Annotated in this window: 36 protein-coding genes and 2 pseudogenes; 23 read left to right on the forward strand and 15 right to left on the reverse strand. The window is 41.4% G+C overall.

The features are described from left to right. Window positions 1-280 precede the first annotated feature (280 nt). Complete coding sequence (gene glgP, locus DP117_RS22200) at window positions 281-2857, forward strand: alpha-glucan family phosphorylase (protein ID WP_169220411.1); 2577 nt, start codon at window positions 281-283, stop codon at window positions 2855-2857. A gap of 49 nt (window positions 2858-2906) precedes the next feature. On the opposite strand, the gene DP117_RS22205 is transcribed toward glgP, so the two are convergent. Continuing rightward, complete coding sequence (locus tag DP117_RS22205; protein ID WP_169220412.1) at window positions 2907-3641, reverse strand: DUF429 domain-containing protein; 735 nt, start codon at window positions 3639-3641, stop codon at window positions 2907-2909. 328 nt (window positions 3642-3969) lie between these two features. Here DP117_RS22205 and DP117_RS22210 point away from each other — a divergent pair, with 328 nt between their 5' ends. Further along, window positions 3970-4542, forward strand: coding sequence for a GNAT family protein (locus DP117_RS22210; RefSeq protein WP_169220413.1), 573 nt, complete (start codon window positions 3970-3972; stop codon window positions 4540-4542). Window positions 4543-4623: 81 nt separating this feature from the next. Here the strand turns inward: DP117_RS22210 and DP117_RS22215 are convergent, their stop codons facing one another. Together DP117_RS22215 and DP117_RS22220 are read right to left on the reverse strand one after the other, a co-directional pair. Continuing rightward, window positions 4624-6210: a B12-binding domain-containing radical SAM protein gene (locus DP117_RS22215; RefSeq protein WP_169220414.1), complete on the reverse strand. Its 1587-nt coding sequence runs from the start codon at window positions 6208-6210 to the stop codon at window positions 4624-4626. Window positions 6211-6665: 455 nt separating this feature from the next. Next, window positions 6666-7571 (reverse strand): alpha/beta hydrolase, encoded by a 906-nt coding sequence (locus tag DP117_RS22220; RefSeq protein WP_169220415.1) that lies wholly within the window; start codon window positions 7569-7571, stop codon window positions 6666-6668. A 405-nt stretch (window positions 7572-7976) separates the two neighbouring features. On the opposite strand from DP117_RS22220, the pseudogene DP117_RS22225 reads away from it, so the two are divergent. Together DP117_RS22225 and wecB are read left to right on the forward strand one after the other, a co-directional pair. Beyond that, window positions 7977-9136: pseudogene (locus tag DP117_RS22225) on the forward strand (RNA-guided endonuclease TnpB family protein). Window positions 9137-9356: 220 nt separating this feature from the next. After that, window positions 9357-10463 (forward strand): UDP-N-acetylglucosamine 2-epimerase (non-hydrolyzing), encoded by a 1107-nt coding sequence (gene wecB, locus DP117_RS22230; protein ID WP_169220416.1) that lies wholly within the window; start codon window positions 9357-9359, stop codon window positions 10461-10463. Here wecB and rfaE2 read toward each other — a convergent pair. Together rfaE2 and DP117_RS37040 are read right to left on the reverse strand one after the other, a co-directional pair. Then, window positions 10458-11582 carry a D-glycero-beta-D-manno-heptose 1-phosphate adenylyltransferase gene (gene rfaE2, locus DP117_RS22235; RefSeq protein WP_339381371.1) on the reverse strand — a complete coding sequence of 375 codons (1125 nt, stop codon included), beginning with the start codon at window positions 11580-11582 and terminating at the stop codon, window positions 10458-10460. The two genes, wecB and rfaE2, sit on opposite strands and share 6 nt — an antisense overlap. A 434-nt stretch (window positions 11583-12016) precedes the next feature. Further along, the gene (locus tag DP117_RS37040; RefSeq protein WP_169220417.1) at window positions 12017-13714 is read right to left on the reverse strand and encodes an energy transducer TonB; all 1698 of its coding nucleotides are present in this window, start codon (window positions 13712-13714) and stop codon (window positions 12017-12019) included. 287 nt (window positions 13715-14001) lie between these two features. On the opposite strand from DP117_RS37040, the gene DP117_RS22245 reads away from it, so the two are divergent. Together DP117_RS22245 and DP117_RS22250 are read left to right on the forward strand one after the other, a co-directional pair. Then, window positions 14002-14655, forward strand: coding sequence for a MotA/TolQ/ExbB proton channel family protein (locus DP117_RS22245; protein ID WP_169220418.1), 654 nt, complete (start codon window positions 14002-14004; stop codon window positions 14653-14655). Then, window positions 14639-15040 carry a biopolymer transporter ExbD gene (locus DP117_RS22250; protein ID WP_169220419.1) on the forward strand — a complete coding sequence of 134 codons (402 nt, stop codon included), beginning with the start codon at window positions 14639-14641 and terminating at the stop codon, window positions 15038-15040. The genes DP117_RS22245 and DP117_RS22250 overlap by 17 nt, the downstream gene beginning before the upstream one ends. Before the next feature lie 733 nt (window positions 15041-15773). Here DP117_RS22250 and DP117_RS22255 read toward each other — a convergent pair. Both DP117_RS22255 and DP117_RS22260 read right to left on the reverse strand, forming a co-directional pair. Next, entirely contained in the window at window positions 15774-17210 is a 1437-nt protein-coding gene (locus DP117_RS22255; protein ID WP_339381372.1) for an LCP family protein, read from the reverse strand. A 376-nt stretch (window positions 17211-17586) separates the two neighbouring features. Continuing rightward, the gene (locus DP117_RS22260; protein ID WP_211176280.1) at window positions 17587-18948 is read right to left on the reverse strand and encodes an ATP-binding protein; all 1362 of its coding nucleotides are present in this window, start codon (window positions 18946-18948) and stop codon (window positions 17587-17589) included. A gap of 64 nt (window positions 18949-19012) precedes the next feature. Here DP117_RS22260 and DP117_RS22265 point away from each other — a divergent pair, with 64 nt between their 5' ends. From DP117_RS22265 to DP117_RS22280, 4 genes are all read left to right on the forward strand, one after another. Continuing rightward, window positions 19013-19687: a response regulator transcription factor gene (locus DP117_RS22265; protein ID WP_169220442.1), complete on the forward strand. Its 675-nt coding sequence runs from the start codon at window positions 19013-19015 to the stop codon at window positions 19685-19687. A gap of 332 nt (window positions 19688-20019) precedes the next feature. Continuing rightward, complete coding sequence (locus tag DP117_RS22270; protein WP_169220420.1) at window positions 20020-20454, forward strand: response regulator; 435 nt, start codon at window positions 20020-20022, stop codon at window positions 20452-20454. A gap of 131 nt (window positions 20455-20585) precedes the next feature. Beyond that, window positions 20586-23414: a cation-transporting P-type ATPase gene (locus DP117_RS22275; RefSeq protein ID WP_169220421.1), complete on the forward strand. Its 2829-nt coding sequence runs from the start codon at window positions 20586-20588 to the stop codon at window positions 23412-23414. Window positions 23415-23721: 307 nt separating this feature from the next. Next, the gene (locus DP117_RS22280; RefSeq protein ID WP_169220422.1) at window positions 23722-24528 is read left to right on the forward strand and encodes a glucose 1-dehydrogenase; all 807 of its coding nucleotides are present in this window, start codon (window positions 23722-23724) and stop codon (window positions 24526-24528) included. Between the two features lie 103 nt (window positions 24529-24631). Here the strand turns inward: DP117_RS22280 and DP117_RS22285 are convergent, their stop codons facing one another. Continuing rightward, on the reverse strand, window positions 24632-25288 hold the full coding sequence (locus tag DP117_RS22285) for a TetR/AcrR family transcriptional regulator (protein ID WP_169220423.1): 657 nt from the start codon (window positions 25286-25288) through the stop codon (window positions 24632-24634). A gap of 86 nt (window positions 25289-25374) precedes the next feature. Between DP117_RS22285 and DP117_RS22290 the strand changes: the two genes are divergently transcribed. The 4 genes from DP117_RS22290 (at window position 25375) to DP117_RS22305 (ending at window position 27417) form a co-directional block, all read left to right on the forward strand. Continuing rightward, a complete protein-coding gene (locus tag DP117_RS22290) occupies window positions 25375-25767 on the forward strand; it encodes a cupin domain-containing protein (RefSeq protein WP_169220424.1) in 393 nt (130 codons plus the stop codon). 44 nt (window positions 25768-25811) lie between these two features. Beyond that, complete coding sequence (locus tag DP117_RS22295; protein ID WP_169220425.1) at window positions 25812-26177, forward strand: (2Fe-2S) ferredoxin domain-containing protein; 366 nt, start codon at window positions 25812-25814, stop codon at window positions 26175-26177. Between the two features lie 23 nt (window positions 26178-26200). Then, the gene (locus DP117_RS22300; protein ID WP_169220426.1) at window positions 26201-26674 is read left to right on the forward strand and encodes a GNAT family N-acetyltransferase; all 474 of its coding nucleotides are present in this window, start codon (window positions 26201-26203) and stop codon (window positions 26672-26674) included. Between the two features lie 68 nt (window positions 26675-26742). After that, window positions 26743-27417 (forward strand): class I SAM-dependent methyltransferase, encoded by a 675-nt coding sequence (locus DP117_RS22305; RefSeq protein WP_169220427.1) that lies wholly within the window; start codon window positions 26743-26745, stop codon window positions 27415-27417. A gap of 224 nt (window positions 27418-27641) precedes the next feature. Here DP117_RS22305 and DP117_RS22310 read toward each other — a convergent pair whose 3' ends face one another. After that, complete coding sequence (locus DP117_RS22310) at window positions 27642-27896, reverse strand: DUF2382 domain-containing protein (RefSeq protein WP_339381373.1); 255 nt, start codon at window positions 27894-27896, stop codon at window positions 27642-27644. Between the two features lie 5 nt (window positions 27897-27901). On the opposite strand from DP117_RS22310, the pseudogene DP117_RS36415 reads away from it, so the two are divergent. Both DP117_RS36415 and DP117_RS22315 read left to right on the forward strand, forming a co-directional pair. Then, window positions 27902-28009 (forward strand): annotated as a pseudogene (locus DP117_RS36415) (S-layer homology domain-containing protein); the annotation flags it as partial. A 162-nt stretch (window positions 28010-28171) separates the two neighbouring features. Further along, window positions 28172-28981: a class I SAM-dependent methyltransferase gene (locus DP117_RS22315; protein ID WP_169220428.1), complete on the forward strand. Its 810-nt coding sequence runs from the start codon at window positions 28172-28174 to the stop codon at window positions 28979-28981. A gap of 268 nt (window positions 28982-29249) precedes the next feature. On the opposite strand, the gene DP117_RS22320 is transcribed toward DP117_RS22315, so the two are convergent. From DP117_RS22320 to DP117_RS22330, 3 genes are all read right to left on the reverse strand, one after another. After that, window positions 29250-29672 (reverse strand): putative toxin-antitoxin system toxin component, PIN family, encoded by a 423-nt coding sequence (locus DP117_RS22320; RefSeq protein WP_169220429.1) that lies wholly within the window; start codon window positions 29670-29672, stop codon window positions 29250-29252. Further along, complete coding sequence (locus DP117_RS22325) at window positions 29669-29923, reverse strand: hypothetical protein (protein WP_169220430.1); 255 nt, start codon at window positions 29921-29923, stop codon at window positions 29669-29671. The genes DP117_RS22320 and DP117_RS22325 overlap by 4 nt, the downstream gene beginning before the upstream one ends. Window positions 29924-30189: 266 nt before the next feature. Beyond that, the gene (locus DP117_RS22330; RefSeq protein WP_169220431.1) at window positions 30190-30342 is read right to left on the reverse strand and encodes a lmo0937 family membrane protein; all 153 of its coding nucleotides are present in this window, start codon (window positions 30340-30342) and stop codon (window positions 30190-30192) included. Between the two features lie 192 nt (window positions 30343-30534). Here DP117_RS22330 and DP117_RS22335 point away from each other — a divergent pair, with 192 nt between their 5' ends. From DP117_RS22335 to DP117_RS22345, 3 genes are all read left to right on the forward strand, one after another. Next, entirely contained in the window at window positions 30535-31773 is a 1239-nt protein-coding gene (locus tag DP117_RS22335; protein WP_169220432.1) for an NAD(P)/FAD-dependent oxidoreductase, read from the forward strand. A 30-nt stretch (window positions 31774-31803) separates the two neighbouring features. Then, window positions 31804-32040: a hypothetical protein gene (locus DP117_RS22340; RefSeq protein ID WP_169220433.1), complete on the forward strand. Its 237-nt coding sequence runs from the start codon at window positions 31804-31806 to the stop codon at window positions 32038-32040. A 204-nt stretch (window positions 32041-32244) separates the two neighbouring features. Beyond that, complete coding sequence (locus DP117_RS22345; protein WP_211176281.1) at window positions 32245-34230, forward strand: hypothetical protein; 1986 nt, start codon at window positions 32245-32247, stop codon at window positions 34228-34230. 201 nt (window positions 34231-34431) lie between these two features. On the opposite strand, the gene DP117_RS22350 is transcribed toward DP117_RS22345, so the two are convergent. The 3 genes from DP117_RS22350 to DP117_RS22360 all read right to left on the reverse strand — a co-directional run bounded on the left by DP117_RS22350 (window position 34432) and on the right by DP117_RS22360 (window position 37561). Continuing rightward, on the reverse strand, window positions 34432-35169 hold the full coding sequence (locus tag DP117_RS22350) for a 2-phosphosulfolactate phosphatase family protein (RefSeq protein ID WP_169220434.1): 738 nt from the start codon (window positions 35167-35169) through the stop codon (window positions 34432-34434). A gap of 177 nt (window positions 35170-35346) precedes the next feature. Continuing rightward, window positions 35347-35511, reverse strand: a complete 165-nt coding sequence (locus DP117_RS22355; RefSeq protein WP_169220435.1) for a hypothetical protein — start codon at window positions 35509-35511, stop codon at window positions 35347-35349. Between the two features lie 907 nt (window positions 35512-36418). Then, entirely contained in the window at window positions 36419-37561 is a 1143-nt protein-coding gene (locus tag DP117_RS22360) for an ISAs1 family transposase (RefSeq protein ID WP_169220436.1), read from the reverse strand. A gap of 600 nt (window positions 37562-38161) precedes the next feature. Between DP117_RS22360 and DP117_RS22365 the strand changes: the two genes are divergently transcribed. The 4 genes from DP117_RS22365 (at window position 38162) to DP117_RS22380 (ending at window position 40349) form a co-directional block, all read left to right on the forward strand. Next, window positions 38162-38581: a BlaI/MecI/CopY family transcriptional regulator gene (locus tag DP117_RS22365; protein ID WP_169220437.1), complete on the forward strand. Its 420-nt coding sequence runs from the start codon at window positions 38162-38164 to the stop codon at window positions 38579-38581. Then, window positions 38581-39420 (forward strand): M56 family metallopeptidase, encoded by an 840-nt coding sequence (locus tag DP117_RS22370; protein ID WP_169220438.1) that lies wholly within the window; start codon window positions 38581-38583, stop codon window positions 39418-39420. Before DP117_RS22365 ends, DP117_RS22370 begins: the two co-directional genes overlap by 1 nt. Before the next feature lie 138 nt (window positions 39421-39558). Further along, window positions 39559-40227, forward strand: a complete 669-nt coding sequence (locus tag DP117_RS22375) for an IS607 family transposase (protein WP_169220444.1) — start codon at window positions 39559-39561, stop codon at window positions 40225-40227. Beyond that, on the forward strand, window positions 40227-40349 hold the full coding sequence (locus tag DP117_RS22380) for a helix-turn-helix domain-containing protein (RefSeq protein ID WP_339381374.1): 123 nt from the start codon (window positions 40227-40229) through the stop codon (window positions 40347-40349). The genes DP117_RS22375 and DP117_RS22380 overlap by 1 nt, the downstream gene beginning before the upstream one ends. Window positions 40350-40742 lie beyond the last annotated feature (393 nt).

Genomic DNA, 40742 nt, shown 5'->3' on the forward strand with positions numbered 1-40742 from the left:
AGGAGCCACTGCTCGACGCTTGGTTCCCCGGCAGTCCCGCATGTGGCGTGCTGGCAATTTTTTGTCGCTTAGTCCCTCGGCATGGCTAAATTTTTTACGTGTTAGACCCCCGCCCCTGGCTGAAGCCAAGGGGTTTTCAGGCTACCCTTTATAAAACTGAGAATACTTTTCAAAGCTTAACAATGTTATCGTAACTTTACAAACATAGTATAAAGAATTGGCAGCATAGAGGAAATACAGTTAACAATAACCTTAGCTAAAGCTATAGTTTCGCTAACTTATGCAGCCAATTCGCACTTTTAATGTTTCCCCTTCACTACCGCAGCGACTTGAGCCGTTGCGGAAGTTGGCATACAACTTGTACTGGGATTGGAATGTTGAGACGAAAGACTTATTCCGACGCTTAGATCCTGACTTATGGGAATCCAGCCATCACAACCCAGTTTTGATGCTCGGTACTATAAGCCAAGCGCGTCTTTTGGAAGTTGTCGAAGATGAAGGCTTCCTGGCACAAATGGATCGGGCGGCGCGCCAGTTAGAGGATTATTTACAAGAGCGCACCTGGTATCAGAAACAAAGAACTAGTCATAGCTCAAATGACAAAGGACAAGAATACTACGCCTATTTCTCGGCTGAGTTTGGGCTTGTAGATTGTTTGCCTGTGTATTCTGGAGGCTTGGGAGTTCTTGCTGGGGATCACCTCAAATCTGCTAGCGACTTAGGGCTACCCTTGGTTGGTGTGGGCTTACTCTACCAACAAGGCTACTTTGCTCAATATCTGAATGCTGATGGTTGGCAGCAAGAACGCTACCCAATCAACGATTTTTATAATATGCCTTTGCACCTCGAACGCAATCCTGATGGCTCAGAATTGCGAATTGAGGTGGATTATCCAGGGCGTACTGTCTATGCTAGAGTCTGGCGCGTACAGGTGGGATCAGTTCCTCTGTATATGCTCGATACTAACATTGAACCTAATAATCCTTACGACCACGACATCACAGACCAGCTTTATGGTGGTGATATCGATATGCGTATCCACCAGGAAATCTTGCTGGGTATTGGTGGTGTGCGAATGCTCAAAGCTCTGGGGTACAATATTACCGCGTATCATATGAATGAAGGTCACGCGGCATTCTCTGCTCTAGAACGTATTCGTATTCTTCTTCGGGAAGAGGGACTGAAGTTTGCTGAAGCTAAACAGGTAGTGGCTTCTAGTAATATCTTTACAACTCACACGCCAGTACCTGCGGGAATTGATTTGTTCCCTCCAGACAAAATTTTGTACTACCTGGGACATTATGCTGAAGTCTTTGGATTAAATAAAGACCAATTTTTAGCTTTGGGGCGCGAAAATACTGGAGATTTATCTGCGCCTTTTAGTATGGCAGTTCTAGCATTGAAAATGGCGACATCCTCCAACGGTGTTGCACAGCTGCATGGTGTTGTGTCACGGCAAATGTTTAAGGGTTTGTGGCGTAATGTGCCCACAGAGGAAGTCCCGATTAAAGCAATTTCCAACGGCGTTCATGCTCAAAGTTGTGTTGCTAAATCAACGCAGGAGTTATATGATCGCTATCTAGGACCAAGCTGGTCATCTGCGCCGCCTGATCACCCTATATGGGAACGGATGGACGCTATCCCTGATGAGGAGTTGTGGCGCAATCACGAACGCTGCCGTTTGGATATGATTGTGTATGTCCGGGAGCGTCTGGTGAAGCATTTAAAAGACCGTGGTGCTTCTGCCTCAGAAATTGCTCAAGCACAAGAAGTTCTCGATCCCAAAGTTCTCACCATTGGCTTTGCTCGTCGCTTTGCAACCTACAAACGTGCTACTCTATGGATGCGGGATGTTGAGCGGATTAAGCGGATTTTGTTGGGTAACAAAGACCGTAAGGTTCAGTTTGTTTTCTCTGGTAAGGCACACCCCAAAGATATTCCTGGCAAAGAACTTATCCGCGATATCAATCACTTCATCGATGAACAACACTTGGAAAAGCAGGTTGTGTTTGTTCCCAATTACGATATTCATATCGCTCGGTTGATGGTTGCTGGTTGTGATGTCTGGTTAAATAATCCGCGTCGTCCACGGGAAGCCTCTGGTACAAGTGGTATGAAGGCAGCTATGAATGGTTTGCCGAATTTAAGCGTACTAGATGGTTGGTGGGATGAAGCTGATTATGTCCGTACTGGATGGGCAATTGGACATGGGGAAATGTATGACGATCCCAATTACCAAGATGAAATAGAGGCAAATGCACTCTATGATTTGCTAGAAAAAGAAGTTGTTCCCCTGTTCTACGACCGGGATGTCGATGGTTTGCCTCGCCACTGGATTGCTAAAATGAAAGACGCAATTCAGTTAAATTGTCCGTTCTTTAATACGGCACGGATGGTGCGAGAATACGCAGAACGGGCTTATTTCCCAGCAAGCGATCGCTACCAAACTCTCACTGCTAATAACTATGCTCCAGCTAAAGAATTAGCTGCTTGGAAAGAGAATCTCACTACACATTGGTACGATATCAAAATCAAAGATGTTGAAGTCTCTTCAGGAGCAGATATTAAGGTTGACCAAACTGTTAATGTCAAAGCCAAAGTTGACCTGGCAACTTTAACTAACAAGGATGTGCAGGTAGAACTGTACCAAGGTGCCATTGATGCTAATGGCGATATTGTCAACGGTGTACCTGTGGTAATGGATTATCAAGGAGAAGAGAAAGACGGATTAAGTATTTACACGGCTAATATCGTGTACAATACATCTGGTTTGCAAGGCTTGTCTTTGCGAGTGTTGCCAAACCACAAAGACCTCTCTAGTCCTTATGAGCCAAGGCTTATTGTTTGGGCACAGTAAATTAAGTAAAAACTGAAAAGTTAAAAGTGAAAAGAAGTTCTTTCGACTTTTAACTTTTTGAGGGGATGACAATGTAACCTGTGGTGCGATTGCCAAGCACCAAGTTACGTTGCTCCCCCCAATACCACCAGTATGCAGCGACATAAGCACAGATAAGGCTATCGAGTTTGTCTTCGACTTCTTTGAGGGCTGCGCCTGTGGTAGGAATTTCGGGAAGAAACGAACCGCCAAGACACCAAGGACGCAGAGGAGGATGGAGAGAGGGTAAGATTTGTGTGATGTAATTATAGAGTTTGATGAGTTCGAGGCGGCGATCGCTTAGGCGTCCTTTTTTATATTTAAGAATTCGTTCTAAACCAAATAAATGAACTATGGCTGGATGGGGAAAAACTTCTATTTGATATCTGCCTGGTTTTTGTGGTTCGATAGTTGGTGCATGGGCAAAACCACGAGCTTCTAATTCTAAGCCAAATTTTACTGTCCTTTCTGCAAAAGGTAAGCCGAGATTTGCTGGGTAGCATCCAGCGTGATATTTACCAAAATATTTATGGGTTAGTTTATCGGGTAGACGACTTCCTGTGGCGTTGGGAATGAGGGTGGGTGCGTCTACGGCGATAATGGCAGGTTCTTCTGGTAAAACGCAAGTATCAATCCAGGAAAGGATATCTGTAATGAATTCTTTGCGAGCTAAGTCTTGTATTTGCAGTTTTCCGTCTATGAATTGTAAATAACATAAGCCGCTGGGTTGGGATTTCCAGCCTAAGTCAATTCCGAGAAATTTCATCGTTGGATTAATGAGATACGCTATTAAACACGAGACTATCGTACTTTTGATTAGAAATTATGACTAACACTTCTTTCTTTGATGAGTCTAGAGAACAGTCCTTAATTAAAGCTGAAATAGTTGCTAAATACTTTTTATCGTGGGCAAAGATAATTATCCCACAAGCAAAAAAAGAGGGCAAAAAATTGCTTATATTGATTTATTCTGTGGTCCAGGTCGCTACAAATATGGCTCTAAGTCTACCCCTTTACTTATCATTATGAATGTCAATTATTTGTCATGTATCTCTATTTATACCAGTAATTAAAGATAGAACAAAATTCAAGATATGCTTTCAACATCACTTATCGAACCTGCTAAACTCAATTATGAACATTGGCAGTTTCCAGAAGGCTCACTTGTACGCTTGACACATTTGCAAGAAGAAGATTTAGAGTTACTGTATCTGTGGTTTGTGCAATCACAAGAAGCACAAATGACCTGTAAACCAATTCAAAATCTTTCTTTTGAACAGTCAAGACAACAATTTAAAGACAGAAAACCTTGTAAATTTGCTGTTCGTCGAATAGCAGATAATCAATTAGTTGGTCGTATTAGCTGCTTTAATTTCAATATAAGAAATCGCTCTGTAGAAATTGGATATCTTACTGGTTTACCCTATCGAAGACAAGGTTACACAAAACAAGCTCTACAATTGCTTATTAGTTATTTATTTAATACAGTAAAATTTAACAAAGTGATGGCACAAACGGGTGCTTTTAATCAAGCTTCAATTGCTTTATTAACCTCTTTGGGATTTCAGCAAGATGGTTGTCTACGCCAGCATCATGAATTGGATGGTAAATTGTATGATGATTTTCTTTTCAGTCTTCTAGCAGAAGAATTTCGTATTTGGGAGTAAAGCCATATGAATGAAACTTTTTCTTGTGCAAAGGTGCAAAGAACAACTTTGCATCTTTGCACGAAACATAAACTATCTTATTCAACTAAGAGGTGACAACTGAAGATTTACTTCCTCCTTTTGTTGTTCTTGCTTGTCTTGCTTCCAAGCTTCCAGTTGTTCTTCTAGTTGTGCTTTCACCTCATGACGGAAGTTGAAGAAGTGTTCGCCAATACCCAAAGCAACAAAGTAGTCATAAAATAAATGCGGTTGCTGGAGTGCCATTGCCAGCATTTGCCACCAGAAGCGAAAACGTGTTGAGCGAACAAAACCTTGTCGCCAGCAAACTGTTGAGAATAACCTCAATTCATGCCAACCAAAAGGTCGTTTTTGACTAGGACGCTTCTTGCCCTCCATCATACTGAAGTGGCGGAAGGTGCGCTTGAGATATGGCAGTGGTTCATACAAGTTCCAGAAAGCCTGGATATACTCCGTCACAATTTCTTCCATTGGACGAGTAGGTGTGAAGTTGATTAGAGATTTCTGGAAAGTAAAGTAGTCGCCTAATTCTTCTAACAACCGTCCTTCCTGCTTAAGGCGATTCCACATAGCAGTATTATGCAATGCTTGTAGCAAACTCAGATGAGCCTGAGGAATACCAGTTTCCTCTACAAAATCTTGAATGCGTTGCCCTGCACCAGAGTTCTCGCCATCGAAACCGATGATAAAGCCAGACATAATCTGTAATCCGGCACGAGTAATTTTATGACACGATTCTATCAGGGACTGGCGTGTGTTTTGTTCTTTATGGATGGTTTGTAGACTTTCTACATCTGGTGTTTCAATGCCCATAAACACCATTGTGAACCCAGCTTGCACCATTAAGTCTATTAACTCTTCATCCTCTGCTAGATTGAGGGATGCTTCTGTTAGCAGAATAAATGGGTAGTTGCGCTCTTTCATCCAGGGAATCAAAGCGCGTAGGAAAACTTTGGCATTGCGCTTGTTACCAATGAAGTTGTCGTCCACGATAAATATCAATCGCCGCCATCCCATTTGATACAAGACTTCTAACTCAGCTAACATTTGCTCTGGCGTCTTAGTGCGGGGTTTGCGTCCATACAAATTGATGATGTCACAAAACTCACACTGGAAAGGACAGCCACGCGAGAACTGAACGGTAATTGCCAGATAAGCATCCAAGTCAAGCAAGTCGAAACGGGCTATTGGTGTCTGAGTGACATCGGGTTTTTCTGGTGAACGGAAAATCCCTCGTTCTTCACCCCGTTGTAAAGCTTCTAAAAACATGGGGATGGTACATTCTCCCTCATCTAAAATGAGATAGTGTACTCCTGCTTCTAAGGCAAATTCTGGTACTGATGTAGGAAAAGGACCACCAACTGCAACTTTTTTCCCTAACGCAACTCCTTTTTGAATCAACTCCCAAAAATCTTTTTTCTGGATAATCATCGCAGAAATGATTACCAAATCGCACCACGCCCAATCGTCATCAGTCTCTAGACGGATATTACGGTCAACCAAACGGATTTCCCAATCAGCAGGTAACATTGCTGCTACTGTAATTAAACCCAACGGCGGATTTGTTGCACGTAAACCTGCTAAATCAAGCGTTTCTTGGTAAGACCAAAAGGAATTGGGCATTATCGGCCAGAGTAGTAAAGCTTTCATAAAGCGCTTACCCCGGAATATCAAAAATTACTTATTCCCAGGTTACTGCTGCTTAATCTCAAGAGAGCTTAATTTTTATCGATTTTTGTAACGAAAAAGTTATGAAAGGAGGATCACGGGAAAAAGGTGTTTCTTTCATATTTTGCTGGCTGCGAAGCCGTTAGTCGGAGGCTCAGATCTTGCATGAATTGAAAAACCGGGTTTCTTGAGAATATCTGCTCGTAAAAAGCTTAATTTCTGGTTAAGAAACCCGGTTTTTTGGGTCTTGTTGAGAATAGTCAGCCAGCGCGGACGCCACATGCAGCCCGGAGGAATACCCTAGCTGTACTCAGTTTGGTGTGGGTAGTTCACGAATCAGGAGAAAAAGGAATTAACTTTTTTTATTCTGGCTCCTGACACCTTCATTGTTTCTTGTTTAAATTGATATTTCAGTCTGCTTGAAAAGCAAATGCTCTTTAAACAGACTGATCTAGCAAAGGCAAAAATTTATGAATTAGCCCAATAGTAACGCCAGGAAGCTCCAGTTGGGGAGTAAAACCCACATCGTCTAAATGATAAAAGATGCGAACTGCCTGAGGATTCATTTCTGCAAGACGGTGACCTACTTCTGGTCCTGTGAATTCTGAGTTTTGCCCCCAAATTATAGCTGTAGGGATGGTCAATTGAGTAATATATTGAGACAAATCAAAGGATAAATCACCACGTACGAAAGCTAGAGCAGCATACTCCGCATTAAACTGTTGGGCAGATTGCAAATATGCTTCAACAATTTCAGGATAAATTCTTTCTGGACGGGCAAATTGACGTTGTTCTAAAAAGCTGCGAATACCAAAACTGCTAGAAACCCCAGTCATGTAAAGCAACCGATCTACAATTGGGATGTTGACAATTTGAGCAGAGAGGCTCTTACTGTAATCTTGTCCAAATTCCCCAAGAGCTGCTGGTGTGGTCAAAATTAAAGATTTGAATAAATCGGGGCGAAGAATCGCAGCGCGAATGGTAAAAGCAGCAGTGAGTCCAGAGGCGATCGCACTAACCGGACCATTGCAAGTCTTCTCTATAAACTCAATAATGGTCTTAATGTAGTCATCGACATGATAAGTTCGAGCCGGATGGTCAGAGCGTCCCCACCCTATTAAATCCGGTGCTATGATGCGATAGTCACAAGCAAAAGCTGGATAAACCTTAGACCACTCATAAGCAGAAGAACCACCACCAAACGCGTGTAAGAAAACTAATGTCTTATCACTTGATTGCTCAATATCTGTATCAGACCACGGTTTTCCAACAGCAGTATAGTACACCATTCTTCCCAGTGCGGTCATCACATATTTCTCACCAAATCCAGGGGGTAAAAACATAAAAACACCTCGTCTGCTGCATCATCATTTCCATCGTGGAGACAGCAGCTAGGAAACGACATCGTTCTAAAGTTAAATCTAGATATGTGTCAAGACTCATTTATTAGACATCTGTTGGAAAACAATGTAGAGACGTTACATGTAACGTCAAGACAAGGGGTTCACGTAACGCATAATTCATTTCTGGAGATGTCTATTTAAAGACAAATCGCTTTAGTGAGGGTTCTGCTTAGTTTTATAAGGGGTAGGTCGAAAACCCTTGAGGAGCAGGCACGTAGTGCCGTCCTCCGTACTTCAGGCAAGGGATGAAGACCACAAGGCAGGGTTTAGCCTGCTGTGATGCTAATCACTATCGCCTTATGTAGATTGCGCTAACATAAAGAGATAGTTGGTTAGGTCGAGCCGATGATAATTTACGAGTTTAAAGTAAAAGGAAAAGAAAAGCAGTACAGAGCGATTGATGACGCCATTCGGACATCGCAGTTCATTCAAAATAAGTGTCTCAGATACTGGATGGATAACGGCAGGTGCTACAAGTCGGGAGACCCGCCCAACGCACTGCCTCACAAAAATAAGAGTTTGAATCGGTACGATTTAAATAAATATTGCGCTGTACTAGCTGCCGAATTTCCTTTTGCTAATGAACTCAATTCAATGGCTCGTCAATCTGCGGCGGAACGTGCTTGGAGTGCAATAGCGCGGTTTTACGATAACTGCAAAAAGAAAGTTAAGGGCAAGAAAGGTTTTCCAAAGTTTAAAAAACACTGCCGTTCTGTTGAATACAAAACTTCAGGATGGAAGCTATCAAATACCCGTAAAGCCATAACTTTCTCAGACAAAAAAGAAATAGGAATTTTGAAGTTAAAAGGAACCTATGACCTTAACTACTACGACATTAAGCAGATTAAGCGTGTCCGGTTGGTACGTCGTGCTGATGGGTATTATGCTCAGTTTGCAATCACAAAGCTAGAAATCGATATGCCCGGAAGCATTTAAGAGTAAGTAGGCAACGAAAAGAGTATTGCAAGCGTGTTGCATACTCCGTCATCCAATCTAACGATTTGGTAGCCTATGATAGCGCAGCGTGCCCGAAGGGCATAGACTTGAATGTGAAAGGCTTGGTACGTAATCGTCATCTGGCTAAATCAATCAGTGATGCTGGCTGGTCAACTTTCCGGTCATGGTTAGAGTATTTTGGTCACAAGTATGGAAAGGTTACAGTTGCTGTGCCACCCCATAATACAAGTCAAAATTGCTCTAGCTGTGGAAAGAAAGTGAAGAAGTCTCTGTCTACAAGAACCCACGTTTGCTCACACTGCGGATATGTAGAAGACACAGATGTGAACGCAGCCATCAACATTTTGAGATTAGGACTCAGTACCGTGGGGCACACGGGAACTTACGCTTGGGAGCCAGCGCGTTGGGCGGCTCTGCCGACTTGAAGCGTCTGGCATGGAGATTTGCCCTCTTGGGCGGTTGGCGCGAGCCTGCTGTCTAATGGCGAGTCAACGAACCAAGAATCCCCGCGTCTAAAGACGCGGGGAGTGTCAAACTCGTATTGGTGAGGCGGCGCAGTCTTGCAAATCTCCTCGATTAGCAACTGCAAAGTTAGTCAATTGGGAGTCATGACCATTGACGAATTCCGCTGGAATTATGATTATTATAGGACTGACACACTATCTGCCACCAAACCCGGTTTCTTCGTTCGTATTTGGTTGCGAAACAGAATAATTTTTGGTAAAAACCGGGTTACTTTTGCGTAAGTCCTGTATGAACTAATGACTAATGACTAAAAAGCAAATTTATATTATTTTAGGTACTCGTCCGGAAGCAATCAAACTAGCTCCAGTTATTCAGGTTTTCCAAAACTCCTCAAGTTTTAACACCCAAGTTATTTTGACAGGACAGCATCGCGAGATGGTTGAACAAGTGATGCAACTGTTCAACCTCAAAGCTCATTATGACTTGGAGATTATGCAACCTAAGCAATCTCTAAGTGATATTACTTGTCGTAGTTTACGAGGTTTGGAAGAATTATTCCAACAGAATAAACCAGATTTAGTGATTGTGCAGGGAGATACAACTACGGCTTTTGTCGCAACTTTGGCTGCATTTTATCAAAAAATCCCTGTAGGACATGTAGAAGCTGGATTAAGGACAGATAACTTATTTAATCCTTATCCGGAAGAAGCTAATCGACGGCTGATTTCTCAACTGACTCAATTGCACTTTGCGCCAACATCTTTAGCAGTAAAAAATCTGGAACGTTCTGGCGTTTTGGGCGAAATTCACCTGACAGGTAACACGGTGATTGATGCGTTATTAACTGTTGCTGCAAGTGTTCCTGCCTGTGATATATCTGGATTAGAATGGGAAAAATATCGTGTCCTGCTATCAACAGTTCACCGCCGTGAAAATTGGGGAGAACCACTGCATGATATTGCTCAAGGGTTTTTATGGTTACTGGATAAGTTCCCTGATACAGCTTTGCTACTGCCATTGCATCGTAATCCTATAGTCAGAGAACCATTGCAAGCAACATTGGGAAACCATCCCCGCGTTTTTCTTACCGAACCTTTAGATTATGCTGAATTGGTAGGAGCGATTATGCGATCGCATCTTTTACTAACTGACTCTGGCGGTTTACAGGAAGAAGCACCCAGTCTTGGAAAACCAGTTTTGGTTTTAAGAGAAACAACTGAAAGACCTGAAGCAGTCACTGCAGGTACTGCTAAACTAGTGGGAACTCAAAGTGAGAAAATCTTTGCGAGTGCAGCCCAATTGCTTTCTGATTCTACTGCTTATCAAGCAATGGCAAACGCAATTAATCCCTTTGGAGATGGTCATGCAGCAAAGCGAATTTTGCAAATTGTACAAAATTATCTCTCATGAGTTATTTTTGCTTTGGGAAATCCGCTCAATTGTTTTAGTTGTGGAACGATTTTCTAAAAAGGGCAAAAATTCAATCACTCCACCGTATTCTTCTACTACAGGTGTTTCTGGCAAAGTTTCTTTTGTATAGTCACCTCCTTTGACGTAAATATTCGGTTGAAGCTTACGGATGAGGTGACTTGGGCTATCTTCTTCAAAGGGAATCAGATAGTCAACGCAACCTAAAGCGGCGAGAACCTGAATGCGATCTTCCAAAGGGTTTATAGGACGAGTTGGTCCTTTCAGACTCCGGACGCTGTTGTCAGAATTAACACCAATAATCAGAATGTCGCCTAACGCCTTGGCGCGTTGGAGATAGAAAACGTGCCCTGCATGAAGTATATCAAAACAGCCATTGGTGAAAACTATTTTACATCCTGCAATGCGATGGAAGGTAACAAGGGCGAGGAGTTGCTCTAAGTCACAGATGTGTTTGTTGAAGGTGGAGAGTGGGGAATCAGAGGATGAAGCAGTTTTAACTTTTGTGACTTCTCTTGTTTGTTTTTCAACAAGAAAAATATGGGGGAAGTTTTGCTGAAGTTGTGCTATTATATGCCTCACTTTCTGTGTCACAATTCCATAGCCATAATCGCAAACAATAACAGCATCACACTCGGTGAAATAGCTTTTGAGTTGATTAATGAGAGTTTGTTCTGTGCAAGAGTCAATAATATCAGTGCTGCCAGAATCTATTGTTATTAATAATTGTGATTCTACCGAAACTCTTTGCCTGGTTAGTGTTTTTCTAGTTGTGTGAGTTAGCAGATAACTTGTCGTGATTCCGCTTTCTTCTAGGATTTGCCGCAATGAGTGCCCTTCCAAGTCTTCACCAATCACTGAGAGCAATATCACTTGACTACCAAGATTTTTGAAAGAGAAAGCAATCTCTGCTGCACCACCTGGAATTTGTTTACGGTCATTGACTGTTACTATTGGTGCAAGTGATTCAATCTTACCAAGATTTTCTCCTTGCAAATGACAATCAAGCATCGCTTCGCCAATCACGATCACTTGAGGACGAGTGATACCTTTTGCAACAAAAGCACTCCATATTTCACTTATTTGTAAATCTGGCTTCACCTAGTTTACTCCATTTCATACTCCCTGCTTCTTTATGATATTGCTGGCGAATTGGAAGAAGGTTTTTTGCTCCGTTACATAACACCTGCTCAAAGCTGCTCACAACTAGACTTTTCTATACAACAAGATGACTGGTACTAATTGCAGAGCTTGAGTTTCGGTTATTTCCTGCAACAGGACTGGCGGTGTCGGCACTCACCAGTCCACAGGCTAGCATCGTCCGGGGGAAAACCTGCACAAAACGCGCAATCCTCTACGGGTACTCGTTCTGCGCTCCACGATAAATCGTGAAATGCGCCAAATCAAGCAGTTTATTAGAAGTAATTGTCGATTAATACTAAAAATCCAGCCTTGTTTGGCAAGGATTGCGCGTTTTGTGTAGATAAGTGCGTCGTCTACGCCAAGTCTATATTGCATAACTTTGTTATCCAGCTTTATTCATTGTTTCCACCAGTATTCGACGGTACCTCTTCAGATGGCTGAGATTGATTTTGACTTCTACGTAATTGCTCACCCAAATCGTTTGGATTGTCAGATGTGTCTAGATTTCTTTTGCGCCGACCGGAGGGTTGGAGTTCATTCTGCTCGGAAGAAGAATTTTGCTCTAGTGGTTGAGTTAAAGTCGGTGGCTGTGGAGTTGCTTGTTCGGAATTTGACTCTGTAGGTGTACTTGGTACATCTTGCCCGCGACCGATTCCAGTTTCTGGCGTGGTTTGCGGGACTAGTTCTGGAGTTGTTGAGAAGGCTCGTCTTTTACGTCCAGAATTTTCTTCCTCATTAGCAACAGGTTCGCGGTTTCTCTGTTGTGCTTCTTGTTGTCTTTTTCTTTGAGCCTCTAGTCTTTCTTGTCTTTCTCTTTGACGTTGCAGAGCTTCTCGCTCACTCCTTGACCCCTGGAGAGTGAAATTTGCAAATAATTGTACGTTTTGTCTACCAAAGGCTGCGGAATTTAATTTAAAATCTTTTGCAGAGTCTATCAGTGCTTGATCTAGCTCTTTGTGACCACTAGGGCGGACAAGCCGGATGTTGTTAACATTACCATTTTTGTCAACATCAAAAGCAATACCAGGTCTACCTTCGATACCTCGCTGTTTAGATTTTTCTGGATACTTGATATCACATCTGACACACTCTGTAAAATCCAACTGTGTGGGGGCAGGGGTTCTTGGTTTGGGAGCTGTCGCTACTTGTGCCTTACCACTTCCTTGTCCACTTCCAGTACCGGAACCTATACCAGAACCGATACCTGAGCCGATACCTGAGCCACTACCTGAGCCAGTGCCTGAACCGATACCTGAGCCATTACCAGAACCGATACCTGAGCCACTACCAGAACCGATACCTGAGCCAATACCTGAGCCGATACCTGAGCCACTACCAGTACCAATGCCAGTACCTGTACCTGTGCCAGATCTCACAGTACCTTCTCCTGAACCAGTGGCAATACGGGGACTATTACCCCCGCCACCGCCACCGCCACCGCCACCGCCAGAAGGTTCTGGAATTTCTCTGGGGGTTCGCAAAGTCCGCAACGTCTGTTTCAGATTTTCATCAGGTTGTGGTGTTGGAGCAGGATCAGGTTTGCTTGGTGTATCTATTGGTGTATCTAATTGAGGAATTTTCGGTAAAGGCTTTGGATCTGGTTTCTCTACTGGTGGTGTGACTATTTTTGGCGGCGGTACTACAGGTTTCGTGACTACCAACGTTCGTTTGGGGACCACTGGTGGCTTGGGGATCACTGGTGGCTTAGGGACTACTGGTGGTTTGGGCACAACCACGGTTTGCTTGGGCACCACTGGTGGAAGCACAGGAGGCTTTGGCAGCACTGGTTTTGGTTGTTCAACTGGTTGGGGTTTAATTGGCACTATAGCCTTTGGTTTCGGAGGCTCTTGAGGAGGTTTGACTAGCTCTTTAGGTTTTTCTATTGGTTTTGGAGCAGGCGTTTCAATAATCGCCACTTCTATAGGTTCTTTGTCAATTTCTTGCCCTAGGTTCAAAATATTGTTTACTATACCGGAAGCCAGTACACTCGCGTGCAGCCCTAACGATGCGATCACACTGAAAGCGAGAAATGCCCTAAGTGCCTTTTCTTCTTTACCCCGTTGCTCTATAGCCGTACCAGAAAAGCTCATAGTTAAATGCAATCTATTATCAGCAACTTGGGTAGATTAAAACATTTACAAGAAAATGTCAATTAGGCTATTATGATCATGAATAACTTTAATATAAAGTGAAATGTAAATTACATTTGGAATTTCTAAAAATTAGAAAAATTTACGTCAATCATAGAGAAACAACGTTTGACACAGATTTTCGTTCGATATTGGTTTTCATCTCTTGAATTTATATTGAGAACTTATATCAGTTGCCGGAGAAAATCTGATAATCTAACAAAATTAGTGGCTTGAGAGAATAGTACATGGCGATTAAAAATTTGTTTGAGGCAGGCGGTGTGGTGATGTGGCCGCTGCTGGCGTTCTCTGTACTGGCAGTTGCTTTGATTATCGAGCGCGTTAGATTTTGGATAAAAATTAATACTCGGCATAACCGCGTCGTAAGAGAGGTGTTGAACCTTTACCGTCGCGACAATGTTGTTGGTGCAATGGATACATTGCATAAAAATGCAGATTTACCTATTGCACGGATTTTTCTAACGGCTTTAGAACTTGAGGAACCAACTCCAGAAGAATTCCGTTTGGCATTAGAAAGTGAAGCACAAGCCGAGATACCTTTGCTCAAGCGCTTTCAGAACCTGTTTGATACAATCATCTCTCTTGCACCACTGTTGGGACTTCTGGGAACTGTTTTGGGATTGATTGTCTCTTTTGCCTCACTCAACATTGGTGATGTCGGAGGTTCTAAAACAGCAGGTGTGACGGCTGGTATTAGTGAAGCGTTGGTTTCTACTGCATCAGGATTAGTTGTTGCTATTTTTGTACTCCTATTTGCCAACACATTCCGGGGACTTTACCAGCGCCAAATTGCGCTCATTCAGGAGTATGGCGGACAGTTAGAATTACTTTATCGCCGTCGCTATGAACGAGGAGACAAGACTTATGCGTCTGCAAGATGAACCAGATATACCTGCACAGATTAATATTGTGCCAATGATTGATGTGATATTTGCGATATTAACGTTTTTTATCATGTCAACGCTGTTTTTAACACGGTCAGAAGGGTTACCAGTCAACTTACCCAAAGCGGCGACAGGACAAGCAGAACGCCCAGCACAAGTCACAGTGACAATCGATAAGAGTGGGAAAATGTTCTTGGATAAGCAGTTAATTAGTCTAGAACAGTTGGAAAACGGTGTGCGACAAAAAGTTCAACCGCAACAACAAATGATGGTTGTGATCAATGCAGATGAAGGGGTGAATCACGGTCAAGTGGTGGCGGTGATGGATTTAGTGCGGCGAGTGGAGGGAGCAAAATTAGCGATCGCCACCCAAAAACCATAGTTATAGAGGGTAGGTTGAAAACCCTGTGCTTTTAAGCCTGGGCGGGGGTCTTACACGTAAAAATTTTGGGCAGCCTTTGTTTCGTTAATTAGTGTTCCAAGACGAGTACCCGTTCTAATAAGGCTGCCCAAAATTTTCGGGGACAATGCGTCGGATGAAAACCACGACGCAGAATTAATTCTGCTGTAAAGACAAATTTTAGTCTAAAATAATGTTTCAGTCAGCGGTGGGACGCGTCGTTGACTTTAAACTAAATTGCCTGCGGAGACGGTGAGACCAGCGCTGCGGGAGGGAAACCCTCCGCAGGCGACTGGCGTTAGCGCAGCGTGACCGCAGGTCATCCCCGGAGGGTCTGACGGGGATTGGCAACAATCTAGTTAAGAGTCTAAGAAACAGGAATTAGGATGAAGATGTATGGCTTTAGCCTACATCGTAATATCCTTTAAGAATCTCCTAGACTTTAGTCAGGAGAGTACGTCAATTGTACATCTACAATGAAATCACACAAAGGTGCGCTCTTGCGCACCTTATTTCGCCTGACTTAATGAGAATATAAATCATAAAGAACGCATATTTTATCAAGTTCGGATGAAGTGATTAAGCGAACTTGATATTATTTATTTTACATCGGTCGGTTTAGGCATAATCATACCCATCCTTAGGATAAACTGGCGTTATAGTTAAGATTTTGTTATTTGTGACTGAACATTTAAATAAGACAAATCAAGTGTATTTAGGGATTCTCGTCTGTATAAAGTAGATATTCATCTGTGTTTATCTGCGGTTGTTGAACTTTTTGATGTATTGTACTCAATTGAAAACCGCTATCTTGTTGGTCCAACCAATCCTTACCCAACACAATAGTGATGTGCGAGTCGAGGTAAGGAGTATTTGGCACTTGAACTTCACCAAATCCCAAAATATTACGAATTGCTTCGGCACTTGCGCTATCTGTTTGTTGGGCAACAATCTTAGTGACATCGACAGACTCACTCCAAGAGTTAGACACATAAACGTTGGTGTAACCAGCTTGTTGTAATTTTGTGATGAAATCTTGCACACTGGTGCGATCGCTAAGAGTAGTATCTTGAATATCTATTTGTAAAGTACTTGGCGAGGATGCTTGTGATGTCTGAACTGGCTCTAAATCAAAACGTTCGGTCATCATAGCTGTGATGCGATCGCTATCTGGTATCCAATAACTAGCATCAAGTTCTCCTTTCTGGCTATATCTACCTGGGAGCATAAACATCTCTACATTATTTGAGCCATTGTTTTGCATTCCAAAGCCTGCGAGTGTCATCAATTCTTCAACTGTCAAATTCGTATCAATGTGGGATTGAATGACTTTAATAATTTCTGGTAATCGTCCTATAAGACTTGGATTAAGAGTTTGTTCGATAAGTGACTTGGTAACCATTTGCTGTCGTTGAACTCGACCAATATCCCCAAGCCCATCATGACGGTAGCGTAACAGTTGTAATGTTTTGTCGCCATTAAGATGCTGCTTTCCAGCTTTCAAATTGATGTATAAATGCTGGGAATCATCTTGATACTTCATATCTTTCGGGACATCAACCGTCACTCCTCCCAAAGCATCTATCAGCTTACTAACTCCTAAAACGTTAATCCGCACATATCGGTCTATTTCAACTCCTCCTAGCAATTGACTGACAGTCTTGGCACTTAAAGCAAGTCCACCTTGAATATTGGCGGCATTAATTTTTTTAACACCATGATCTTCAGTATAAACACGAGTATCTCTTGGAATAGAAAGCATGATGATTTTTTTCTTTTCTGGATCAAATCTCAGCAAAAGCATGACATCCGAAAGACCGTTAAAGGAGTTTACCTGGGGTAGGTATTTTAGATTTTTAGTTTTTTTAGGAGAACTTTGAATATCTGATGAGAGGACACTCATTCCCATAACTAAAACATTTACGGGGCGAGTTAACTCAGAAAATTGTGGTCCTTGCCCAGAAATGCGCTCGTTATCAAACACAGCCGCCTCCTGTGGACTCAATTCTGCTTGCATTAAAGGTCTACTAGTTAAAGAATGTGTCAACAGTTCTCCTGCTGTTACTAAAATAATTGCAACTCCGGTTAAACCCAGCCACAACCCCAGCCAACCTTTTGTGTTATTCTTATGAGAAGGATGATTTTCTGTCACAGAAGTTTTTTGAGCAGTTACTAGTTGATTTGTACTAACTGAAAATATTCCGATAAATTTATAGAGTTAAAGTAGGTCATCAAACTATTTCTATCTATATTTTTATCGTTAATCGTCTTTTCTTTGTACTGTCTTAGGGTAGGAATAACAGAAAAGTAAAAAAGTATCTTTTTTAGCAAAAAAAGAAAATACTTGATAGCAATTGATTTGTACTGAATTCTGATTAAAAATTTTCACAGAACCTTACAGTACACAGTACACAGTAAGAGCGTGAAAAATTAATAACTGATAACTGATAACTGATAACTGATAACTGTCAAAAGCTGTGCTGTTTAGACACTCTATTCAGTACCCAGAATGATTTGAGTAGAGAGTATCAAGATCTCATGTTTTGAGGAATGATCACTGTAAAGGTTGTTCCAACTCCTACTACACTCTCCACAGTAATTTTTCCTTGATGTAAATCCAAACATTTTTTGACTACTGCTAACCCCAAGCCCGTACCTAAAATTCCTCTGACATTATTGCCTCGTTGGAAAGGCTCATACAGTTGTGTTATTGTTTCTTTCGGAATACCAATACCTTCATCTCTAATATAAAAGGTGACTGCTTCTGGTTCCGATTTTAAAGTAAAGTATATATTTTTCCTTTCCGATGAATATTTGATAGCATTAGAAAGCAGATTACTTAGGATTGAGTAAAGCAATTTTTCATCTACCCAAGCATGAGTAGAACTACCCTGTTGATCAAAACTAATAGAATGTCGATCCTTACTTAAAGTTTGGATATCTTCAATTAAATTGAGACAAAAAGTTTGCATTTCTACTAGTTCAGGTTTGTACTCAAGCCTACCAGCTTCTGCTCTTGCTAAGGTTAGGATATCTGAGAGAAGTTGAGCCATTAACCGAGCGGAAGATTGGATGCGATAAAGATTCTTAAGTTTTTGTTTTTCAATGTGAGACTGGAGGGTTTCTTCTAAGAGCTGAGATGAACCCAGAATGACACTTAAAGGAGTGCGAAATTCGTGAGAAGCCATTGAGAAAAACTGAAGTTTAAGTTCACCTAATTCTTTTTCTTGAAGTAACTGGCGTTGAAGAATTTCTGCTTGCTGGCGCTTCATCATTTGGCGATAAAGTTGAGCATATACCCCAAAGAGGATAACAAAGGTAACAAAAGTTCCTATAATTTCAATTAGCATTCTTGACTGAATGCTAGATTTCGATTCTTTAACCCAGACTTCGAGTGCTTGTTCTTCTTCAAGTTGCATTCGGTCAATAACTTGTTGGATGTTATGTAAATTGCGCTTACTAAGAGTATTTGCTAGGGAATTTTGAGTTGCTGGGGAGAATTTGCCTTTTTGGAATAGGCTAATAGACTGCTGAGATAGAACAAGCCTTTTGTCTAACAAGGATTCTAGCTTTGCCAATCGTTGCTGCTGGTTAGGATTTTTATCCACAAATTTTCTCAATTTGTAGAGTTTGGGGTCAATTGACTGAATAGCAAGATTGTATCGTTTGAGCTCAGACTTATCTCCAGAAAGTATGTAACCACGTCGTCCAGATTCAGCATCATTCAAGGTAGCAAGAACATCAATAAGGGTTTCTAAAACTTCATGAGTTCGTTTTAGTTTGCTAGTACTTTCCGCAACACTTGTTGCATTTTGGTAAGAAATAAAACTAATAATGCCCGTCAGCAATACTGTTAAACCAAAACCACCTACAATCCACTTTCTTTCCATATGCCAGTTGATAATCGCCTGAACTTGGTAACCTAAAATCTAAAACCAAAAATCTCAAATTGTGATGCGGATCTTAGTTGTTGAAGATGATGTTCAAATTGCAGATATGCTGACAGAGGCGCTGACTAACCGCCAGTATGTGGTGGATGTCGTACAGGATGGTAAAGCAGCATTGGACTACGTGGAAACAATAGATTATGACTTAATTTTGCTAGATATTACTTTACCAAAGCTAGACGGGATTAAGTTTTGTCAGCAACTGCGCAATCATCACTTTACTATCCCCGTTCTCATCCTAACTGCCCGCGACACTATTGCTGATAAAATTATGGGATTAGATGCAGGGGCAGATGACTACATGGTCAAGCCCTTTGACTTAGGAGAATTAATGGCTCGCGTGCGGGCGCTGTTGCGAAGAGGTAGTTCTACAGCAGGCTCAAAAATCTTTTGGGGAAGTTTGTGCATCAATCCTAGTACATATGAAGTCACATACGAAGAGCTACTTTTAAACTTAACCCCAAAGGAGTATGCCATTCTAGAACTATTAGTTTCTAGCGGTCGGCGAGTTTTGAGTAGACCAGGTATTATTGAGCGAGTTTGGTCGCTAGAAGATCCACCCAGCGAGGAAACCGTCAAGTCCCATATCAAAAGCTTACGTCAAAAACTTAGGGAAGTCGGTGCGCCGGATGATTTCATTGAGACGGTGCATGGACTTGGTTATCGTCTCAAGCAGTTTTAAGGGCTTAGGGGGAGGATAATTTTCCTACATCATCGAGAAATGACTACCCGGTTTCTACCCGATTTCTCCCTAGTTTTTCCACTTCCTTAGAATAGGCTAGTTGTGTAAGTACAACTCCTCTAACACATCACCCAATTGATTCTTGCTTCAATGCAAGAATCAATTTATTACACAAAGAGTCAATCAAAATTGAAGATTGAACAGAAGGATGAAGTGTAAAGCATAGAGAACGACAAGAAACTTTTTTCAAACTTTATCCTTGCCAGCCTCAGCATACTTCACTCTTAAGCTTTCAGTTGAACAATATCTTGACTAAAGAAAAGGTAACGAAAATGCAAACAATTCTAGTTATTGAAGATGACCTGACTTACCAACACTGCCTGAATGATTTTTTAGAATCTCAAGAGTTTCAAGTTTTGCTAGCTAATGATGGGAAAAGCGGGTTATCTACAATCCAAAAGCAGAAACCAGATTTAGTCATTTGCGATATTCAGTTACCAGAAATGGATGGATACGGAGTTCTACAGTCACTCCGTCAGAACCCAACCATTGCAAATATTCCTTTTATCTTTTTGACATCTGAAGAAGACGCAACTCATTATCGTCGAGGAATGGAACTTGGTGCAGATGCTTACTTGACCAAACCCGTTTTTATGAATGCATTACTAAAGAGAGTCACTGCTTTACTTTTCTCAAAAGAGTTCAAAGAGGGAGAGATGACTAAGAATATGCAGATAGACTTTAATGATTTCACGTTTCAAAGCTAGAAAGTCAGGCTTAAAAATAAGCATTCTACCTTCTAACTGTATCCAAATAAAATGTGTAACAGCTTAATAAATTAATTTTTAATTAATTTGTAATTAATTGGTGCTCTACCTTTGCTAAAGGAAGCGTGGTTATGACAATTTCCCTAGACAAGTCAGTGACAAATGCTCACCAGTCTTTCCAGAATCAATGGCATCATGTTGATTTTACAGAAGCTGCCTTTTTCCTAGAAACCGACTTACAAACGGGGTTAACATCTACTGAAGTTGAACGCCGACGATCTGAGTGTGGCTCGAATGAACTAGCCACCAAACCCCAGAAAAGTGCGTGGCTGCGGTTTTTATTGCAATTTAACCAACCGCTGTTGTATATCCTGTTAGTGGCAGGAGCCATCAAGGCGATACTAGGTTCTTGGACAAATGCTACTGTGATTTGGGGCGTGACAGTTCTCAACGCGATTGTTGGTTACGTGCAAGAGTCGAAGGCCCAAGGAGCTATTGCTGCTCTTGCAAAAGCAGTAACCACAGAGGCGACTGTCATACGTGGTGAGAAAAAGGCTCGCATCTCTGCTAGGGAATTAGTGCCAGGAGACTTAGTAGTCCTCAGTTCTGGTGATAAAGTTCCGGCTGATCTGCGGCTTGTCAGTACGCGCAACTTGCAAGTAGATGAGTCTTCCCTCACAGGAGAGTCACAGCCTGTGAGAAAAAATACCAAGTTACTCAGTGCAGAGACTCCTTTAGCAGAGCGTCACAACATGGCTTACACAGGAAGCTTTGTGACTTTTGGCCAAGGGCAAGGCATTGTTGTTGCTATTGGTAATTCTACGGAATTAGGAAGAATATCCCAGTCAATAGAAGAACGCAAAAGTCTAAGTACACCCTTAACTCGCAAGTTTGACAAGTTTAGTCGAACCCTACTTTACATTATTTTAATACTTGCGAGCTTTACCTTTGTCCTGGGGTTAGGACAAGGACGCTCTTGGGTGGAGATGTTTGAGGCTGCGATCGCACTGGCTGTGAGCGCTATTCCTGAAGGGTTACCCGCAGTCGTCACTATTACTTTAGCAATTGGGGTGGCACGAATGGTACGTCGTCAAGCTATTATCCGTAAACTCCCAGCTGTAGAAACATTGGGTAGTGCTACGGTCATCTGTTCTGACAAAACTGGTACCCTGACAGAAAACCAGATGACAGTTCAACTCATATACGCTGGTGGCACACGGTACACCGTTAGCGGTGTGGGTTATAGCTTGGAGGGGACAATCACACAGATGTCTACTTCTCAACCCATTCATTTTGGTGGGCGTATTTTGGATGCTGACTCAAAGTTGAATGCTTATCATTTACAATCTGTGCGGGAATGTCTGATTGCAGGTTTGCTGTGCAATGACTCTCATCTCGAACCTAAACAGAATCAATGGTTTGTTGTTGGCGATCCGACTGAAGGCGCTTTAGTTGTTGCTGCCAGAAAAGCTGGCTTGAGTCAGTCTAAGCTCACAGAAGCTATGCCGAGGTTGGATACTCTTCCTTTTGAGTCTGATTACCAATATATGGCTACGTTGCATAGCACAAAGACAAACGATAAACGTACAAACAGCTTATCTTTCACTCCAGATTCTTCAAAAAGAACGATTTATGTAAAAGGCTCGGTAGAAGCTGTTTTAAGTCGTTGTCAGCAGATGTTGGATGCCAGTGGTAAACCCGTTCCTCTAGACCATGCCTCTGTAGAATTAGAAGTAGAGACAATGGCAAAACAAGGTCTACGAGTCCTTGCTTTTGCTAAGAAGTTAGTGGACAGCAATTCTAAATCCTTGGATCATAAAGATATTGCGTTAGAACTCATTTTTCTGGGTTTACAAGGGATGATTGATCCCCCACGTCAAGAAGTGTTTCCAGCTATCCAAGCCTGTCACTCTGCTGGAATTCAGGTGAAGATGATCACTGGAGACCACAAAACGACAGCAGTAGCAATTGCCAAAAAACTGGGGTTGCAAAAAGATGGTGAGGTGTTGGCATTTGAGGGACGACAATTAGAACAGATGAATGATGGCGAGCTGGTACAAGCAGCAGAAACAGGAGTCGTTTTCGCCAGAGTTGCTCCCGCCCAGAAACTGCGTCTTGTCGAAGCGTTGCAATCTAAAGGTGAGATTGTCGCAATGACAGGGGATGGAGTCAATGATGCACCTGCCCTCAAACAGGCGGATATTGGCATTGCAATGGGCGGCGCAGGAACAGATGTTGCCAAAGAAGCTGCTGATATGCTGCTGGTAGATGACAACTTCGCTTCAATAGAAGCAGCCGTCGAGCAAGGACGAACGGTTTACCAAAACTTGCGAAAGGCGATCGCCTTCATCCTACCTGTCAATGGTGGCGAATCGATGACAATTCTGCTCAGCGCCTTGATGGCATGGGAATTGCCTATCTTATCTTTGCAAATCCTGTGGCTGAACATGGTCAACTCTGTCGCCATGACTGTTCCATTGGCATTTGAACCAAAGTCCAATCGGGTGATGCAGCAACCCCCACGCAATCCTCGCGAACCCTTACTATCAAAGCAGTTGCTTTGGCGAATTTTTGCTGTCTCTGCCTTCAACTGGATTTTGATTTTTGGGATGTTTGAATGTGTACGTCGTACAACAGGAGACATTGCGATCGCCCGGACAATGGCAATCCAAGCGCTGATTCTTGGGAGAATTGTATATTTATTGAGTATTAGCCAATGGGGTAGAGCAATTGTTGCCAAACTACTAGGAAGAGCAACAGCAATTAAAGATGCTCCGGCTATTACGCTTGGTATTCTTGGCTCTGTTTTACTGCAAATCATCTTTAGCCAGTGGAGCATAATGAACACCTTATTTCAAACTGCCCCACTGAGTTGGAATCAGTGGCTCATTTGTCTTATTCCAGTATTGCCAATGATAGGGCTGGCTATCTTCGTTAACCGTATCGATCCAATTGACTAACTACTTATTGCTCAAACATATTTCCTAGGAGTTCCTAGCTCCTTCGCAGGAGGCACAAAATTCAAATTCTTGGGCTTAACCTGGGTGCAATAATTTTTACTTTTTTATATTTTATTACGTATTGACAAAGCAGATTCTTTATGAAATATGCTTTGTCATTTTCTCTATCACTTTGACTTTCTTGTGAATTCAGATACATCCATCGGGAGAGGATTTAAACCCTCAGTTCGTTTGCAATAAAGTCGATAGGATTGTAGTTGCACTTCAGTGCAATTACAAAGTACTTCTTGAAAAAGGTTTAATGGTGATGAAAGGTTTAAAAGGTAAGAGTGTGTTAGTCACAGGTGCCAGTTCGGGAATTGGGCAAGCAATTGCAGTGAGATTTGCTCAAGAAGGAGCAAACGTTGCTATCAACTACAGGAAAAGCCCAGAAGATGCTAAAGAGACTGAAGAAATGGTAGAGAATGCTTGCGGTGAAATTCGAGGTTGTGGTGTTGAAAGCATCTTAGTCCAAGCTGATGTTTCCAAAGAAGAAGATGTCATCAAAATGGTAGCTACTGTTGTAGAAAAGTTTGGCAAATTAGATATTTTAATTAACAACGCTGGCATTCAAATTGAAGGTGCAGCTCATGAAATTAAAACAGAAAATTTTGACAAAGTTATTTCCGTAAATCTCCGAGGTGCATACATCTGCGCCCGTGAAGCACTCAAACACTTCCTTTATCGTCAAGAGAGTGGAGTCATTATTAATATATCCAGCGTTCATGAAATTATTCCCAAACCTCAATATATTGGGTACTCTGTGAGCAAAGGAGGAATGGAAAATCTCACCCGTTCTTTAGCTTTGGAATACGCATCTCGTAACATTCGCGTGAATGCAATTGCACCAGGAGCAACAATAACACCAATTAACAATTCGTGGATTAATGATCCAAAGGCAAAAGCTGAAGTTGAAAGTAATATTCCTATGGGTCGCGCTGGAACATCAGAAGAAATGGCAGCGGCTGTCGCATTTCTTTGCTCAGATGAAGCAGCTTATATTACTGGTCAAACCTTGTTTATTGATGGTGGATTAACACTTTACCCCAGCTTTCGCGAGCCTTGGTCTTCGTAAGAAATATATGAGAAAGATAACGTGAGTTCGATAGACGAAAAGATAAATTAGCAGAAGCCAAAACTTAAGGCTATGTAACTTAAGTTTTGACTTCAATTCGTGCTCATGACATTTTTTCTAACAAGTAGGACAACAAAAGATTTGCAATTTCTTGTTCAAGCTGCCCATCACTCAGCAATTCTGGATGTTCAATGACTGCTGCATGACATAAAGATTCAACAGTGCGTCCTAGAATGAACACAGTCAAATCGAGGTTTTGTGGTTTGGGGCGATCGCCCTTTGAGCGGCTTCCTGTAAGATCATCGCTCCATCTCTCCAAGTAAGCTCGAAGCATAGCGTTAATTTGTTCTTCTGCGTTTTCGACTTGCTTGAGCCTACCTATACGAGGAACTTCCTCATCCAACACTTTATGCAGCATTGGATTCACCGCGTGAGCTGAAATCACTGCTTTCACTAATTCGGGTATTGCAACTTCAGGCGGTACATCAAACAAATCGCTCAATTTTGATTCGACAAGCTCAACCATCTCGTTTGTGTGCTGTGAAACAAGCGCAGCAACCAAAGCTTCTTTGTTTGGGAAGTACTGATACAGCGAGCCAATGCTGACTCCAGCTAACTCTGCAATCCGATTTGTACTTGCTTTATCGTAGCCTTCTTCAGTCAGAATGCGAGCAGTTGCACTCAGGATAGCATCAACTGTCACTTTGGAACGGTCTTGTTGTGGTAATTTTCGGGGTGTCGTAGAAATTTTGCGAGGCATTTGAGTAATGTAATAAAATGCGAGTTGCAAAAAATGAGTTATAACTCATATGATATGATTTATAACTCACATTTTACCAAGCAGCCATGAAGAAATTTACTCTTTCGGCAGAACTGAACCAATTATCAGGTATCAACCCGCGCCTGTTCGGAGTGTTCAATAACTCACACCTTCTGGGAGTTGTCAAAGTCAAGGATGCACAGGGTTTTTGGGAAACTCATCATCAGGGCGAAGAACTATTAATCATTCTGTCAGGAAGAGCGCGTTTCATTGCGTTAATTGATGGGCAAAAACAGGTTGTAGAAATTGGTGCAGGAGATATTCTCTGGATTCCGAAAGATGCTGAACATTCTGTGGAAATTGTGGAGGAACTACATATCTTGTTTGTCTCACCTAAAGATGGCAATTCAGCAAGAGTTGAGAATGGTGTAAACTTGCAAACTGAAAGATTAGCAGTACATCAACAACATTTAGAATAACCATTACTAACAACTATGACTAAGTAAGCGAGGAACAATAAATTATGAATTCAGCTAAATATCGTGTATTTGTTTGTACAAAACAACGTGATGCCAATGATCCAGAGGGTTGTTGTCATAACTGTGGAGCACTGGAAATTTATGAAGCTTTTCAAGAAGAGATTTCACAACGACAGCTAGAACATCAGGTAGAAATTCGTCGCTCTGGTTGTTTAGACAATTGTGAAGCAGGAGCCGTTGCTTTAATATATCAACCTAAGCTTCATGAACCGTCGTGGTTACCTACAAAAATTCAGAAAAAGATTGCTTCTAATAAACATTATTACGGTCATCTCAAACGTGCAGATATTGCCGAACTGGTTGAAAGTCATCTTGTCAATGGACAGCCACTGAAACGGTGTAAGATATAGAATATCTTACAAAAGTGATTGTCATGGAAATACGGTTGTTTCGTACACAAGACACCGAGCAAATAGCACAGTTATTCCACGAAACAGTACGTGAAATTAACATTCGCGATTACTCAAATAATCAAGTTAAAGCGTGGGCACCAGATGATATTTACTTTAGAAACTGGTCAGAAGTTTGTTTAAAAAGATTTACCTACGTTGCAGATGATAAGGGAATAATTGTTGGTTTTGGAGAGCTAGAATCTAATGGTCATATTGATTGCTTTTATTGCCATAAGAACTATCAGCGTCGTGGAGTAGGGAGTCAAATCTATCAGGCAATTGAGGCAAAAGCATTGGAATTAGGGTTGGATTGTTTGTTTACTGAGGCGAGTATTACCGCAAAGCCATTTTTCCAAAATATGGGATTCTCGGTTGTGAAAGAACAACAAGTGACTCGTCGCGGAGAAACTTTCACTAATTATGCAATGGAGAAGTTTCTAAGAAGTGCGGTTTAACTTCTTCGTTGTTATGCCGCTCATAATATTTCCTCTAGTAAAGATGATTATTGTCAGGAGAATATGTCATGAATTCAGTAACTACCAACTCAACATTATTACTTCCAGAAGTACAAGCTGTTCTTGAACGGCTGCATACCTTAGCTGACACTAACGACGCTACGATGATTCAGCAGGTTATGGAGAGTGGTTCTGATTGGAAGTCCTCAAGTTCTGAACAGAAATCAGGAATGTTCCGCGAGGCGCTGCTACCGATTTCAAGGGATATTGGCAGATTCCTTTATGGAGTCGCTCGTTCTATTTCTGCCAAACACATTGTTGAATTCGGTACGTCTTACGGTGTCTCTACAATCTATTTTGCTGCCGCCATGCGCGATAATGGTGGCGGATTAGTTGTCGGTTCAGAGCTTGAAAACAGTAAGGTTGCTAAGGCAAATCAAAATCTTGCAGAAGCAGGATTATCACAATTCGTCGAGATTCGTGCTGGTGATGCTCTCCAGACGTTGCGTTACAACAACACAATAGATTTACTCTTTCTTGATGGCTGGAAAGACATCTATTTGGACGTTTTACATCTTGTGTTGGGTAACCTTCGGCAAGGTTCTGTCATTGTGGCTGATGATGTAGAGCTTTTCCGAGATGACCTCGCACCCTATCTGGATTATATCCGTAATCCTGCTCATAGTTTTGTCTCAGTTAGGCTACCGCTTGAAGACGGAATTGAGTATTCTGTCAAACTCTGATGAATATGAGCGTACTGAAATTGGGTAGTCTTAGATTTTGCACCTGAGTGAAAAACCGGGTTGCTTGAAAATGCCTACTCCTAGAAACCTTAGAGCTATTTTCAGCTAAATGAACCACATTTTTTTACCTCACGCAAAGGCGCAAAGAAGAACGCAAAAATGTGGTCTAAATAAATGAAAACTTAAGAATGACAGCAAGCCTTAATGTGTGATTTGAGAATTTGTCACCTATTTTTATCTACAATCGGATGATCTTCGGTATCCACATCTAGCTCTTCTCGACGAACCTGTTCTTGCGAGTTAACCATTTCTTGCTCTACTTGTTTCCTGATTCTGACTTCTTCACGTAAGACGGCTTGTTTGTGAATATCAGGCTTCTGTTCGTAGATATCCATACGTGCGACTTCTCCAGAGCGGAAAGCAGCTTCCCCAGGAGAAACAGGTTGAAGAGCGTTTTCTGGAGTCACTCGCTCAATCACAACTCGCTTTTGACCAACCGCCAATTCGCCAGGTAAAAAGTGGTGCTGTATATAAAGACATTCCTGCTGGCTATTGGGCTACTCGTCCCATTGAGTCAGCGTATCAACACGGAAAGGTACAAGTTCAGAAGCAAGAGTAAAATTACGTTTTTGCCAGGAATGTAAAATCGCCAATTGAGCGCGCGGGATTGGTGATCAGGGTATTCCGGGGTAGTAACCCGCAACGCCGGGTTATTTTATCTGAAGTGTACTAACTCATATCAGCTTTCAGGAAAATGGCGAGAGAGAAAAAGATTAACTATTACGATAACATTGCACAAATCTACGATCGCACGCGCTGGTTAACAGAGTCAGTAGCAGAGGAAGTGGCAGACTTTATCCTTAAACTTGTTTGTGCAACACCTGAGACATCTTTTTTAGAACCAGGTGTTGGTACAGGCTTAAATGTTCTTCCTTTCGTCAAGCGTGGTTATTCAGTGACAGGAATTGATATTTCTTCAGAAATGCTTGCTCAGTTCCGTCAGAAATTTAATGAAACTCCCCAAAATTTGAAGTTGATTCATGCTGATGCTTCACATTTGCCTTTTCTAGACAATAGTTTCGACGTTGTACTAACTGTTCATATGCTTCATTTCGTTTCTGATTGGAGAGCATTTTTAGATGATATTAATCGAGTATTGAAACCTGGAGGTTTTTATCTTAATTGTCAATGGATTACACCACCAGCCCGCAAAGAATTTGAAGATTATTTTCGAGCTATCCTGGCTAAGTATGAGGGTGGTAAGCAAGAATCCAAGCGTATTAATGCAATTATTCAAGAAATAGATGTGGAAGAATATTTCTACGGTAGAGGAGTCAAGTCAAATTATTTTATTGCTAAAGAATGGACAGTTAAAAACACTGTTAGGGAACTACTAAGTTTTTTGAAATCACGAGCATACGGCTTATGTTGGCAAGTACCAGATGAGATGTTTAACGAAATAATGAATGAGCTTGAGGAGTTTTGTATTAAGCATTACGGCTCTCTAGAAGAAGTTCTTTCTTCCGAAGCTAAGTTTGAAATATGGGCTTACAGAGCGGTCTAATAAGTAGGTCAACATTGAAAAACGTAAGATAGAATTTTTGCGATTACTACCCTGCGGGAAGCCCCCTCCGGGGTCTACGCTGCACTGCGTTGCCCGCCACGGCTATCGCCGAACGCCTCGCGGCTTCGGCTCGTAATGACATTTTACGTTTAATTAGGTTGACCTACTTATCAGAAAAATTTCTGTCAAAATTTGATAGAATATCCACGTACTGTAATTGGGTAGTGAAGTATCTTATTTGAACAGTATTAACTAGTATTAACTAATATCAGCTTTCAGAAAAATAGCGAGAGAGAAAATCTTGAGGTGTCAAAATGGGAATTTGATTAAATTCAGTCAAGACTAGTAAATCTAAATCACCAGTAATAATGACTTCCACACTCGCTGCAACAGCTGCAGCTAAAATTTTATTATCTTTGGAATCGCGTAATTGAGGTGCATCAACAGAAATATCTGGACACATCTGTATGACATCTCTTGTTGCATTAATGACATCATCTACATTCAAATCTAAAGATTGGATTTTGGACTGAAATTTTCTACGGCGTAAAGTTGTTTCTAATTCTAGAAATAAAGCTTCAGAAGCAAAAATAGTAATTTGATTATCTTCTGCAAGTATTAAAACTTTATCTGGTACACCTCCCCACAACAAAGCTGATATCCAAACGTTAACATCAACGACAACTTTCATTTTTCAGTCCAAAGTTCTTGTCGAACTTCCTTGACTATCTGACTGATTTCTTTCAGTGTAGGTTGATTGGGGTCTGAACCTGCTTCTTGTACTCGTCTTCTTAATTCTTTTAATGTTAGTGGTTTACGGATTTTTTTGAACACAATTTCATCTTCTGTGACTGAAACTTCATACTCAGTCAATGGCTTTAGTTTTTCTAACAATTCTGATGGTATTTCTAGTTTTCCATCATCTGTTACTTTGACAATCATACTGTGCTAGATGTCCAGGGTGATTTTGTTGATTTTTGTTACGAGGTTTTTTGAGTTCAGGGGTTTATAGCCACAGATAAAAAGACCCAGGCTGAATAAACTCAGCCACTGCCTTGGGTATCCAAATATCATGAATAACTTTCATGAATCCACGCTTTTGGTTAGTCTAGAATTTATAGAGGGTTTAAATAACTCTACCAAAAGTAGGTATGGAACATGACATAACTATGCAAAAAATTCAGATTCTGTCTGCAAAGTCGTTATACTTATACATCACGCGCTTTGAAAAAATTATAGATCGCAAGAGTAATGGCTAAAACTAACGCGATATGAATGAGATTCCCTGCAATTTGAAGTACCAGCCCCAATACCCAGAAAGCAAACAGTAAAACGACAAGACCCCAAAGTATGCCTAACATAATTTTTGATTCCGGTTTAGAGTAGAGGATTTCTATCAGAATAATTCTAATTGACTAACAAAAAATAATTGAGACACAAATTTTTAACCATACTCATCTCTATGATATCAAACCGGGCACTTAGAACGAAAGTGCAACAAGGGTTAATGGTGACTTAAATTAATATAAAAAAATGAGAGGAGAACAGAACAAGTGAAACCGCTACGGGTTATAGTTGTAGGTGGTGGCGCGGCTGGTTTTTTTGGTGCAATCGCAGCAGCCAAAGCTAACCCTCATGCGCAAGTGACAATACTCGAAGCCAGTCGCCAAGTCCTGGTAAAAGTTCGCATTTCTGGTGGTGGACGCTGCAACGTCACTCAAGCTTGTTTCGATCCATCAGGATTGGTACAAAATTATCCTAGAGGGGGAAAAGCCTTGCTAGGTGCGTTCACGCGCTTTCAAGCTAAGGATACAGTCGCTTGGTTTGCTACCCACGGAGTACCCCTCAAAACTGAAGCTGATGGCAGAATGTTCCCCATTACTGATAGTTCTGAAACTATAGTCAACTGTCTGATAAATACTGCAAAAACAGCTGGTGTACACATACGTACAGGAACGCTGATTGTTGCTGTCAAACCACTCAGTACTCATTTTGAAATTTCTTTAAAGTCGGGAGAGGTTTTAGAGTGTAATAGCTTGCTACTTGCTACAGGTAGCAATCCCATAGGCTACAAAATAGCACAAAAGTTGGGACACACAATTGAACCACCAGTTCCCTCGTTATTTACCTTCAATATCATTGATGAAAAAGTTTTGAAGTTGGCTGGTATAAGCGTCAACCCTGTGCGCTTGCGTTTAAGCATCCCAGGACACCCTCAACTAGAACAAACAGGACCATTACTCATTACCCATTGGGGTTTCAGTGGTCCTGCTGTGCTAAAACTTTCTGCATGGGGTGCGAGAGTCTTGCATTCAAACAACTATCAAGCGACTTTACTTGTGAGTTGGCTACCCCATCTTAAGCCAGAAGAAGTCCGGCAGAAGTTACTAGCAGTTAAAAATGAAGTCGCAAAACGGGCGATCGCCTTGCATCGCGGCGTAGACTTACCCCATCGTCTTTGGCAATACATTATCTCACGTGCGGGAGTCACAAAAGAAGACCGTTGGGCAGAATTATCAAACAAAACACTCAACCTGTTGGTACAAGAACTTACTCAAGGACATTACCAAATAAAGGGCAAAGGAGTTTTTAAGGAAGAATTTGTCACCTGTGGCGGTGTCAACCTTAAAGAAGTCAACTTTAAAACAATGGAAAGTCGATTAGTTCCTGGGCTTCACTTTGCTGGAGAAATTTTGGATATTGATGGTGTGACTGGCGGTTTTAATTTTCAAAGTGCTTGGACGACAGGATATTTAGCAGGGTTGGGAGCAGTTAACTCAGAACTTGTCTAAAATAGTCTCAAAATTACTGGAGATTCTTTAATGACTTTTGAACAACTACAAATAGGCGATTATTTTCGGATACCTGGTATGAGTTCCGGGTTTGTGTATAGAAAAGCTAGTAGTTCAAATTGCAGTCTGAATGCTGCATTACAACCAATCCGACCTGGAACAACAGTACTACCACTGACTCCTGCAGAAATCACTCACCATTTTGCAACAAAGTTTGCGACAAAGCTAGAGTTCCTTAAAAGCCTCAGAGGTTCCATAAACGGCTAATCACAGGGCAAACGCACCTTCAAGTGGTACACTCATAGTTGAGTATCGAATAAATATATGCACTTCAAATACTACTTATACGGGTATTGATTGCATGCGCTCGCTCAGTGGTAACTGGTAATCTGTGAATAGATAATGAGTCACGCTTAATCCAATTACCTATTAGTGATTACCAATAATGATTGATAAAGGTTAGAAGTAAATTTGACTAGCAACATTAAGAGAAATTTTCGCTCAGAAGCCTCTTGGCAGAAGCGCCTACAGTATAACTTCGACAACTTTATGTCGAAAGGAGGATTGTCAGTCTTTCTGGCATTACTGTCCTTATTTATAGGTGCTTTTGTTGTCATGACAATTGCCCGTTATATATCTGAACAGTTATTTCCTAATACAAATCCAGAACAATCTCCAGATCTGTACTGGGAGATATTCGTACAACTCATTGGGCTAAGAGACACAGGAGATGAGGCCAATGTTGCTACTAAGATTATTGGTGTTGTCACAATTTTTATCGGCTTAGTTTTATTTTCCAGCCTGGTAGCTTTCATTACCCAGGAATTTGAATCAAGACTTCAGATATTGCGTCAGGGTAAAAGCCCAGTCATAGAAGAAAATCATACGCTCATTTTAGGATTCAGCGACAGAGTCATAGATATTATCAAAGAGTTAATCGTTGCTAATGAATCCGTTGCAGACGCAGTTGTTGTTATCCTGTCTCAAAAGCAGAAGGAGGAGATGGATAATTTCCTCCGAAATAATTTAGGTGAACTGAAAACCACACGAGTGGTTACTCGTAATGGCTTAATTACTAATTTAAATGATCTGAATAAAGTTGCAGTCAAAGTTGCTAAATCAGTGATCATTTTGAATGATGCCAAAGCTTCAGACTCGGAAGAATCGAAGACTTTAGCTGATGCACGAGCTGTCAAAGCAATCCTGGCAGTGCTAGCAGCTAATGAAGAAGATTCCTTGCCACCTGTTATAGTAGAATTGCACTCGCAGCAATATCGCCGACTCGCTGAAAATATTGCTCCAGGAACAGTCACCACTCTTAATGAAGCTGATATTTTAGCTCGGATTTTAGTTCAAACTTCACGGAGTGTAGGATTAGCAACAGTTTATTTAAACTTGGTAGGTTTTGAAGGTAACGAATTCTATTTCTATCGTGCAGAAAAAGGTTGGCAAAACTTGAATTTTGGTGAATTACCATTTCATTTTTCAAATGGTATACCTATAGGTGTCCGTCATGCAGATGCCACCCTAACAATAAAACCAAACAAAGATTACCAGCTAGCTGAAAATGATGAAATTATCATCCTAGCAGAAGACGACTCAACCATCCAGTTTCATCCACAACCTGTCGTGCAACCTAAGAATTTTGGCTATGGTGACTATTGCAAAACTCTAGAGCGAAAACCTGAAAAGCATCTTATTATTGGCTGGAATAGCAAAACTCTTATTACACTCAGTGAATATGCCAAATACCTGATCTCTGGTTCAGAGGTTAACCTGGTGGTAGAGGATTTAACATCAAAAATACAAGCTGAATTTGACAATATTGCCAAAAGTTATCCACACATTAAGATGGATGCTCTGCAAGTTAATCTGGACTCTGTTGAGCAGCTTGTTCTCCTCAAACCCTATGAATATAATAGCATCTCAATTTTAGCAGGTAGAGGTGAAAATGCCGAGGAAATTGACGCTAAAACCCTCACGATTTTGTTAGAATTACGGCAAATTTTCCGAGAATATACCGCTCAAACCGAAAACCAAGTCACCACCGAATTGATTGCAGAAATCATTGACTCTGAAGACACCGACTTGGTTATCAAAGCAGGTGTTAAAGACTTTCTCCTGACAAATCAATTTGTCTCTAAAATTCTAGCTCAAGTTTCTCAAGAGCCTGATGTGATGTCAATCTATCACGATTTATTCTCAGTAGAGGGGAGCGAGTTATATATCAAGCCCATATCGCTTTACTTTTCAAGCGCACAACTTGGAAATTTGACTTTCGCTGACTGTGTAAAAGCTGCACAAGAACGTGACGAATTGTGTATTGGCGTGAGAATTAACACACTGATTCAGGATAGAAATAAAAATTTTGGTATTGACTTAGTACCAAGTCTGGATAAGCAACTCAGTCTCAATTTTAATGATGCACTGATTACCTTAGCTGAGAATGAAACATGAGAAGAATATTAAAGCAACGTTTCATACAACATTTCAAACTAGTACAGCGTGGCAGAAATAAAGCACCCATTATTCACAGACAAAAAGCTTTCAGTTGAGATGTTTTTGAGTTGAAGAAAAAAAGCTTTTAAGCCCTTCCCTGACTACTGTCTAGAAAGGGACAAAAGCAAAAGTCAAAAAAGAATTGTTTGGTTATTTGTTTTACTTCTGATTGATTAAAACTCCTGGTTCTTGCTGTATTGGCAAGACATCTAAAATATCAGTTTGAGAACAATATTTCAGATCTTCATGACAGTTGAGGCGCAAGAGGCGTTTACCATGACTAGCATGATGGAAAAGTCCCAACAAATTGTCTTGCCACTGAGAGTAAAGCGCTATAGCACCAAAGACCTCATCGTTACCTGCTTGTTCGTCGGGTGGCAAGTTGGTTTGCTGTAAAATACTATGGGCTATAGCACCAGCACACGCTGTGTCTTCTAGGGAAAAACTCCCTTCCCAACCTGAACCGACTATCCAGACTGTTTCTGGTTGCTTTTCTAATACATACCGCACGACTGTAGCACGGTTGACAAAAGCAGCTGCTAGCACTACTTTCGCGTCTTGTATTCTTTGTAAAGCGCGGGTGCCATTGGTGGTACTGATGAACAAGCGCCGTCCCTTCACAAGTTCCGGAGTACAGTCGAGAGGAGAATTCCCCAAATCAAAGCCAGGAACTTTTGAACCGCCACGTTCTCCTGCTCGCAGACGTTTTTGAGGGGAGTATTTCTCACTCACTGCCATGAGTTGCTCCAAATCACTGAATACTTGGACAGCTTCACCTCCAACCGCTAAGACAGTTGCCATTGTTGTTGTAGCTCGCAGTACATCGACTGCGATCGCGCATTCTGGCACTAAATCTATTGGAGTCAATTCCGGAGTGTGGTAAACGAATAGCTTCACGCCTTAAGTACACCTGATTGAATACTACTGCCTTGACACTACCACGCCCAGAAGGTGTGGGATTCTACAAGGATTTCACCCTGTATATTTTGTCTTTTAGGTTCCCCGGCACAACACGTTTGCTCACCAGAGCGTGCTGTTGTTTCCTTAAACCTCGTCGATTCGAGTGTAGGACGTCTACTTACCCCAAGTCTTGGGGTAAGTTTTAACGTCTTGTACTGACACGTTAATTGTACTATTTAGACGACACTTAAGCGTGCCGTAGGCATTAGGCTTTTTGCTGTAATCTGAATTGACACTCCCCACCTTGCCTTCCGCTGAAGGTGGGGATTCTTGGTTCATCGAGCAGCCCTAAACCTAGTTCCTAAGAGGAACCGCTTTCGCTTCGCGTCTCATCTGGTGAGCAATATCTAAACAAAACACCCGTCATTGGCGACCAAGTGTCGAGCCAGTTCACGAAAGACCTAGAGGGCATCTCTCCCCAAGCTTTCAGGTACTTCTTGACAGTGCCTTAAAAGCCGTTTTCTGCCTTTCCCTACGTTCCCGTGTGCCCCACGGTACGCTGTCTTTTAAGTTGTTTTTTTACTAGGTTCACGCGCTACGTGTTAGGTAACGACTAGGTTTTTAAAGAGGACTTGCCTTACCCTCTGTTCATCAGCCCAATCCCTAGCCTTTCGTACGTCCCCATCTTTTATACCGATGACATCCGGTCTAACTCACATTTTTGTGGTGGATTGCTTTTTGCTATACTTGAATTGTACTCCATATAGACCCACGATGGCAAGGGAAAAAAGTATCAAAATCAGGCTAACAGAAGAAGAATTTAACTTAGTTCAAGACTACGCCAAAAACAAAAGTTTGAGTATATCTGAGGTGATTCGCGACTATATTAAGACCCTTCGTCAGCCAACCTGGAGATAGTTAATTCCGACGCATTGTCCCCGAAAAAATGAGCCAGCCTTATGACTACGAGTACGCGACTTGGAAGACAGATCAACAAAACAAAGGCTGACGACCTGCGGTCCAGGGCAAACGCATCTAAATTTTCACAAACCAAACACGGTTGAGTTTAAGGCTTGTAATATCGCCTTCCAGTAATGCGATCGCTATCTTTCATTAGCAAAAGCTTAACTTTACTAAAATGTCTATAATTAAATGTAATATGTAGCGGAAAAAAGTAAATTAATTCGCATAAAAAAATACGGTATCATGTATACCAATTAAAAATTTAACCAATTTCTACCGGAATTTAGGATGTATAAATTCCAGCTAGAACTTGAGCCAAATATTCATTATCCCACCCAGCTTTATTTCGTTTTCTTTTTACTCCTTTTTTAAGAGTTGTTTCTTGATTTAAAAGATTAAGGGCAATCTGCCTTAATCTTGCAAAATTTTGAGGAGCATTATCTTTTCTAATTCGACAATTATCTTCATGAAAGGCTACATCTAAAACCCAATGTAATTGATTTTCAATGTTCCAGTGACCACGTATAGATTGAGCTAACAATTCGGCATCGTTAGGCAGACTACTAATAAAATAACGAGTTTCTAATTTAGTTTTCCCCTTGTATGTCCGCATGAAATCTATCATGCCTACAGAATATAAACTGTCCCATTTACCCTCTGGGTCTATGAGTTCTTTAACATTACTCAACACTACGCAATGTCTTGTTTCATTACGACCATGAGCCGGTTCTGAAACACGAATATTGCTATAAGAAAATCCTTCATATTTGTTTGTAATTGCTTGCTTAAATAGCTCTTCTACCCTTTGATACAAAGAGTTTTGATTCTTTTTTAAAGTAATAACGTAGTCTCCATCTTTTTCAATAATCTTTTTAAGAATATCTTTCTGGCAACCCATCGCATCTATAGTTACAATGCAACCTTTGAGACATAAAAGATTTAATAATTCCGGAATGGCTGTAATCTCATTCGATTTCTCATCAACTTTAACTTGCCCTAATACTAATCTTTGAGATCTGCTCCAAGCACTTACCATGTGAATAGCAGCTTTCTCATTTTTTCTATCATAAGAATGGCGTAAAGTTTTGCCATCGATAGCGACTAAGTCTCCATCAGTTAACTTCTCAACACATTTTACCCAACTAAGAAAACATTCTTGGAATTGTTTAGGATCTATACGTGAAAAGACACGAGCAAATGTATCGTGAGATGGAATTCCATTTTCCAACTCCAAAAATTTTTGAAACCACTCATATTTTGCATCACCAAAGAGTTCAATATCCTCCCAGGTGTCTGCGCCACAAATCACGGCACAAATAGCAATGGTGATAATATCTGTTAATTGGTGTAGTTTTGAGCGTTCGACTCTTGGATCATCTATGTCACTAAAATGTTCTGTAATGGTAATTTTTGGTTTGAGCTTCATTGAAAGTAGTCTCAAATCACTGATTTAGAAAATTTTACCGAAAAATATTAAATTTACTCATCAAATATTGGTGATATTGATAATGATAATTGCGTATAAGGGGTGGAAAGGCGAGCTTGGCTCGCCTTTCCACCCCCCCTCTCTTTTTTTGATTATCATTTTTATTAGTCAAAATCTAGACTGTCTTAACCTATCATTAATACTATCTGTCTTCAATGCACATATATATTTAATAGTCAATCATATATGTGCCACTTTAAGGTGCGTTTGCCCTGACCTGCGGTCCGCTTCGCTAACATTTTTTTACGTGTAAGACCCCGCCTCAAGCACCCCGTCCTCTCGTTAAGCGGTGGTCAACGTCGAAACGAGGTGCTTTCGTCATTCACCGCCTTACATCCCCACCGCATGGCGGATGGGGATGTAAGGCGATTTGATAAAGAGCAAATTTTGTAAAAACTCGGTTTAATATTCAGATTGTCCTCTACTACCAAACTAAGGCTATTCCTGCTGCTATGGTGACTAGTGAGGGATTAGTGGTGCTTTTCGACAACAACTAACAGCTAACAATCCCCAGTCTAAAATCTAAAATCCCAAACTTATATGGCACCTTTACCTAATTATCGTCCAAAACAACTGTCTGTAGGTCCGTTAGAAGGAGAAATTTTGAATATCATCTGGGAACTTGGTTCTGCTACAGTCAAAGACGTACACGACCGCATTCTAACTGACCCTAACCGAGAACTTGCTTACACATCTGTGACCACTGTACTGCGTCGCCTCACTGATAAAGGGTGGCTAGTTTGCATTAAAAAAGGACGAGCATACTTTTGGCAACCATTGTTGACAAAACAGCAAGCAGAGGTAATTAGAGCGCACGAACAGTTACAGCGATTTCTGGCGGTGGGTAACCCCGATGTTATTGCTGCTTTTGCAGATAGCTTGGATGAAACTGCTTCTGAGCAAATACAGGCGATCGCCAAACGTATTCAAGCCGCACGTCAAATCAGGGAGGAACAATAATGCATCTTATTATGATTGTCACTGCTTTGTTTATTGCTTGTTGGACAAGATATCAATGGACACAATCTCAAGGAACTTGGAATGAGCGATGGCAATATGTACTATTTTTATTTCTCTTTCCCCCATTGCTCATTTTTATGACGGCGATCGCCATCATTTGTATGGGACCTCAAGGTAAAATGAGCGGGCTACAAACAGGTTGGTTAAGCTATCTGCTGGCATTAAGTAGTCTTGCCTTTTTTGCCATTTTATGTATAAAGCTGGCGTGGGGAGGATGGCAGTCTGTGAAATCTGCTCGCAACTGTTCACTCATTCATCTTGAAAATAAACAAGTAAGAATTCTGGACACAGGAGTCCTGTTTGCCGGTCAAATTGGATTTTGGCAACCCGAACTCGTCCTCAGCCAAGGATTACTTCAGACCCTTTCACCAGAACAATTGGAAACTGTCTTAGCCCACGAACAAGGACATTATTATTACCGAGATACATTCTGGTTTTTCTGGCTGGGTTGGGTGCGTTCCTGCACCGCGTGGTTACCAAACACAGAACCATTGTGGCAAGAGTTATTAGCCTTGCGCGAACTACGCGCTGATGCACACGCTGCTTTACAAGTCGATCCTTTACTACTTGCAGAATCACTTTTATTGGTTGTCAGTAGTCCCCCTGTATCCTCAGAAATTTGCTGCGCTGCATTAGGTTCTGGTGACGTAGACCGTTTAAAACAGAGAGTAGAAGCTTTGTTAGGGCAGCCAGAAATAATACCAGAGTCTCACTTGCAGTCTTGGAATGGTTTTCTCTTAGCATTTCTGCCTTTGGTAACTGTAATCTTTCATACTTGACCTCCCAGAGGAAGGAACGAGACATCAGGGTTGGAAGCTGTAACTTAATTCCTCGCCACCTCTTGCCATATCTTCCGTAATGAGAAGATAATAGGATGTAGTCATTAACATAAAGTTAAAATGGACAACATCCCAGAAATGACAATTAGCGTTGGAGATGCTGCCAAAGAATTAGGCATCTCAATCACAACTTTAAGGAGGTGGGCAGACTCAGGAAAGATTCGTTCAGAGCGCTCACCGACAGGACAAAGAAGATTTTATCTAGCAGACATTAAGCGGATTACACCGCGCGATTTGAAGCAGTTAGATGAGCGCATAACAATTAATTACGCTCGTGTTTCAAGCCATGACCAAAAAGAAGATTTAGTCCGACAAGCCCAAGTATTGGAAGCGTTCAGTTCTGCTAATGGATGGCAATTTGAAACTATCCAAGACCTCGGAAGTGGTTTGAACTACAACAACAAAGGACTTCAAAAACTTCTTAAACGCATCATGCAAGGTGATGTTGGCAGATTGGTACTGACTCATAAAGACCGACTGCTTAGATTCGGTGCAGAGCTAGTCTTTGCAATGTGTGCAGAGTTTGAAACAGAGGTAGTTATTATCAACAAGTCCAATGAGGAAGTGACGTTTGAGCAGGAGCTAGTACAAGACATGATTGAACTCATAACAGTTTTTTCAGCGCGTTTGTACGGTTCTAGAAGCAAGAAGAATAAAAAGTTGATTGATGGTATGGCTCAAGTTGTTAAGGAGAGCCAGTGCGTTGCCGGGGTTCCCCCGGTTGAAGCACCTGGCGTAGTGTCGTAGTGCTGTTAGGTTTCAAGACCGAATTGAAATTGAACAAAGCGCAACGCATAGCATTAGCCAAGCATTGTGGAGTAGCTCGTCATGCTTGGAATTGGGGACTCGGTGCGATTCGTTCACTCTAAATAAGTAGTAATACTTAGGGAGGAGTGACAGGTAAATGAACCGGGCAACCGGAATAAAGCCTGATAACTGATTGACCATGAAGGTGATTAACTCAAAAAATCCTAGATTATGAAGTTAAAAGTCCTTCTCCACAGATGCAATGGTAAAAGCATCACCCCCAGGTTTGCGACTAGCCATCAACGCCTGAAGCGGGGTGAAAAGGAGTAAAGACTAATAGCCTAAATTGGTTTTCTCCGAGCAAGAACCCATGAGTAGCGTAGCGAAGATGTGTCTGAACCGTCGTCACAGTTGGCCAGCGAAATAAGGCTGACGCTGGAACCAAAAGGTAAGGATAATGGGGCTGGCAAATCTAGTCTTGACCAGTATCCCCGTCTAGCTTTTCGCTCGTTACA

It is taken from the genome of Brasilonema sp. UFV-L1 (assembly GCF_012912105.1).
Taxonomy (GTDB): domain Bacteria; phylum Cyanobacteriota; class Cyanobacteriia; order Cyanobacteriales; family Nostocaceae; genus Brasilonema.

Excerpts from the sequence above, each read along its gene's own strand:
- glgP (WP_169220411.1), top strand. The coding sequence starts at position 281 with ATGCAGCCAATTCGCACTTTTAATGTTTCCCCTTCACTACCGCAGCGA.
- DP117_RS22205 (WP_169220412.1), bottom strand. The coding sequence starts at position 3,641 with ATGAAATTTCTCGGAATTGACTTAGGCTGGAAATCCCAACCCAGCGGC.
- DP117_RS22210 (WP_169220413.1), top strand. The coding sequence starts at position 3,970 with ATGCTTTCAACATCACTTATCGAACCTGCTAAACTCAATTATGAACAT.
- DP117_RS22215 (WP_169220414.1), bottom strand. The coding sequence starts at position 6,210 with ATGAAAGCTTTACTACTCTGGCCGATAATGCCCAATTCCTTTTGGTCT.
- DP117_RS22220 (WP_169220415.1), bottom strand. The coding sequence starts at position 7,571 with ATGTTTTTACCCCCTGGATTTGGTGAGAAATATGTGATGACCGCACTG.
- wecB (WP_169220416.1), top strand. The coding sequence starts at position 9,357 with ATGACTAAAAAGCAAATTTATATTATTTTAGGTACTCGTCCGGAAGCA.
- DP117_RS37040 (WP_169220417.1), bottom strand. The coding sequence starts at position 13,714 with ATGAGCTTTTCTGGTACGGCTATAGAGCAACGGGGTAAAGAAGAAAAG.
- DP117_RS22245 (WP_169220418.1), top strand. The coding sequence starts at position 14,002 with ATGGCGATTAAAAATTTGTTTGAGGCAGGCGGTGTGGTGATGTGGCCG.
- DP117_RS22250 (WP_169220419.1), top strand. The coding sequence starts at position 14,639 with ATGCGTCTGCAAGATGAACCAGATATACCTGCACAGATTAATATTGTG.
- DP117_RS22260 (WP_211176280.1), bottom strand. The coding sequence starts at position 18,948 with ATGGAAAGAAAGTGGATTGTAGGTGGTTTTGGTTTAACAGTATTGCTG.
- DP117_RS22265 (WP_169220442.1), top strand. The coding sequence starts at position 19,013 with ATGCGGATCTTAGTTGTTGAAGATGATGTTCAAATTGCAGATATGCTG.
- DP117_RS22270 (WP_169220420.1), top strand. The coding sequence starts at position 20,020 with ATGCAAACAATTCTAGTTATTGAAGATGACCTGACTTACCAACACTGC.
- DP117_RS22275 (WP_169220421.1), top strand. The coding sequence starts at position 20,586 with ATGACAATTTCCCTAGACAAGTCAGTGACAAATGCTCACCAGTCTTTC.
- DP117_RS22280 (WP_169220422.1), top strand. The coding sequence starts at position 23,722 with ATGAAAGGTTTAAAAGGTAAGAGTGTGTTAGTCACAGGTGCCAGTTCG.
- DP117_RS22285 (WP_169220423.1), bottom strand. The coding sequence starts at position 25,288 with ATGCCTCGCAAAATTTCTACGACACCCCGAAAATTACCACAACAAGAC.
- DP117_RS22290 (WP_169220424.1), top strand. The coding sequence starts at position 25,375 with ATGAAGAAATTTACTCTTTCGGCAGAACTGAACCAATTATCAGGTATC.
- DP117_RS22295 (WP_169220425.1), top strand. The coding sequence starts at position 25,812 with ATGAATTCAGCTAAATATCGTGTATTTGTTTGTACAAAACAACGTGAT.
- DP117_RS22300 (WP_169220426.1), top strand. The coding sequence starts at position 26,201 with ATGGAAATACGGTTGTTTCGTACACAAGACACCGAGCAAATAGCACAG.
- DP117_RS22305 (WP_169220427.1), top strand. The coding sequence starts at position 26,743 with ATGAATTCAGTAACTACCAACTCAACATTATTACTTCCAGAAGTACAA.
- DP117_RS22315 (WP_169220428.1), top strand. The coding sequence starts at position 28,172 with ATGGCGAGAGAGAAAAAGATTAACTATTACGATAACATTGCACAAATC.
- DP117_RS22320 (WP_169220429.1), bottom strand. The coding sequence starts at position 29,672 with ATGAAAGTTGTCGTTGATGTTAACGTTTGGATATCAGCTTTGTTGTGG.
- DP117_RS22325 (WP_169220430.1), bottom strand. The coding sequence starts at position 29,923 with ATGATTGTCAAAGTAACAGATGATGGAAAACTAGAAATACCATCAGAA.
- DP117_RS22330 (WP_169220431.1), bottom strand. The coding sequence starts at position 30,342 with ATGTTAGGCATACTTTGGGGTCTTGTCGTTTTACTGTTTGCTTTCTGG.
- DP117_RS22340 (WP_169220433.1), top strand. The coding sequence starts at position 31,804 with ATGACTTTTGAACAACTACAAATAGGCGATTATTTTCGGATACCTGGT.
- DP117_RS22355 (WP_169220435.1), bottom strand. The coding sequence starts at position 35,511 with ATGAACCAAGAATCCCCACCTTCAGCGGAAGGCAAGGTGGGGAGTGTC.
- DP117_RS22360 (WP_169220436.1), bottom strand. The coding sequence starts at position 37,561 with ATGAAGCTCAAACCAAAAATTACCATTACAGAACATTTTAGTGACATA.
- DP117_RS22365 (WP_169220437.1), top strand. The coding sequence starts at position 38,162 with ATGGCACCTTTACCTAATTATCGTCCAAAACAACTGTCTGTAGGTCCG.
- DP117_RS22370 (WP_169220438.1), top strand. The coding sequence starts at position 38,581 with ATGCATCTTATTATGATTGTCACTGCTTTGTTTATTGCTTGTTGGACA.
- DP117_RS22375 (WP_169220444.1), top strand. The coding sequence starts at position 39,559 with ATGACAATTAGCGTTGGAGATGCTGCCAAAGAATTAGGCATCTCAATC.